Source organism: Pseudomonas sp. NY8896 (assembly GCF_039634505.1).
This window is the reverse complement of the sequence record NZ_CP132350.1, coordinates 1,516,729-1,574,399: the sequence shown is the minus strand read 5'-3', so window position 1 is coordinate 1,574,399 and position 57,671 is coordinate 1,516,729. Positions and strand designations below refer to the sequence as shown.

51 protein-coding genes (2 of these 51 only partly in view) are annotated in these 57,671 nt (G+C 63.2%); 25 read left to right on the top strand and 26 right to left on the bottom strand.

Going from position 1 to position 57,671, the window contains the following annotated elements:
• Window positions 1-537, bottom strand: the 5' portion of a protein-coding gene (cysD, locus tag Q9451_RS06995) for a sulfate adenylyltransferase subunit CysD (protein WP_003251799.1). Its footprint begins 381 nt before the window's first position; 537 of the gene's 918 nt are visible here — the first part of the coding sequence; the start codon lies at window positions 535-537; its stop codon lies beyond the left edge, outside the window.
• A 198-nt stretch (window positions 538-735) separates the two neighbouring features.
• Window positions 736-1,494 carry a Nif3-like dinuclear metal center hexameric protein gene (locus Q9451_RS06990; RefSeq protein ID WP_012274087.1) on the bottom strand — a complete coding sequence of 253 codons (759 nt, stop codon included), beginning with the start codon at window positions 1,492-1,494 and terminating at the stop codon, window positions 736-738.
• 168 nt (window positions 1,495-1,662) lie between these two features.
• Between Q9451_RS06990 and algW the strand changes: the two genes are divergently transcribed.
• Entirely contained in the window at window positions 1,663-2,823 is a 1,161-nt protein-coding gene (algW, locus tag Q9451_RS06985) for a Do family serine endopeptidase AlgW (protein WP_012274088.1), read from the top strand.
• A gap of 30 nt (window positions 2,824-2,853) precedes the next feature.
• On the opposite strand, the gene Q9451_RS06980 is transcribed toward algW, so the two are convergent.
• From Q9451_RS06980 to Q9451_RS06965, 4 genes are all read right to left on the bottom strand, one after another.
• A complete protein-coding gene (locus tag Q9451_RS06980) occupies window positions 2,854-3,618 on the bottom strand; it encodes an amino acid ABC transporter ATP-binding protein (protein ID WP_003251792.1) in 765 nt (254 codons plus the stop codon).
• Between the two features lie 10 nt (window positions 3,619-3,628).
• Window positions 3,629-4,726: an amino acid ABC transporter permease gene (locus Q9451_RS06975; RefSeq protein WP_012274089.1), complete on the bottom strand. Its 1,098-nt coding sequence runs from the start codon at window positions 4,724-4,726 to the stop codon at window positions 3,629-3,631.
• A 10-nt stretch (window positions 4,727-4,736) separates the two neighbouring features.
• Window positions 4,737-5,915 carry an amino acid ABC transporter permease gene (locus Q9451_RS06970; RefSeq protein ID WP_012274090.1) on the bottom strand — a complete coding sequence of 393 codons (1,179 nt, stop codon included), beginning with the start codon at window positions 5,913-5,915 and terminating at the stop codon, window positions 4,737-4,739.
• 67 nt (window positions 5,916-5,982) lie between these two features.
• Window positions 5,983-7,011: an amino acid ABC transporter substrate-binding protein gene (locus Q9451_RS06965; protein ID WP_012274091.1), complete on the bottom strand. Its 1,029-nt coding sequence runs from the start codon at window positions 7,009-7,011 to the stop codon at window positions 5,983-5,985.
• A 332-nt stretch (window positions 7,012-7,343) separates the two neighbouring features.
• On the opposite strand from Q9451_RS06965, the gene Q9451_RS06960 reads away from it, so the two are divergent.
• Complete coding sequence (locus Q9451_RS06960; protein WP_012274092.1) at window positions 7,344-8,000, top strand: alpha/beta fold hydrolase; 657 nt, start codon at window positions 7,344-7,346, stop codon at window positions 7,998-8,000.
• A 101-nt stretch (window positions 8,001-8,101) separates the two neighbouring features.
• Window positions 8,102-9,571, top strand: a complete 1,470-nt coding sequence (gene rhlB, locus Q9451_RS06955) for an ATP-dependent RNA helicase RhlB (protein WP_012274093.1) — start codon at window positions 8,102-8,104, stop codon at window positions 9,569-9,571.
• 163 nt (window positions 9,572-9,734) lie between these two features.
• Here the strand turns inward: rhlB and moaE are convergent, their stop codons facing one another.
• From moaE to Q9451_RS06930, 5 genes are all read right to left on the bottom strand, one after another.
• Window positions 9,735-10,181 (bottom strand): molybdopterin synthase catalytic subunit MoaE, encoded by a 447-nt coding sequence (moaE, locus tag Q9451_RS06950; protein WP_012274094.1) that lies wholly within the window; start codon window positions 10,179-10,181, stop codon window positions 9,735-9,737.
• Between the two features lie 2 nt (window positions 10,182-10,183).
• Window positions 10,184-10,429, bottom strand: coding sequence for a MoaD/ThiS family protein (locus tag Q9451_RS06945; RefSeq protein WP_012274095.1), 246 nt, complete (start codon window positions 10,427-10,429; stop codon window positions 10,184-10,186).
• On the bottom strand, window positions 10,429-10,899 hold the full coding sequence (gene moaC / locus Q9451_RS06940; RefSeq protein WP_012274096.1) for a cyclic pyranopterin monophosphate synthase MoaC: 471 nt from the start codon (window positions 10,897-10,899) through the stop codon (window positions 10,429-10,431). Before moaC ends, Q9451_RS06945 begins: the two co-directional genes overlap by 1 nt.
• Before the next feature lie 106 nt (window positions 10,900-11,005).
• Window positions 11,006-12,400, bottom strand: coding sequence for a PhoH family protein (locus tag Q9451_RS06935; protein ID WP_012274097.1), 1,395 nt, complete (start codon window positions 12,398-12,400; stop codon window positions 11,006-11,008).
• A 281-nt stretch (window positions 12,401-12,681) separates the two neighbouring features.
• Window positions 12,682-13,809, bottom strand: a complete 1,128-nt coding sequence (locus tag Q9451_RS06930; RefSeq protein ID WP_060493260.1) for a polysaccharide deacetylase family protein — start codon at window positions 13,807-13,809, stop codon at window positions 12,682-12,684.
• A gap of 137 nt (window positions 13,810-13,946) precedes the next feature.
• Between Q9451_RS06930 and yaaA the strand changes: the two genes are divergently transcribed.
• From yaaA to Q9451_RS06855, 15 genes are all read left to right on the top strand, one after another.
• Window positions 13,947-14,726, top strand: coding sequence for a peroxide stress protein YaaA (gene yaaA, locus Q9451_RS06925; RefSeq protein ID WP_012274099.1), 780 nt, complete (start codon window positions 13,947-13,949; stop codon window positions 14,724-14,726).
• Between the two features lie 804 nt (window positions 14,727-15,530).
• Window positions 15,531-16,847 carry a UDP-glucose/GDP-mannose dehydrogenase family protein gene (locus Q9451_RS06920; protein WP_012274100.1) on the top strand — a complete coding sequence of 439 codons (1,317 nt, stop codon included), beginning with the start codon at window positions 15,531-15,533 and terminating at the stop codon, window positions 16,845-16,847.
• Between the two features lie 75 nt (window positions 16,848-16,922).
• A complete protein-coding gene (locus tag Q9451_RS06915) occupies window positions 16,923-18,404 on the top strand; it encodes a glycosyltransferase family 2 protein (RefSeq protein WP_041166586.1) in 1,482 nt (493 codons plus the stop codon).
• Between the two features lie 37 nt (window positions 18,405-18,441).
• Window positions 18,442-19,608: an alginate biosynthesis protein Alg44 gene (locus Q9451_RS06910; RefSeq protein ID WP_012274102.1), complete on the top strand. Its 1,167-nt coding sequence runs from the start codon at window positions 18,442-18,444 to the stop codon at window positions 19,606-19,608.
• A gap of 21 nt (window positions 19,609-19,629) precedes the next feature.
• Window positions 19,630-21,171: an alginate biosynthesis TPR repeat lipoprotein AlgK gene (gene algK, locus Q9451_RS06905; RefSeq protein WP_223296420.1), complete on the top strand. Its 1,542-nt coding sequence runs from the start codon at window positions 19,630-19,632 to the stop codon at window positions 21,169-21,171.
• On the top strand, window positions 21,168-22,646 hold the full coding sequence (locus Q9451_RS06900; RefSeq protein ID WP_012274104.1) for an alginate export family protein: 1,479 nt from the start codon (window positions 21,168-21,170) through the stop codon (window positions 22,644-22,646). Before algK ends, Q9451_RS06900 begins: the two co-directional genes overlap by 4 nt.
• A 22-nt stretch (window positions 22,647-22,668) precedes the next feature.
• Complete coding sequence (gene algG, locus Q9451_RS06895) at window positions 22,669-24,228, top strand: mannuronan 5-epimerase AlgG (protein ID WP_012274105.1); 1,560 nt, start codon at window positions 22,669-22,671, stop codon at window positions 24,226-24,228.
• A gap of 13 nt (window positions 24,229-24,241) precedes the next feature.
• On the top strand, window positions 24,242-25,681 hold the full coding sequence (locus Q9451_RS06890) for an alginate O-acetyltransferase (protein WP_012274106.1): 1,440 nt from the start codon (window positions 24,242-24,244) through the stop codon (window positions 25,679-25,681).
• An 8-nt stretch (window positions 25,682-25,689) separates the two neighbouring features.
• Window positions 25,690-26,793: a mannuronate-specific alginate lyase gene (locus tag Q9451_RS06885; protein ID WP_012274107.1), complete on the top strand. Its 1,104-nt coding sequence runs from the start codon at window positions 25,690-25,692 to the stop codon at window positions 26,791-26,793.
• A 129-nt stretch (window positions 26,794-26,922) separates the two neighbouring features.
• Complete coding sequence (locus Q9451_RS06880; protein WP_012274108.1) at window positions 26,923-28,380, top strand: MBOAT family protein; 1,458 nt, start codon at window positions 26,923-26,925, stop codon at window positions 28,378-28,380.
• A gap of 10 nt (window positions 28,381-28,390) precedes the next feature.
• Window positions 28,391-29,548, top strand: coding sequence for an alginate O-acetyltransferase (locus Q9451_RS06875; protein ID WP_012274109.1), 1,158 nt, complete (start codon window positions 28,391-28,393; stop codon window positions 29,546-29,548).
• A 20-nt stretch (window positions 29,549-29,568) separates the two neighbouring features.
• Complete coding sequence (locus Q9451_RS06870; RefSeq protein ID WP_012274110.1) at window positions 29,569-30,216, top strand: alginate O-acetyltransferase AlgF; 648 nt, start codon at window positions 29,569-29,571, stop codon at window positions 30,214-30,216.
• 34 nt (window positions 30,217-30,250) lie between these two features.
• Window positions 30,251-31,705, top strand: a complete 1,455-nt coding sequence (locus tag Q9451_RS06865; RefSeq protein WP_041166587.1) for a mannose-1-phosphate guanylyltransferase/mannose-6-phosphate isomerase — start codon at window positions 30,251-30,253, stop codon at window positions 31,703-31,705.
• Between the two features lie 124 nt (window positions 31,706-31,829).
• Entirely contained in the window at window positions 31,830-32,294 is a 465-nt protein-coding gene (locus Q9451_RS06860; protein WP_012274112.1) for a hypothetical protein, read from the top strand.
• Window positions 32,295-32,309: 15 nt separating this feature from the next.
• A complete protein-coding gene (locus tag Q9451_RS06855) occupies window positions 32,310-33,122 on the top strand; it encodes an SDR family oxidoreductase (RefSeq protein WP_012274113.1) in 813 nt (270 codons plus the stop codon).
• 122 nt (window positions 33,123-33,244) lie between these two features.
• Here Q9451_RS06855 and Q9451_RS06850 read toward each other — a convergent pair whose 3' ends face one another.
• The 4 genes from Q9451_RS06850 to Q9451_RS06835 form a co-directional block, all read right to left on the bottom strand.
• Window positions 33,245-34,696 carry an efflux transporter outer membrane subunit gene (locus tag Q9451_RS06850; protein WP_012274114.1) on the bottom strand — a complete coding sequence of 484 codons (1,452 nt, stop codon included), beginning with the start codon at window positions 34,694-34,696 and terminating at the stop codon, window positions 33,245-33,247.
• On the bottom strand, window positions 34,693-35,754 hold the full coding sequence (locus tag Q9451_RS06845) for an HlyD family secretion protein (protein WP_012274115.1): 1,062 nt from the start codon (window positions 35,752-35,754) through the stop codon (window positions 34,693-34,695). The genes Q9451_RS06850 and Q9451_RS06845 overlap by 4 nt, the downstream gene beginning before the upstream one ends.
• A gap of 28 nt (window positions 35,755-35,782) precedes the next feature.
• Window positions 35,783-37,324 carry an MFS transporter gene (locus tag Q9451_RS06840; protein WP_012274116.1) on the bottom strand — a complete coding sequence of 514 codons (1,542 nt, stop codon included), beginning with the start codon at window positions 37,322-37,324 and terminating at the stop codon, window positions 35,783-35,785.
• Window positions 37,325-37,440: 116 nt separating this feature from the next.
• Entirely contained in the window at window positions 37,441-38,346 is a 906-nt protein-coding gene (locus tag Q9451_RS06835; protein WP_012274117.1) for a LysR family transcriptional regulator, read from the bottom strand.
• Between the two features lie 209 nt (window positions 38,347-38,555).
• On the opposite strand from Q9451_RS06835, the gene Q9451_RS06830 reads away from it, so the two are divergent.
• Window positions 38,556-39,005, top strand: coding sequence for a universal stress protein (locus tag Q9451_RS06830; RefSeq protein ID WP_012274118.1), 450 nt, complete (start codon window positions 38,556-38,558; stop codon window positions 39,003-39,005).
• A 129-nt stretch (window positions 39,006-39,134) separates the two neighbouring features.
• Here Q9451_RS06830 and Q9451_RS06825 read toward each other — a convergent pair whose 3' ends face one another.
• From Q9451_RS06825 to Q9451_RS06810, 4 genes are read right to left on the bottom strand one after another with little or no spacing between them, the layout of a single operon-like run.
• A complete protein-coding gene (locus Q9451_RS06825; protein WP_012274119.1) occupies window positions 39,135-39,995 on the bottom strand; it encodes an HlyD family secretion protein in 861 nt (286 codons plus the stop codon).
• 10 nt (window positions 39,996-40,005) lie between these two features.
• Window positions 40,006-40,206, bottom strand: a complete 201-nt coding sequence (locus tag Q9451_RS06820; RefSeq protein ID WP_009685040.1) for a DUF1656 domain-containing protein — start codon at window positions 40,204-40,206, stop codon at window positions 40,006-40,008.
• The gene (locus tag Q9451_RS06815; protein WP_012274120.1) at window positions 40,196-42,373 is read right to left on the bottom strand and encodes an FUSC family protein; all 2,178 of its coding nucleotides are present in this window, start codon (window positions 42,371-42,373) and stop codon (window positions 40,196-40,198) included. The genes Q9451_RS06820 and Q9451_RS06815 overlap by 11 nt, the downstream gene beginning before the upstream one ends.
• Window positions 42,370-43,899 carry an efflux transporter outer membrane subunit gene (locus Q9451_RS06810; protein ID WP_012274121.1) on the bottom strand — a complete coding sequence of 510 codons (1,530 nt, stop codon included), beginning with the start codon at window positions 43,897-43,899 and terminating at the stop codon, window positions 42,370-42,372. Before Q9451_RS06810 ends, Q9451_RS06815 begins: the two co-directional genes overlap by 4 nt.
• Before the next feature lie 191 nt (window positions 43,900-44,090).
• Between Q9451_RS06810 and Q9451_RS06805 the strand changes: the two genes are divergently transcribed.
• Window positions 44,091-45,038, top strand: a complete 948-nt coding sequence (locus Q9451_RS06805) for a LysR family transcriptional regulator (RefSeq protein ID WP_012274122.1) — start codon at window positions 44,091-44,093, stop codon at window positions 45,036-45,038.
• Window positions 45,039-45,116: 78 nt separating this feature from the next.
• Window positions 45,117-46,091 carry a D-glycerate dehydrogenase gene (locus Q9451_RS06800; RefSeq protein WP_012274123.1) on the top strand — a complete coding sequence of 325 codons (975 nt, stop codon included), beginning with the start codon at window positions 45,117-45,119 and terminating at the stop codon, window positions 46,089-46,091.
• Between the two features lie 112 nt (window positions 46,092-46,203).
• Here Q9451_RS06800 and Q9451_RS06795 read toward each other — a convergent pair whose 3' ends face one another.
• Window positions 46,204-47,106 (bottom strand): DMT family transporter, encoded by a 903-nt coding sequence (locus tag Q9451_RS06795; protein ID WP_012274124.1) that lies wholly within the window; start codon window positions 47,104-47,106, stop codon window positions 46,204-46,206.
• 185 nt (window positions 47,107-47,291) lie between these two features.
• On the opposite strand from Q9451_RS06795, the gene Q9451_RS06790 reads away from it, so the two are divergent.
• Window positions 47,292-48,167 carry an AraC family transcriptional regulator gene (locus Q9451_RS06790; protein ID WP_012274125.1) on the top strand — a complete coding sequence of 292 codons (876 nt, stop codon included), beginning with the start codon at window positions 47,292-47,294 and terminating at the stop codon, window positions 48,165-48,167.
• A gap of 72 nt (window positions 48,168-48,239) precedes the next feature.
• Here Q9451_RS06790 and Q9451_RS06785 read toward each other — a convergent pair whose 3' ends face one another.
• The 6 genes from Q9451_RS06785 to Q9451_RS06760 all read right to left on the bottom strand — a co-directional run bounded on the left by Q9451_RS06785 (window position 48,240) and on the right by Q9451_RS06760 (window position 54,522).
• Complete coding sequence (locus Q9451_RS06785) at window positions 48,240-50,630, bottom strand: TonB-dependent receptor (RefSeq protein WP_012274126.1); 2,391 nt, start codon at window positions 50,628-50,630, stop codon at window positions 48,240-48,242.
• 129 nt (window positions 50,631-50,759) lie between these two features.
• Complete coding sequence (locus Q9451_RS06780) at window positions 50,760-51,740, bottom strand: FecR family protein (RefSeq protein ID WP_345960894.1); 981 nt, start codon at window positions 51,738-51,740, stop codon at window positions 50,760-50,762.
• The gene (locus Q9451_RS06775) at window positions 51,737-52,312 is read right to left on the bottom strand and encodes an RNA polymerase sigma factor (protein ID WP_012274128.1); all 576 of its coding nucleotides are present in this window, start codon (window positions 52,310-52,312) and stop codon (window positions 51,737-51,739) included. The genes Q9451_RS06780 and Q9451_RS06775 overlap by 4 nt, the downstream gene beginning before the upstream one ends.
• A 4-nt stretch (window positions 52,313-52,316) precedes the next feature.
• The gene (locus Q9451_RS06770) at window positions 52,317-52,643 is read right to left on the bottom strand and encodes a DUF3325 domain-containing protein (RefSeq protein ID WP_012274129.1); all 327 of its coding nucleotides are present in this window, start codon (window positions 52,641-52,643) and stop codon (window positions 52,317-52,319) included.
• Entirely contained in the window at window positions 52,643-54,220 is a 1,578-nt protein-coding gene (locus tag Q9451_RS06765) for a PepSY-associated TM helix domain-containing protein (RefSeq protein ID WP_012274130.1), read from the bottom strand. Before Q9451_RS06765 ends, Q9451_RS06770 begins: the two co-directional genes overlap by 1 nt.
• Window positions 54,217-54,522 (bottom strand): DUF3649 domain-containing protein, encoded by a 306-nt coding sequence (locus Q9451_RS06760; protein WP_012274131.1) that lies wholly within the window; start codon window positions 54,520-54,522, stop codon window positions 54,217-54,219. The genes Q9451_RS06765 and Q9451_RS06760 overlap by 4 nt, the downstream gene beginning before the upstream one ends.
• 106 nt (window positions 54,523-54,628) lie before the next feature.
• Between Q9451_RS06760 and Q9451_RS06755 the strand changes: the two genes are divergently transcribed.
• The 3 genes from Q9451_RS06755 to fecA all read left to right on the top strand — a co-directional run.
• Complete coding sequence (locus tag Q9451_RS06755; protein ID WP_171577219.1) at window positions 54,629-55,174, top strand: sigma-70 family RNA polymerase sigma factor; 546 nt, start codon at window positions 54,629-54,631, stop codon at window positions 55,172-55,174.
• Complete coding sequence (locus Q9451_RS06750; protein WP_012274133.1) at window positions 55,171-56,097, top strand: FecR domain-containing protein; 927 nt, start codon at window positions 55,171-55,173, stop codon at window positions 56,095-56,097. Before Q9451_RS06755 ends, Q9451_RS06750 begins: the two co-directional genes overlap by 4 nt.
• A gap of 89 nt (window positions 56,098-56,186) precedes the next feature.
• Window positions 56,187-57,671, top strand: partial view of a TonB-dependent Fe(3+) dicitrate receptor FecA gene (gene fecA / locus Q9451_RS06745; protein WP_012274134.1) — the 5' portion only. The gene runs 840 nt beyond the window's last position; only the first 1,485 of its 2,325 coding nucleotides appear in the window; its start codon is at window positions 56,187-56,189; the stop codon falls past the right edge of the window.

Sequence of the window (57,671 nt, the reverse complement as noted above, 5' to 3'; positions counted from 1 at the left end):
CGACTCGCCCTTGTTGACCTTGCCGTTGTACACGTTCCACAGCTCTGGGCGCTGGTTTTTCGGGTCCCAACGGTGCTTGCTGTCACGGAACGAATACACGCGTTCCTTGGCCCGCGACTTCTCTTCGTCGCGGCGCGCGCCACCGAAAGCGGCGTCGAAACCATGCTTGTCCAACGCCTGCTTCAGGCCCTGGGTCTTCATGATGTCGGTGTGCTTGGAGCTGCCATGGGTGAACGGGTTGATGCCCTGCGCCACACCCTCGGGGTTGACGTGGGTGATCAGTTCCAGGCCCATTTCCTCGACCATCTTGTCGCGGAAGCTGTACATCTCCTGGAATTTCCACTGGGTGTCGACGTGCATCACCGGGAACGGCAGCTTGCCCGGGAAGAAGGCCTTGCGCGCCAGGTGCAGCATCACGGCGGAATCCTTGCCGATCGAGTACAGCATCACCGGGTTGTCGAACTCGGCGGCCACCTCGCGGATGATATGGATGCTTTCCGCCTCCAGCTGTTTCAAGTGCGTCAGTTTGTCGACCATGGCTACTCACGAAAAACGATCTTATGGACGGCCTGCGGGCCGTGTTCGAGCGAGCCACTTTATCACAGCGGCTGCTTCTATTTAGGCGGCGGGCTAGATCGAAAAGGTCTAACGATATGACTGGGGGTTTGGCTGATATTGGGGCCGCGTTGCGGCCCTTTGGGAGCAGGCGAGCCCGCGCAGAGGGCAGCACTGATTTCAGATGGGGTTCGGGCAATCGATGAACAGGTGCTCCACGGCAAACCGCCGCGCCAGGTAATCGCCCAGCGCCTGCACGCCATAGCGCTCGGTGGCATGGTGCCCGGCCGCAATGAAGCTGACCCCATTCTCGCGGGCACTGTGGTAAGTCTGCTCCGACGCCTCGCCTGTGAGGTACAGGTCCACCCCGGCCGCAATCGCCGTGTCGATGTAACCCTGCCCGCCACCGGTGCACCAGCCGACCCGACGGATCATCTCGTCGCCTTCGACCAGCAACGGCTCACGCCCCAGCACGTCCTGCACCCGCCTTGCAAAATCACGCGCGGTCACGGGCTCGGCCAGCGAACCGACCAACCCGACCACTTTGGGGTTCTCCGGGTCCAGCGGCCCTTCGACGGTGATGTCCAGTTGCCGCGCCAGTTGCACGTTGTTACCTACCTCCGGGTGCACGTCCAGCGGCAGGTGAAACGCCAGCAGGCTGATATCGTTGTTCAGCAAGGTTTTCAGGCGACGCTGGCGAATACCGGTGATGCATGGGTTTTCACCTTTCCAGAAGTAACCATGGTGCACCAGCACCAGGTCGGCCCCGGCCTCGACCGCTGCGTCCAGTAACGCCTGGCTGGCGGTAACGCCACTGACGATGCGGCTGACCTGTGGCCGGCCTTCGACCTGCAGGCCATTGGGGCAATAATCCTGGATCTTCGCGCTACCCAGGTAACGCTCGGCTTCTTCGACCAGGGTGTTTAGAGCGACGGCCATGAAAATCTCCTCGAAAACTGCGCTTTTCCCAGGCACAACGCCTAGCGAACGCCCGTATAATGCCGGCCATTATGGGCCGTCGCCGGCACTGGGGGAACCGGTGTATCATCGCGCGCGCTCATGCCCCACTGCGCGGCCGCTGGCCCCCGCTCTTTCCAGGATTCGTTCATGTTCAAGGCTTTGCGTTACTTTGGCTGGCCCCTGCTTACCGGCGTACTGATCGCCATGCTGATCATCCAGCGTTTCCCGGAATGGGTCGGCCTGCCCAGCCAGGACGTCAACCTGCAGCAAGCACCGCAGACCACGCGGATCATGCAAGGCCCGGTGTCGTACGCCGACGCCGTGACATTGGCCGCCCCGGCTGTGGTCAACCTGTACACCACCAAGGTGGTGAACAAAAGCGCTCACCCGCTCTTCGAAGACCCGCAGTTCCGCCGCTTTTTCGGCGACAACCTGCCCAAGCAGCGCCGCTGGGAATCAAGCCTGGGCTCGGCGGTGATCATGAGCCCCGAGGGCTACCTGCTGACCAACAACCACGTCACCAGCGGCGCCGACCAGATCGTCGTTGCGCTGAAGGATGGCCGCGAAACCTTGGCCCGCGTGATCGGCAGCGACCCGGAAACCGACCTGGCGGTGCTCAAGATCGACCTGAAGAATCTGCCGGCAATCACCATCGGCCGTTCCGACAACATCCATATCGGCGACGTGTCGCTGGCCATCGGCAACCCGTTTGGCGTCGGCCAGACCGTGACCATGGGCATCATCAGCGCCACCGGCCGCAACCAGCTGGGCCTGAACAACTACGAAGACTTCATCCAGACCGACGCGGCGATCAACCCCGGCAATTCGGGTGGCGCGCTGGTGGATGCCAATGGCAACCTGGTCGGCATCAACACGGCAATCTTTTCCAAGTCCGGCGGCTCGCAAGGCATCGGTTTTGCCATCCCGGTAAAACTGGCACTGGAGGTGATGAAGTCGATCGTCGAGCATGGCCAGGTGATTCGTGGCTGGCTGGGTATCGAAGTGCAGCCGCTGAGCCAGGAGCTGGCCGAGTCGTTCGGCATGAAGGACCGCCCAGGCATCGTGGTGGCGGGTATCTTCCGCGAAGGGCCGGCGGCCAAGGCCGGGCTGCAGCTGGGTGACGTGATCCTGAGCATCAACGGCGAGCCGGCCGGTGACGGGCGCAAGTCGATGAACCAGGTGGCGCGGATCAAGCCCAATGAGAAGATCACCATCGAGGTGATGCGCAATGGGCAGCAATTGAAGCTGGTTGCCGAGGTGGGGCTGCGGCCGCCGCCGGCGCCGGCTGCCAACCCGGAAGAGAAATAAAAATGGGGCCGCTTTGCGGCCCCAACTGCATCAGTGCAGGATCTGGCTGAGGAACAACTTGGTCCGATCACTGCGCGGCCGGTCGAAGAAGTCATCCGGCGCGGCTTGCTCCACAATCTCCCCCTTGTCCATGAAGATCACCCGGTTCGCCACAGTCCGGGCAAAGCCCATTTCGTGGGTTACGCAAAGCATGGTCATGCCATCTTCGGCCAGGCCCACCATGGTATCGAGCACTTCCTTGACCATTTCCGGGTCCAGCGCCGAGGTCGGTTCATCGAACAGCATGATCTTGGGTTTCATGCACAGCGCACGGGCAATCGCCACACGCTGCTGCTGGCCACCCGACAACTGCCCTGGGTACTTGTGCGCCTGCTCCGGAATACGCACCCGCTCCAGGTAATGCATGGCAATTTCCTCGGCCTTGCGCCGTGGCATCTTGCGCACCCACATCGGCGCCAGGGTGCAGTTTTCCAGAATGCTCAGGTGCGGGAACAGGTTGAAGTGCTGGAACACCATGCCCACTTCACGGCGGATAGCCTCGATCTGCTTGAGGTCGTTGGTCAGCTCCACCCCGTCGACCACGATACGCCCCTGCTGATGCTCTTCCAGGCGGTTGAGGCAGCGGATGGTGGTGGACTTGCCCGAGCCGGACGGCCCGCACAGCACGATGCGCTCGCCCTGGCGCACATTCAGGTTGATGTCCTTGAGCACATGGAACTGGCCGTACCACTTGTTCACACCCTGCATCTGGATGATGCCTTCGGGGCCAGCAGGCTGCTTGATCGCTTCACTCATTTCGAAACTCCTAACGCTTGTGGCCAGTGTCCAGCTTGCGCTCCAGATGCATGGAGTAGCGGGACATACCGAAACAGAAAACCCAGAACACCAGGGCGGCGAACACATAGCCCTCGGTGGCCATGCCCAGCCAGGCCGGGTCAGCGGCGGCTTGCTTGACGCTGTTCAGCAGGTCGAACAGGCCGATGATGATCACCAGGCTGGTGTCCTTGAACAGGGCGATGAAGGTGTTGACGATGCCGGGGATCACCAGCTTGAGTGCCTGCGGCAGGATCACCAGGCCCATCGAGCGCCAGTAGCCCAGGCCCATGGCCGCAGCGGCTTCGTACTGGCCCTTGGGGATGGCCTGCAGGCCACCGCGCACCACCTCGGCGATGTACGCCGACTGGAACAGGATCACGCCGATCATCGCCCGCAGCAGCTTGTCGAAGCTCATGCCTTCAGGCAGGAACAACGGCAGCATCACCGAGGACATGAACAGCACGGTGATCAGCGGTACGCCGCGCCAGAACTCGATGAAGGTCACGCACACCACCTTCACGGCTGGCATCCGCGAACGCCGGCCCAGGGCCAGCAGGATGCCCAGCGGCAAGGCACCGACGATACCCACGGTGGCGATCACCAGGGTCAGCATCAGCCCGCCCCATTGGCTGGTCGGCACGCTATCCAGGCCCAGGTAGCCCCCGTGCAGCAGGGTGTAGGCCAAAACCGGGTACAGCACCAGGAAGCCCAGGCCATAGAAGGCCTTGCGCGGGAAGCGCTTGATGAACAGCGGGGCGGCACCGAGCACGGCAAGCCACACGGTCAGGTCCACGCGCCAGCGCAGCTCCGCCGGGTAGTAGCCGTACATGAACTGGCCGAAGCGCTGCTGCACGAACACCCAGCAGGCGCCCTCCTTGGTGCAGTCGGCGCGGGTGGTGCCGACCCAGTTGGCGTCGATCAACGCCCACTGCAGCAACGGCGGCACGATCAGCCACACCAGGTACAGGGCAAACAGGGTCAACAACGTGTTGAGCCAGCTGGAGAACAGATTGGCACGCATCCATGCGAGCACGCCGACGGTTTTCACCGGTGGCGGCATATCGGGTTTGAAAACATGGGCATTCACGGGCGTATCCTCACCGCTCGATCAGCGCAATGCGCTTGTTGTACCAGTTCATCAGCAGCGAAATGCTGATGCTGATGGCGAGATAGACACTCATGGTGATGGCGATCACCTCGATGGCCTGGCCGGTCTGGTTGAGCACGGTACCGGCGAACAGTGAGACCATTTCCGGGTAGCCGATACCGGCCGCCAGCGACGAGTTCTTCGCAAGGTTCAGGTACTGGCTGGTCAGCGGCGGAATGATCACCCGCAGTGCCTGGGGGATGATCACCTTGCGCAGGGTCGGGCCCTCGCGCAGGCCGAGCGAACGGGCGGCTTCGGTCTGGCCATGGCTGACCGAACGGATGCCGGAACGCACGATTTCAGCGATGAAAGCTGCCGTATAAATAGTCAGCGCCAAGGTCAGCGCCAGCAGTTCGGGGATCAATACCCAGCCACCGACGAAGTTGAAGCCCTTCAGCTGCGGTACTTCCCAGGTCACCGGGCTGCCGAACAACAGCACGCTCAAGCCCGGGATGGCGATCAACAGCGCCAGCCCTGCCCAGAACTTGTGGAACGGCACGCCAGTCTCGTCAAAGCGTTTGTTGGCCATGCGCACCATCACGGCAATGGCCGCGATTGCCACCACCACGGCCACTGCAAACGGCCAGAAACCATCGGCCATGGAGGCGCCCGGCATGTTCAGGCCACGGTTGCTGATGAAGAACATATCGTCGATGTTGATGCTGCCCCGTGGGCCTGGCAGGGTCAGGAACACGGCGAAATACCAGAACAGGATCTGCAACAGCGGCGGGATATTGCGGAAGGTTTCCACATACACGGTCGCCAGCTTGTTGATCATCCAGTTTGGCGACAGCCGCGCCACACCGATGATGAAGCCCAGGATCGTCGCCAGGATGACACCGATGAAGGTCACCAGCAGGGTATTGAGCAGGCCGATGACGAACACCCGCGCATAGCTGTCGGATTCCACGTAGGGGATCAGGTGCTGGGCGATGCCGAAGCCGGCACTGCGGTCCAGAAAGTCGAAGCCCGACGTGATGCCTCGGTGCTGCAGGTTGGTTTGCGTGTTGTGGAACAGGTACCAGCCCAGACCGACCACGAAGACGATCGTGAGAATCTGGAACAGCCACGCGCGCACACGCGGATCGTTAAGGGACAAGCCCTTGGGTGCGCCGATTTGATTTTGCATGAAGTGCCCCGGACAGTAGGGATTCGAACAGCCTGCGGCGGCGGGATGCCGCCGCAGGGTGCAACCATCAGCGCACAGGTGGCGCGTACTGGATGCCGCCGTTGTTCCACAGGGCGTTCATGCCACGGTCGATCTTCAGGTCGGTGCTCTGGCCCAGGTTCTTCTCGAAGACTTCGCCGTAGTTGCCGACTTGCTTGACGATCTGCACTACCCAGTCTTTGGGCAGTTTGAGGTCCTTGCCGTACTCGCCATCCCCACCCAGCAGGCGGGCGACGTCCGGGTTCTTGGTGGCCTTGGCCTCAGCTTCGACGTTCTTCGAGGTGATGCCCGCCTCTTCGGCGTTGAGCATGGCGAACAGGGTCCATTTGACGATGCTGAACCACTCCTCGTCGCCCTTGCGCACTACCGGGCCCAGTGGCTCCTTGGAGATGGTTTCCGGCAGCACCACGTAGTCGGTCGGCGCGGCCAGCTTGGAGCGCTGGGCGAACAGCTGCGACTTGTCCGAAGTCAGCACGTCGCAACGGCCGGACTCCAGCGACTTGGCGCTTTCGTCGGACGTGTCGAAGGTGATCGGGGTGTACTTCAGGTTATTGGCGCGGAAGAAGTCCGATACGTTCAGCTCGGTGGTGGTACCGGCCTGGATGCAGATGGTCGCGCCATCGAGCTCCTTGGCGCTGGAAACACCCAGCTTCTTGTTGACCAGGAAGCCGACGCCGTCATAGTAGGTGACACCGGCGAACACCAGGCCCATGCCCGCATCGCGCGAGCTGGTCCAGGTGGTGTTGCGCGACAGCACGTCGACTTCGCCCGATTGCAGGGCGGTGAAGCGTTCCTTGGCGTTGAGCTGGCTGAACTTGACCTTGGTGGCATCGCCAAACACGGCGGCGGCCACGGCACGGCAGACATCGGCGTCGATACCGACGATCTTGCCCTGTGCATCAGGTACCGAGAAGCCTGGAAGACCGTCGCTCACGCCACACTGGACGAAGCCCTTTTTCTTTACCGCATCGAGGGTGGCGCCGGCCTGGGCATTGCTCACGGCGCCCAGCGCGGCGGCAGCGGTCAGGACTGCCAGGGTGGTTTTCAACATCTTCATTCACAACCTCCAAATCGCTCTTGTTGTATCGAGCCGGAATTGCACCGCACCCTTTTGAGGCGTATCCGACCCGTATTGGCTTGTTATTGGGTCAATTGGCGCAATGGACTGTTCTGTGACAGCCTTCGCGTGCAAAGGGTGTTACCGTCACGGCTTGCCCTTTGCATCACAGGTTGAATTGCAAAGGGCGTACCAGATTCTTTGGCTGTAGCGTTTAAGCGCTCGTCAAGTAGGGAAAGTTGTATCGTTGCGACATTCTTTTTCCGACAATCATTTCCCGTGCCTTCTTTTCACGCACGCCATAACAAGACACGCACATTTTCGGAGCAGTCATGACCAACCCGCTGATTCTCGAACCACAGAAAACCGCTGACGCCTGTGTGATCTGGTTGCACGGTCTGGGGGCCGATCGTTACGACTTCCTACCTGTGGCCGAATTCATGCAGGAGCGCCTGCTCAGCACCCGCTTCATCATGCCCCAGGCGCCAACCCGCCCCGTGACCATCAACGGCGGCTACGCCATGCCCAGCTGGTACGACATCAAGGCCATGACCCCAGCCCGCGCCATCGACGAAGCTCAGCTGGAGGAGTCGGCCGAGCAAGTGGTTGCCCTGATCAAGGCCGAGCAGGCCAAAGGCATCAACCTGTCGCGGATCTTCCTGGCCGGTTTCTCCCAGGGTGGTGCGGTGGTGCTGCACACTGCCTATATAAAGTGGCAAGAAGCACTGGGCGGGGTGATCGCCCTGTCCACCTACGCCCCCACCTTCAACGACCAGCACCAGTTGAGTGCCTGCCAGCAACGCACCCCGGCCCTGTGCCTGCATGGGGTGCACGACCCGGTAGTGATCCCGTCCATGGGCCGCACCGCCTTCGAGTACCTGAACACCTGGGGCGTCGCCGCCCGCTGGCACGAGTACCCGATGGAGCACGAAGTGGTAGTCGAAGAGCTGAACGACATTCACGAATGGCTGGCCAAGCAACTGCAATAAGCCGCGACCGCCTGTAGTTGTAGGGCTATTCCACTACGCCGCGCCCGAATCTTGCATTACACTGCCCGGCGTACATTCCTTAACCAGTTGATGAGACGATCGTGCTCAAGGCACTCAAGAAAATATTCGGCAAGGGAGACGCCGCGCCACAGGCCGTCGCTCCTGCTGCCAGCGTGACGCCACCGGCGCCCACGCCCGCCAGCGAGCCCCGGCCCGCAGCCAAACCGGCCGCCCCGCGCGCCAACCCCACCCCCAAGGCTGAGCGGCCTGCCGCCGTTACGCCAGCGCCAGCAGCCGAGAAGCCGGCCAAGGACAAACCGCGTCGCGAGCGCAAGCCCAAACCGCAGGCCAGCCTATGGAAGCCCGAAGACTTCGTGGTCGAGCCGCAGGAAGGCAAAACCCGTTTCCACGACTTCAAGCTGTCCAACGAGCTGATGCACGCCATCCACGACCTGGGCTTCCCATACTGCACGCCGATTCAGGCGCAGGTACTGGGTTACACCCTGCGTGGCCAGGACGCCATCGGCCGGGCCCAGACCGGTACCGGCAAGACCGCCGCATTCCTGATCTCGATCATTTCCCAGTTGCAGCAAACGCCCCCGCCCAAGGAACGCTACATGGGCGAACCGCGCGCGCTGATCATCGCCCCTACCCGCGAGCTGGTGGTGCAGATCGCCAAGGACGCCGCGGCCCTGACCAAGTACACCGGCCTGAACGTGATGAGCTTCGTCGGTGGCATGGACTTCGACAAGCAGCTCAAGGCCCTGGAAGCGCGCCACTGCGATATCCTGGTGGCCACCCCGGGCCGCCTGCTGGACTTCAATCAGCGCGGCGAGGTGCACCTGGACATGGTCGAGGTGATGGTGCTGGACGAAGCCGACCGCATGCTCGACATGGGCTTCATCCCCCAGGTTCGCCAGATCATTCGCCAGACGCCGCCGAAGAGCGAGCGCCAGACCCTGCTGTTCTCCGCCACCTTCACCGACGACGTGATGAACCTGGCCAAGCAGTGGACCACCAACCCGGCCATCGTCGAGATCGAACCGGAAAACGTCGCCAGCGAAACGGTCGAGCAGCATGTGTATGCCGTGGCCGGCAGCGACAAGTACAAGCTGCTGTACAACCTGGTGACCCAGAACAAGTGGGAACGGGTAATGGTGTTCGCCAACCGCAAGGACGAAGTGCGGCGTATCGAAGAAAAGCTGGTGCGTGACGGCATCAATGCCGCCCAGCTGTCGGGCGACGTGCCGCAACACAAGCGCATCCGTACCCTGGAGAGCTTCCGTGAAGGGCGCATCACCGTGCTGGTGGCGACCGACGTGGCGGGGCGTGGTATTCACATCGATGGTATCAGCCATGTGATCAACTTCACCCTGCCGGAAGACCCGGACGACTACGTGCACCGCATTGGCCGAACTGGCCGTGCGGGGAGCAGTGGTGTGTCGATCAGCTTTGCCGGTGAGGATGATTCCTACCAGTTGCCGGCGATCGAAGAACTGCTGGGGCGCAAGATCAAGTGTGAAATGCCGCCGGATGAGCTGTTGAAGCCGGTGCCGCGCAAGCACCACTGATTACCCGAAATGCTAACGCCGTCCCTGTAGGAGCGGCCTTGTGTCGCGAAAGGGCCGCGCAGCGGCCCCAAAGATTTCATCTTTAATGCAGCTATTGCCGGGGCCGCTTTGCGGCCCTTTCGCGACACAAGGCCGCTCCTACAGGGAATCGGTGCAACCTTGACTACCAGCGCCCCGCCGCATCCTGGTCACTCTGCTTCCCTTCCACCCACCGCGGCCCTTCCTCGGTATTCTCCTTCTTCCAGAACGGCGCCCGGGTCTTCAGGTAGTCCATGATGAAGTTGCAGGCGTCGAACGCTGCCTGCCGATGGGCACTGGCCACACCGACGAACACGATCGGCTCACCCGGCTCCAGCGCACCGATGCGGTGCAGCACTTCCACCTTCAGCAGTGGCCAGCGCTGCTCGGCCTCGACCACGATCTTGGCCAAGGCCTTCTCGGTCATGCCGGGATAGTGTTCAAGGAACATCCCCGCCACTTCACGGCCATCGTTGAAATCCCGCACATAGCCGACAAAACCGACCACCGCGCCCACGCCGACGTTGGCCGCATGCATGGCATTGACCTCGGCCCCCGGGTCGAACGCGCCTTGCTGCACTCGCACTGCCATGTTCAGCCTCCGGTCACCGGCGGGAAAAACGCCACTTCATCACCCTCTGCCAGCGGCTCGTCGAGTTTGCACAGTTCTTCGTTACGCGCGGACATCAGGTTCTGCTCGGCCAGCACCGCATATTGCCCGCCCTTGGCCACCAGGACCTGGCGGACATCGTCCAGCACCTTGAACGCGCCCTCTACATGCTCGGCATCCACGCCCAGCAGCTCGCGGTAACGGGCAAAATAACTCACCTTGACCTTCATCACGCCTGCACCTTGTAGTGACCGCTCTTGCCGCCGAGCTTTTCCAGCAGGCGCACTTGCTCGATGACCATGCCCTTGTCCACCGCCTTGCACATGTCATAGATCGTCAGCGCCGCCACACTGGCTGCGGTCAACGCTTCCATCTCCACACCGGTCTGCCCCGCCAGCTTGCAACGGGCGACGATACGCACAGTGTCCTGGCCCTCGGCACTGAGTTCGACCTTGACGCTGGTCAGCATCAATGGGTGGCACAGCGGGATCAGGTCGCTGGTCTTCTTCGCCGCCTGGATCCCGGCAATGCGCGCCACGGCGAACACGTCGCCTTTGGGGTGTTCACCGTCGACGATCATCTGCAACGTCTGCGGCAACATGCGCACCCGCGCCTCGGCGGTGGCCTCGCGCTCGGTCACGGCCTTTTCAGTGACGTCGACCATGTTGGCCCGCCCCTGGGAATCAAGATGTGTCAGCACTGCTCTGCTCCTGTGAAGGGAACAGCCAGTGTAAACCCGTGGGTCAGGTTTGAGCAGAGGGTTTGACCGCGAAGAGGCCGGGCGGCGAACCGCCCGGCGGCAAGGGTTACAGATGCGACTCGGCGTACTCGGCCAGCACCGAGCGTGGCACGCCCTGCAGGGTGATGTGCACGCCGTGGGGGAAGTCCTTGAAACGCTCGGTCAGGTAGGTCAGGCCCGAGCTGGTCGCGGACAGGTAGGGGGTGTCGATCTGCGCCAGGTTGCCCAGGCAGACCACCTTGGAACCGGAGCCGGCACGGGTAATGATGGTTTTCATCTGGTGCGGCGTCAGGTTCTGGCACTCGTCGATCAGGATCAGGCTTTGCTGGAAGCTGCGGCCACGGATGTAGTTCAGCGACTTGAACTGCAACGGCACGCGTTCGAGGATGTACTCGACGCTGCCATGGGTACTTTCGTCATCCATGTGCAAGGCTTCGAGGTTGTCGGTGATAGCGCCCAGCCACGGCTCCATTTTCTCCGCTTCGGTACCCGGCAGGAAGCCGATCTCCTGGTCCAGCCCCTGCACGCTGCGGGTGGCGATGATGCGCCGGTAGCGCTTGCTGACCATGGTCTGCTCGATGGCCGCAGCCAGGGCCAGGATGGTCTTGCCGGAGCCTGCGGCGCCGGTCAGGTTGACCAGGTGGATATCCGGGTCGAGCAAGGCGAACAGCGCCAGGCTTTGGTGGATGTCGCGTGGTTTCAGGCCCCAGGCTTCCTGGTGCAGCAGCGGTTCCTGGTGCAAGTCGAGCAGCAGCAGTTCGTCGTTGCGGATGCCCTTGATCCAGCCGACGAAGCCCTGCTCATCGATGATGAACTCGTTGATATGCACGGCTGGCAAGTTGTCGATCATCTGCACCCGATGCCAGGTACGGCCACGCTCCTGGCGGGTATCGACCTTGCTGACGCGGTCCCAGAACGAGCCGGTGACCGAGTGGTAACCCTTGGACAGCAAGGACACGTCATCGACCAACTGGTCGGTGCTGTAGTCCTCGGCCGCAATGCCACAGGCGCGCGCCTTCAGGCGCATGTTGATGTCTTTGGTGACCAGCACCACGTCCAAGTCGGTGCGCCGGCTGCGTACGTCGAGCAAGGTGTTGATGATGATGTTGTCGTTGAGGTTTTCCGGCAGCAACTTGCTGGGCTCGTTGCGCGGGCTCATCAGGATCGACAGGAAGCCCTTGGGCCCGCTTTTGTTGCGCTGGATCGGCACGCCCTGCTCGACATCGCTAGGCGAAGCGTCACCAAGGGTCTGGTCGATCAGGCGGATGGCCTGCCGGCATTCGGCGGCGATGGTCTGTTTACCGGTCTTGAGCTTGTCGAGTTCCTCCAGCACCGTCATCGGAATGGCGACATGGTGCTCCTCGAAGTTCAGTAACGCGTTGGGGTCGTGAATCAGGACGTTGGTATCGAGCACATAGAGGATTGGCTTGCTGGAGGAAGGGTTGCGTCCTTGGTCATCCATACTCGGTCACCTTATGTCGAAGCCATACGGCGCGGTCTGTTGCGCCGCAAAGTGACTGCCGCTGTTCCCGTATCCGCGTTGTTACGGGCGGGAAGCGAACCTGGCAAGGTGGGCCTGGATGACGCCACCTGTGCTGCAGGAATCGGCTGTCTGGTTTCTTCATACCGCAAAAACCATGACCAAAAAAAGCATTTTTACGTGTTTTTGAACTTTATTTTTCTGATTGACGAAGCCCTCTTGGCGGCAGGGCCAGAGGGGTCTACGCTCAGAAGTCATACCCTCTATTCGCTATATCCATATTCTCGGCAACTCTCCCAGCCAATCCCGCTCTGGGCGGTATTGCGCAGCACCCATTCCACCGCCGGCTGCGCCTTGGGCAGGCTGTCATGGAACTGGATCACGCCCTTGCGCCACAGCAGCATCAGGGTCAGTACACGCTGCGCCGACGCCTCTGCGCTCAGTGCGCCGTCATCCTGGGCATCGATATCCCATAACGATACCCGCAGCTGTTGGCTGGCCATGAACGCCTCGCCGTCGGCCCGGCGCTGGCCATAAGGCGGGCGGAACAGCGGCACATACTGTTCCGGCAAGTCGGCCTGCACCCGCGCCTGGCTGCGCCGCAGCGAATCCTGCCAGTCGGTCCACTGCGCATGGGAGCGGTACTCCCAACCCTGGATGCCCACGCACTGGCCGCCATAGAGCCGGCGCAAGGCGTTCGCAGCCCCGCCATCCCGGCGTTGCTGCAGACGGTTGCCGAGCACGAAGAACGTGCCTTCGAGCTTCTGCCGGCGCAAGTAATCGGTGAGTAAATCGGTACTGCCACTCTCAGGCCCGGGCCCGCCGACGAAGGTCAGCAGGAACATACGGTCGTTCAATTCGTCGCCATTGCGCTCGCGCGAAGACAACCGCTCGATTTCGCTACTGGTCTGCGGCAACAACGCCGCCTTGCGCAGCTGCTCGTCCAGATAGCGCACATGAAACTGATGGCTTGGCTCGACCCAGCCGGTATAGAACGTGCCGACATCAGCAGCGAACGTGGCTGCCTGCGTGCGCAACTCCGCCATCGACGTAACCGGGTAGCAGAACGACGCGTCCTGCTCGCAACTGCGCTGCGCCTGTTGATAACCTGCCCACAACCGCTGCCACATACGTGCCCGCACCTGGCGCACCTTCTGCAGGTTGATCTGCCGCAGCCCCAGCCTCGCCGCCAGCGCCGAGTCATCCAGCAACTCGCTTTCGTGCAGCACCTGGGCGAACGAAAGGATTTCCGCCCGCGAGGCCACGTCGAACAGCGCCGGGCTGTTCAGTTGCTCGGGCCACAGGCTGCGGTCCAGGCTGACCTGGGGTGAAGGGGCGGCTTGCACGGCCAGGCTCAGCAGAGCGGCCAGCAAGGCAAAGGCAGTGCGCACGGTCGAAGGCTCCGCAACGGCAAAACGCGAACTATAGCGCCTGCATCGGCCATGGTCTGTGACTATCGTCGCCATAGTTTGGACTTGCACCGCCCAGCCCGTAGAATCCTCGACCAACGATGCCAGGAGCCGACCCGATGCTGACGGTGATTTCCCCCGCCAAGACCCTCGACTACGACACCCCGCCAGTAACCGAGCGTTTCACCCTGCCCCAGTACCTGGATGACTCCCAGGCGCTGATCCAGCAGCTGCGCGAACTGTCGCCAGCGCAGATCAGCGAACTGATGCACCTGTCCGACAAGCTCGCGGGCCTGAATGCCGCTCGTTTCGGCAGCTGGACCCCAGACTTCACCCCCGCCAATGCCAAACAGGCGCTGCTGGCGTTCAAGGGTGACGTGTACACCGGCCTCGACGCCGAAAGCCTGGCTGAAGACGACTTCAGTTACGCACAAGACCACCTGCGCATGCTTTCTGGCCTGTACGGCCTGCTGCGCCCGCTGGACCTGATGCAGCCCTACCGCCTGGAAATGGGCACCAAGCTGGCCAACGCACGCGGCAAGGACCTGTACGCCTTCTGGGGCACACGCATCAGCGAATGGCTGAACGAGGCCCTGGCCGAACAGGGTGATGACGTGCTGCTGAACCTGGCCAGCAATGAGTACTTCAGCGCGGTGAAACGCAGCGCGCTGAAGGCCCGGGTGATCAATGTCGATTTCAAGGACCTGAAGAACGGCCAGTACAAGATCATCAGCTTCTACGCCAAGAAAGCCCGCGGCATGATGAGCCGCTTCGTCATCCAGCAGCGCATCAGCGACCCAGAGCAGCTCAAGCAGTTCGATGTGCAGGGCTATTACTACAGTGCCGAGCAGTCCAAGCCGGACCATCTGGTGTTCCTGCGCGATCACCCTGCCGATTAAGCCTGCAAAGCCCTCTTCGCGGGCGTGTCCGCGAAGGGGCCATCAGCCAAGCCCCATCCCCTCCGCCCTGCAACAGGGCACGATGCAAATCGCCATCACGCCATAAATCAGGCGCCAACAAATCGACATGCCTACCTTTATCGCCAAACGCCATAAGACCGTTCATACCTTTTTTGACGAATTTTGAAAAATATTTTCCGATACTGGCATAAAAACATCTCGTAACAGTTACACCCTTGATACACGGGGGTGAAACACCCGCGTGCTATCAAATTGAAACTGCCTACAACTGAATAAATATTTAGAAATCTTTCATCCGAGCGAAACCGGCTCAGGAACTTCTGCTAGGAGCAATCGCTCATAGTGCCGTAACGATTTTCCTGCCTGTGGGCTGTGAGAGATGACTTACAGATGACAACGGCAGGTATCCACTACCGTGCCCTTACAACTTCGACAGGTACTACGGGAACACCCCAAGACCGTGTCCATGCTGGAGATACGCGCCCCTTAAAAATCGTCCTAGTGGTTGATTTCAAAGGATTTATCCACTTGAAAAAACAAGCACAGCAACGCGCCAAGTAGCGCATTGCAATAAAGACGGCTGCATTTCAGGGCACGTTTTTTAATTGATGGCTTTTTACTGCCAACTTTGAGCGCATAACTTTTTGCGCTCCGGATTTATTTTGCCTGCGCTCGGCGAAGTGTGCATTCGCCATGGATCCGTGCGCCCGAAAACTGTTGTTAATCAACCCAGCCCGGCACTCTGCGGAGGCGCCGGCGTGATAAACACATGAGGTGATAGCGATGCGTATCAGCATCTTTGGTTTGGGTTATGTGGGTGCAGTCTGTGCAGGCTGCCTGACGGCGCGTGGCCATGAAGTGATCGGTGTGGACGTGTCCAGCACCAAGATCGACCTGATCAACCAGGGCAAGTCGCCCATCGTCGAACCTGGCCTGGAAGCACTGCTGCAACAGGGCATCGCCAATGGCCGCCTGCGTGGCACCACCGACTTCGCCGAAGCCATCCGTGCCAGCGATGTGTCGATGATCTGCGTGGGTACGCCCAGCAAGAAAAACGGCGACCTGGGCCTTGAGTACATCGAATCGGTGTGCCGTGAAATCGGCTACGTGCTGCGTGACACCACCCGCCGTCACACCATCGTGGTGCGCAGCACCGTGCTGCCGGGCACCGTCAAGAATGTGGTCATCCCGATCCTCGAAGACTGCTCGGGCAAAAAGGCCGGCGTCGACTTCGGTGTCGCGGTCAACCCGGAATTCCTGCGTGAAAGCACCGCCATCAAGGACTACGACCAGCCACCGATGACGGTTATCGGCGAACTGGACAGCGCCAGCGGCGACATCCTCCAGGCCCTGTACGAAGAGCTTGACGCCCCGGTCATCCGCAAGCCGATCGAGGTGGCCGAGATGATCAAGTACACCTGCAACGTGTGGCACGCCACCAAGGTCACCTTCGCCAACGAAATCGGCAACATTGCCAAGGCGGTAGGCGTTGATGGCCGTGAAGTGATGGACGTGGTCTGCCAGGACACGGTGCTGAACCTGTCCCAGTACTACATGCGCCCAGGTTTCGCCTTCGGCGGCTCGTGCCTGCCCAAGGACGTGCGTGCCCTCACCTACCGTGCTGCCAGTCTCGATGTGCGCGCACCGCTGCTCGACTCGCTGATGCGCAGCAACGAATCGCAGGTGCAGAACGCTTTCGAGCTGATCGAAGCCCACGACAAGCGCAAGGTCGCCCTGCTGGGCCTGAGCTTCAAAGCCGGCACCGACGACCTGCGCGAAAGCCCACTGGTCGAGCTGGCCGAGCGCCTGATCGGCAAGGGCTACCAGTTGGACATCTACGACGAGAACGTCCAGTACGCCCGCGTCCACGGCGCCAACAAGGACTACATCGAATCGAAGATCCCGCATGTGTCGTCGCTGCTCAATGCCAACTTCCAGCAGGTGATCGACAACGCCGACATCATCGTCCTCGGCAACCGTGACGAGCAGTTCCGCGCGCTGGCCCAGCAAGCGCCAGCTGGCAAGCAAGTAATCGACTTGGTCGGTTTCATGAGCAAACCAACCTGCACCACCAGCCGTACCGAAGGCATCTGCTGGTAAGTGCCTGACCGGGCAGCGCAAGCCCTCCCCACTTGCGCTGCCCACCCTCCCCCGAATTCTCGACGGATGCTGAACATGCAAAGGCTCCAGACCGTGCTGTTGCAGTGCGCCGGGTGGCTGCTCTACATGAGCCTGCTCATGCTGATCGCCCTGGCCCTGCCAGCCGATATCTTCGACTCGCAATCGAAGCACTTCATCTTCCTGGTCGGCGCAGTCGGCATCTGGCGCTATTCCATGGGCGCCACCCATTTCATCCGCGGCATGATCTTCCTCTACGGCGTGTACCCGTACCTGCGCCGCAAGGTGCAGAAAATGGGCACTGCTGCCGACCCGTCGCACGTTTACCTGATGGTGACCAGCTTCCGCATCGAAGCGCTGACCACCGCCCAGGTGTACAGCTCGGTGATCCGCGAGGCGATCAACTGCGGCTTCCCCACCACCGTGGTCTGCTCACTGGTGGAAATGTCCGATGAGCTGCTGGTGAAAAGCCTGTGGGCCAAATACAACCCACCAGCCCATGTGAAGCTGGACATCGTGCGCATCGCCGGCACCGGCAAGCGCGATGGCCTGGCCTACGGCTTCCGCGCCATCTCACGCATGCTGCCGGACGAGAACGCCGTGGTGGCGGTGATCGACGGGGACACCGTGCTGGCCGATGGCGTGGTACGCAAGACCGTACCGTGGTTCAAGCTGTTCCCCAACGTCGGTGGCCTGACCACCAACGAATTCTGCGAGGTGCGCGGCGGCTACATCATGAGCGAGTGGCACAAGCTGCGCTTCGCCCAGCGCCACATCAACATGTGCTCGATGGCACTGAGCAAGCGCGTGCTGACCATGACCGGGCGCATGTCGATGTTCCGCGCCAGCGTGGTGACCAACCCCGAATTCATCGCCGATGTTGAAAGCGACTCACTGATGCACTGGCGCCTGGGCCGCTTCAAGTTCCTCACCGGTGACGACAAGTCCAGCTGGTTCAGCCTGATGCGCCTGGGCTACGACACGTTCTACGTGCCGGACGCGGCCATCAACACGGTCGAGCACCCGCCGGAAAAAAGCTTCTTCAAAGCCAGCCGCAAGCTGATGTACCGCTGGTACGGCAACAACCTGCGGCAGAACTCCCGCGCACTGGGCCTGGGCCTGGGCCGCCTGGGGTTGTTCACCAGCATCGTGCTGTTCGACCAGCGCGTGTCGATGTGGACCAGCCTGCTGGGCCTGACCGTGGCGGTGATCGCCAGCCTCAAGTTCGGCCTGGCCTTCCTGCTGGTGTACCTGCTGTGGATCGGCATTACCCGCCTGATCCTCACCATCATGCTGCTGTGCTCCGGCCACAACGTAGGCCCGGCCTACCCGCTGATTCTCTATTACAACCAGATCATCGGCGCACTGATGAAGATCTACGTGTTCTTCCGCCTCGACAAACAGTCGTGGACGCGTCAGCCCACTGCCCTCAAGCGTGACCTCGCCAGCTTTCAACAATGGTTCAACACCTGGTCCTCGCGGACCATGACCTTCTCGGCTGCCAGCATCTTCGTTGCTGTGCTGTTCATGGTCGTGTGAGCCCAACCCGGATCGGATCTAACAGGAACAAACCACCATGAATACCGCCGTGAACGTCAATGTCGTGCATGAGTCCGAAGCCCAGCGCCAACACGCCCGGGTACGCATTCCCGCCAAGCTGCGCTTCCTGGACGCCCAGCGCCAGACCCACGAAGTCAAGGTCGACGACCTTTCCGCAGGAGGCCTGAGCTTCCACACCAAGCAGCAGCTGACGGTAGGCGATGTACTGCGCGGGCGCCTGCAGTTCGTGGTCGACAACCTGGGCCTGTCGATCGACATCGAGTTCCAGGTGCGCTCGTACAACCCGGACAATGGCCGTACCGGCGCGCAGTTCCAGAACCTTGAACCACGCGACATCGCCACGCTGCGGCACATCATCACCAGCCACCTGTCCGGTGAGCTGATCAGCATCGGCGACGTGCTCAGTACCCTGCAGCGCGACAACTTCACCAAGGCGCGCAAGCAGAAGGACGGTGGTTCTGGCCTGAGCGCCTTCGGCCGGCTCAAGGCCGTTACCGTCACCCTCGGCGTGTTCGTGGTCGGCGTTGCAGCTTTTGGCTTCGTCGCCAAGTCGCTGTACGGCATGTACTTCGTCAGCCATGCCGAAGCGGGTGTGGTCGCGGTACCGACCACCACCGTCACCATGCCGCGCGACGGTACTGTGAGCAGCCTGGTCGAAAGTGGCGGGCAGATCGCCAAGGGCGCGCCACTGGCCAGCTTCACCACCAGCATGCTGGACATGCTCAAGGGCAACCTTGAAGACGCACAGCTGGAGCCGGCGAAGATCGAGGAGCTGTTCGGCAAGCAGCTGTCCGGCACCCTCACCAGCCCCTGCGATTGCGTGGTCGCCCGCCAGTTGGTGGACGATGGCCAGTACGCAGCTAAAGGCCAGGCGATCTTCCAGCTGATCCCGCGCACCACCACGCCGATGGTCGAGGCCCGCTTCAGCTACCGCCAGTTCGACGAGGTCAAGCCGGGTACCCGGGTCAACTTCCAGGTCGCCGGCGAAGACGAAGTGCGCACCGGCCAGATCGTCAGCAGCACCAGCCTCAACAGCGAAGACCTGTCCTCCGACATCCGCGTGCAGATCAAGCCTGACACTGGAATGCCCGCCGAACTGGCCGGCCGCCCGGCTTCGGTCAACAGCGACCGTGGCCCGTCTATGAACTGGCTGATCGACAAAGCAGTGGCCCGTGGGCTGTAAGAGGAACTTGCGATGACTAGCATGCCGCCGTTGCGAGGGCTTTGCCCTCGATCGCGACACAAGGCCGCTCCTACAGGGTCCGAGTCGTTCTCCCATCTGTCGCCTGGCACTCAACCTGTAGGAGCGGCCTTGCGTCGCGATCGAGCGCGCAGCGCTCGCCCATTCGCATGGTGCACACTCGCCCTGGCCATTACCCTGGCCGGCTGTGCCGGCCTGCCTGACCAGCGCCTGGCCAACGAAGCCATGAAGCGCGGCGACACGGCTTTGGCCGAGCGCAACTACAAGGCCCTGGCCGACCTGGGCTACAGCGAAGCACAAGTAGGCCTGGCAGACATCAAGGTGGCCACCCGCGACCCATCGCAAATCAAGGAAGCCGAGGCCACCTACCGCGCAGCGGCGGCCACTTCGCCCCGTGCCCAGGCGCGCCTTGGCCGCCTGCTGGTGGCCAAGCCCGACAGCACCCAGGCCGAACGCGAAGAAGCCGAAACCCTGCTCAAGCAGGCTGCGAAGCAGGGCGAAAGCAATACCCTGATTCCGCTGGCAATGCTCTACCTCAGCTACCCGCAGAGCTTCCCCAAGGTCAATGCGCAGCAGCAGATCGACCAATGGCGCGCCGCCGGCAACCCGGAAGCGGGCCTGGCCCAAGTGCTGCTGTACCGCACCCAGGGCACCTACGACCAGCACCTGGGCGACGTGGAGAAGATCTGCAAGGCCGCCCTGAACAGCACCGACATCTGCTACGTCGAACTGGCCACCGTGTACCAGAAGCGTGGCCAGGCCGACCAGCAAGCCGCCCTGCTCGCCCAGTTGAAGTCCGCCTACGCCCGTGGCGCGGTGCCGGCCACTCGGGTCGACAGTGTTGCCCGGGTGCTGGCCGACCGCAGCCTTGGCCAGACCGACGAGAAAACCGCCAAGGACCTGCTTGAGCAGGTGGCCCCCGCCAACCCGGCATCCTGGGTCAGCCTGGCGCAACTGCTGTACGACTTCCCCGAACTGGGCGATACCGACCAGCTAATGGCTTACATCGACAAGGGCCGCGAGGCCGAACAACCACGCGCCGAACTGTTGCTGGGCCGCCTGTACTACGAAGGCAAAACCCTGCCAGCCGACGCGAAAAAAGCCGAGCAGCACCTGCAAGCCGCCGCCGACGCTGGCGAAATCAGCGCCCATTACTACCTGGGCCAGCTGTACCGCCGTGGCTACCTGGGCAATGTCGAGCCGCAGAAAGCCGTCGATCACCTGCTGGCCGCCGCCCGTGGTGGGCAGAACAGCGCCGACTATGCCCTGGCCCAGCTGTTCAGCGAAGGCCACGGCATCCGCCCGCAACCGGGCAACGCCTGGGTGTTCGCCCAGCTGTCGCAGGCCAACCCGACGCCGCAATCGAGCGAACTGCTGCAGCAACTCGACCAGCAACTCACGCCTGACCAGCGCAGCCAGGCCCAGCAACTGTTGGGCCAGGAAAAGCGCGCACGCGGCAGCATGGCGCAGGGCGCGAACAGCACCCTGGCCCTCGAAGCCCTGCAAGACGACGAAAAAGAAGTAGACGGTGAGGACTCGCTATGACGCTCAATCCCTTCGTGAAAGCCGGCATCGGCCTGAGCTTCGCCCTGCTGTGGTCCTGCCCGACCCTGGCGGAAATGACCGCTGAAAAGAATTTTGGCCTGGACGTGAAAATCACCGGCCAGTCGGAAGACGACCGCGACCTGGGCACCCGCCCTGGTGGAGACGTCAACGGCCTGGGCCTGGACCTGCGCCCTTGGGTGTACGGCGAGCGCGGTAACTGGAGTGCCTATGCTATGGGCCAGGCCGTCGCCGCCACCGACACCATCGAAACCGACACCCTGCGCCAGAACGACGACGGCACCAGCACCGAAACCGGCGACGACAGCCGCCAACCGGACAAAAGCTACCTGGCCATGCGCGAGTTCTGGGTCGGCTACAGCGGCCTCACCGCCTACCCCGGCGAGCAACTGCGCTTCGGCCGCCAGCGCCTGCGCAGCGACGATGGCATGTGGCGCGACACCAACATCGAAGCATTGAACTGGACCTTCGACACCACCCTGCTCAAGGCCGACCTGGGCGTGGCCCAGCGCTTCAGCGAGTACCGCACCGACCTCACCGAACTGGCCCCGGAAGACAAGGACCGCACCCACATCTACGGCAACGTCGCCACGCAGTGGACGCCTGGCCATTGGGTTGGCGTGCGGGCACACCATACGCACGACAGCGGCAGCCTGAAAAACCCCGGCGAAACCGTCGACGCGCTGGACAAGACCCGCACTGGCGACTTGACCTGGCTGGGCCTGGAAGCCAACAGCGACGCCTACAACTGGCGCAACGACCACACCGTCAACTACTGGGGTAGCGTCACCTGGCTGACCGGTGACCGCGACACCCTCAGCAGCCAGGCCGTCGGCAACGATCAGGTTGCCACCGGCAAGCAGAGCGGCGACGTCAATGCATGGGCCACCGACCTTGGCATTCGCCTGCGCCTGGACCCGCAATGGCAGGTCGGTGCGGCCTACGCCCGTGGCAGCGGCGGTGGTGGCGACGACGGCTCGAACAACTTCGAGCAGACCGGCCTTGAGAGCAACCGCTCCAACTTCACCGGCACCCGCTCGCGCGTGCACCGCTTCGGCGAAGCTTTCCGTGGCGAGCTGGGCAACTTGCAGGCAGCCACCCTGTTCGCCTCCTGGCAGCTGCGCGACGACTACGACGCCAGCCTGATCTACCACAAATTCTGGCGGGTCGACGGTAACCAGAACATCGGCTCCAGCGGCATCAACGCGGTGGTCAACGACAACGGCGTGAACCGCCCGCTGGTCGACGGCGAAAAAGACCTTGGCCAGGAAATGGACGTGGTCGTGACCAAGTACTTCAAGCAAGGCCTGCTGCCGGCATCGATGAGCCAGGCCATCGACGAGCCGTCCGCTCTGGTGCGCCTGCGTGCCGGTGTATTCAAGCCGGGCGATGCCTACGGCAAGGAAGCGGACTCGTACATGCACCGCGCCTTCGTCGATGTGATCTGGCGCTTCTGAGGCCGGTAGGGGACTGACCGTTATGAACCTTCACCCGCACTTACGTCACAGCCTGTTGGCCAGCGCCTTGCTGCTGGCCAGCGGCCTGGCCGCTGCCGCAGAACCCCAGGTGATCGCCAAGGAGCTGCAGCAGGCCAAGACCTACACAGTGGCCAGCGCACCGATCGAACCGCTGCAGATGGACCCGCCAAAGCTGCCCGACTTGACCGGTTTCACCGCCGAGGCGGTGCAGAAGAAGATCGACCGTAGCCACAAAGGCAAGGTCAGCCTGCGCCGCATGTTCCAGGAGGACACCCTCAAGGAGTTCGTCGGCGGCGACAACAAGGCAGCCGAGTGGGTGCAGCGCCAGCACGGCATTCCGCAGGCGATCTTCGTCGATGACGGCCATGTCGACCTGGTCGAGCTGAGCAAGAAGGTGCCCAAACAGTACCTCAGCGAAGTCGAGCCCGGTGTGTACCTGGCGCGCCTGCCGATCGTGGTCGGGCAAAAGGGCATCCTCGAGATCGACGGCAAGGTCAAGCAGCTGCGCCTGTCCCAGGAGGGCGGTTCGTTCCTGGTCAACGACGGCAAGCTGTTCGTCACCGACACCCAGGTGACCGGCTGGCGGGAAAAGGACAATGGCCCGGCCACCTTCCGCTCGCCCAAGGAATTCCGCCCGTTCCTGCTGTCGTGGGGCGGCACCGAGACCTACATCGTCAACACCAGGATGGCCAGCTTCGGCTACGCCAAGTCCAAGTCGTATGGCGTGAGCATTTCGCAGTACACGCCGAACATGGCCAAGCGCATGGGCCGCCCGGAACCCACCGGCTGGATCATCGGCTCGGAATTCAGCGACATGTGGTACGGCTTCTATTGCTACGAAACCCAGGATTTCGTGGTCAAGGACAGCACCTACCGCGACAACATCGTCTACGGCATCGACCCGCACGACCGCTCGCACCGCCTGATCATCGCCGGCAACACGGTGTACGGCACCAAGAAGAAGCACGGCATCATCGTTTCGCGTGAGGTCAACGACAGCTGGATCATCAACAACAAGAGCTACGACAACAAGCTCTCGGGCGTAGTGATCGACCGTAACAGCGTCAACAACCTGGTGGCCTACAACGAGATTTACCGCAACCACACCGACGGCATCACCCTGTACGAAAGTGGCGACAACCTGATCTGGGGCAACAAGCTGATCAACAACCGCCGCCACGGCATCCGCGTGCGCAACAGCGTGAACATCCGTCTGTACGAAAACGTCGCCATGGCCAACGGCCTGGTCGGCGTGTACGGCCACATCAAGGACCTGTCCGACACCGACCGCGATATTGCCCTCGACCCGTTCGACACCAAGGTGTCGCTGATCGTGGTGGGTGGCGAGCTGGCGGCCAACGGCTCCGGCCCGCTGTCGATCGACTCGCCGCTGTCGGTCGAACTGTACAAGGTGTCCATGCTCGCCCCACGCAAGGCCAGCGGCATCAGCCTCAATGGCGTGCTGGGCGAGCGCCAGGACGAAATCCTCGACCTGCTGGTACGCCAGCAGAAGGCTGTGCTGATCGACCCGGTCGAACGCCAGACCGAAATGATCGATTAAGGAAGCCCAGACCATGACTCCACACCTGATGAAACTGCTGGGCCTGTCCGCCGCCCTTCTGGCGATCAGCCAGGGCGTGCGCGCCGAAGACGTCAAGGCCCCGACCTTCAGCGCCGAGCCCTGCTGCCAGCTGTGCCCCGAAGCGCACGATGCCAGCCGCTACACCACCCGCTACCAGCAGAACTTCACCACGCTGGTGCAGGCCAAGGGTGACTGGCTGTTCCGTACCCGCGAAGACCTGCGCACCGAGTTCACCACCACCCCGGCCGGCTACAAGCGCCTGCAACAAGTGCACGACGCGTTCAAGAAGCGTGGCGTGGAACTGGTGGTGGTGTACCAGCCGACCCGTGGCCTGGTGAACCGCAACATGCTCAACCCGGCCGAGAAAGCCGCCTTCGACTACCCAAAGGCCCTGGGCAACTACCAGGCCATGCTCAAGCGCTTCGCCAGCATGGGCTACAACGTGCCCGACCTGTCGCCGCTGACCAACGAGCAACTGGCCGCCGCCGACCAGGGCAAGGACTTCTACTTCCGTGGCGACCAGCACTGGACGCCCTATGGCGCCGAGCGCGCGGCAAAAATCGTGGCCGACACCGTGCACAAGATGCCGGCCTTCGAAGGCATACCGCGCAAGGAATTCGAGACCAAGAAGTCCGGGCGCATGGGCAAGACCGGCACCCTGCATAACGTAGCCGGCCAGCTGTGCGGCACCAGCTACGCGGTGCAGTACATGGACCAGTTCGCCACCGAGCCGAAAGGTTCGAGCGGCGGCGACGACCTGTTCGGTGACGGCGGCAACGCGCAGATCACCCTGGTCGGCACCAGCCACAGTGGCAAGAACTACAACTTCTCGGGCTTCCTCGAGCAATACATCGGCGCCGACGTGCTCAACGTCGCCTTCCCTGGCGGTGGCCTGGAGGGCTCGATGATCCAGTACCTGGGCAGCGAGGAATTCCAGAAGCACCCGCCGAAGATCCTGGTGTGGGAGTTCTCCCCGCTGTACCGCCTGGACCAGGAAACCATCTGGCGGCAAATCCTTGGCCTGCTCGATGACGGCTGCGACGACCGCCCTGCCCTGATGAGCGCCAGCACCACCCTCAAGCCCGGCAAGAACGAGCTGATGGTCAACGGCAAGGGCGGCGTGATCAAAGACTTGATCAACCGCAACCTGCAGATGGACGTGAAGTTCGAAGACCCGTCGGTGAAGGTGTTGCAAGCCACCCTCTGGTACCTCAACGGCCGCCACGAGGACATCAAGCTGGAAAAACCGGAAACCTCCGACACCGACGGCCGCTTCGTCTTCCAAATGCGTGAAGACGAAGACTGGGCCAGCCAGGGCCTGCTGGCGTTCGAGGTACAGGGGCCGGAAAGCGGCACCCAGAAGGTCGAGGCCAAGCTCTGCAAACGCAACAACTTCGCCGTGCCTGCGCAGACCGCGCAGGCCGGCCAGTGAGGCGATCCATGACCCTATTGAAGCGAATTTCCAGCCCCGCCCTGCTCGCTTTGGCCCTGTTTGGCGGTGCCGCGCACGCTGCGCTGGTACCCCCGCAGGGTTACTACGAGGGGATCGAAAAGCTCAAGACCGGCGACGGCAATTTCCGCTGCGAAGCGGCGCCCAAGCCGTACACCGGCGCGTTGCAGTTTCGCAGCAAATACGAAGGCTCTGACAAGGCGCGGGCAACGCTCAATGTTGCCTCGGAAAAGGCCTTCCGCAAGTCGACCGAAGACATCACCACGCTTGAGAAAGGCGTGAGCAAGATGGTTGGCCAGTACATGCGCGATGGCCGCCCGGCGCAGCTCGATTGCACCTTGGCCTGGCTGGGCACTTGGGCGCGCGCCGACGCATTGCTGTCCACCGACTACAACCACACCGGCAAGTCGATGCGCAAATGGGCACTGGGCAGCATGAGCGGCTCGTGGCTGCGCCTGAAGTTCTCCCACTCGCAGCCGCTGGCCGCGCACCAGGCTGAAGCCGAAGTCATCGAAAAATGGTTCGCCCGCCTGGCTGAACAGACCGTGCGCGACTGGAGCGACCTGCCGCTGGAGAAGATCAACAACCACAGCTACTGGGCGGCCTGGTCGGTCATGGCGACCGCTGTCGCCACCGACCGTCGCGACCTGTTCGACTGGGCCGTGAAGGAATACAAGGTGGGCGCCAACCAGGTGGATGACCAGGGCTTTCTGCCCAACGAAATCAAGCGCAAGCAGCGCGCACTGGCCTACCACAACTATGCCCTGCCGCCACTGGCGATGATTGCCAGCTTTGCCCAGGCCAATGGCGTGGACCTGCGCAAAGAGAACAACTTCGCCCTGCAGCGTCTGGGTGAAGGCGTACTGGCCGGTGCCCGCGACCCGAGCCAGTTCAAGGCCCGCACCGGCGAGAAGCAGGACATGAAGGACCTCAAGGTCGACAGCAAGTATGCCTGGCTCGAACCCTGGTGCGAACTGTACCACTGCGTCGGCGACACCCTGCAGCGCAAGCACGGCATGCAGCCGTTCAACAGCTTCCGGCTGGGCGGCGACCTGACCCGGGTCTACGACCCGAACGCAGAGAGCAAGAAATAGATGTCGCCTGGGTTAGGGCCGCTTTGCGGCCCATCAGGAATGAAGTGACAACGGTTTCCTCCAGCTTTTTGCTGGGGGGTTTGGGGGGCGCTTTGCCCTGGATGCTGTGAACAAATTAGGAGAACCGGGATGGTCTTCTCGTCCAACGTGTTCCTGTTCCTGTTCTTGCCGATCTTCCTCGGCCTGTACTACCTGAGCGGGCAACGTTATCGCAACCTGCTGCTGCTGATCGCCAGCTACATCTTCTATGCCTGGTGGCGGGTGGACTTCCTGGCCCTGTTCGCCGGGGTCACCCTGTGGAATTACTGGATCGGCCTCAAAGTGGGTGCCGCCGGTGTGCGCACCAAGCCCGCCCAGCGCTGGCTGCTGCTTGGCGTGGGTGTCGACCTGGCGATTCTCGGCTACTTCAAGTACGCCAACTTCGGCGTCGACAGCCTCAACGCGATCATGGCCTCGTTCGGCCTTGAGCCGTTCATCCTCACCCACGTGCTGCTGCCGATCGGTATCTCGTTCTACATCTTCGAGTCGATCAGTTACATCATCGACGTCTACCGTGGCGACACCCCGGCTACTCGCAACCTGATCGACTTCGCCGCGTTCGTGGCCATCTTCCCGCACCTGATCGCAGGCCCCGTGCTGCGCTTCAAGGACCTGGTCGAGCAATTCAACAACCGCACCCACACCCTGGACAAGTTTTCCGAAGGCTGCACCCGCTTCATGCAGGGCTTCATCAAGAAAGTGTTCATCGCCGACACCCTGGCCGTGGTCGCCGACCACTGCTTCGCCCTGCAAAACCCGACCACGGGCGATGCCTGGCTGGGCGCGCTGGCGTACACCGCACAGCTGTACTTCGACTTCAGCGGCTACAGCGACATGGCCATCGGCCTGGGCCTGATGATGGGCTTCCGCTTCATGGAGAACTTCAAGCAGCCATACATCAGCCAATCGATCACCGAGTTCTGGCGGCGCTGGCACATCAGCCTGTCGACCTGGCTGCGCGACTACCTGTACATCACCCTGGGCGGTAACCGCAAAGGCACCTTCAACACCTACCGCAACCTGTTCCTGACCATGCTGCTGGGCGGCCTGTGGCACGGTGCCAACTTCACTTACATCATCTGGGGCGCCTGGCACGGCATGTGGCTGGCCATCGAACGCGCGCTGGGCATCGACACCAACCCGCAGCGCTTCAACCCGGTCAAATGGGCCTTCACCTTCCTGCTGGTGGTAGTCGGCTGGGTGATCTTCCGCGCCGAGAACCTGCACGTGGCCGGCCGCATGTACGGCGCCATGTTCAGCTTCGGCGACTGGCAGCTTTCGGAACTCAACAGTGCCCAGCTGACCGGCCTGCAGGTGGCGACCCTGGTCATCGCCTACCTCACCCTGGCGTTCTTCGGCCTACGCGACTTCTACCGCAATGCCAAACCGACGCCCAAGGCAACCCCGGTGCAGGTGAACAGCGATGGCTCGATCGGCCTGGACTGGACCCGGGTGATGACCCGCGCCCTGATTCTGCTGCTGTTCGTCGCCTCGATCCTCAAGCTTTCGGCGCAGAGCTACTCGCCGTTCCTGTACTTCCAGTTCTGAGGCCGATGACATGAACCGCACATTACGCATCACTTATTCCCTGTCGTTCCTTGGCTTGCTGGTGGGCATGGGCGTGTGGTCCACCGGTGGCCTGCAAAGCTTTCAGCGCACCGAGCAGATGACCCTGCTCAACGGCAAGCTGGCCAAGGCCGCCGAGACCCACTACGACGACGAGTTCCCGATCAAGCGTCTGGGCACGAACCTTTGGGCGGCCATGGACTTCAAGCTGTTCAACGAGGGCCGACCCGGTGTGGTACTGGGCCGCGACCAGTGGTTGTTCAGCGACGAAGAGTTCAAGCCCACCGCCGGTGCCGAACAACTGATGCAGGAAAACCTGGCGCTGATCCGTGGCGTGCGCGACACCTTGCAGCAGCACGGTAGCCAGCTGGTGCTGGCGATCATCCCGGCCAAGGCGCGCCTCTATTCGGAATACCTGGGCAAAGAGCAACCGGCCAGCCTGCACGATGACCTGTACAACCAGTTCCACGCCCAGGTACGCCAGGCCAACGTGTTCGCCCCAGACCTGCAAGCGGCCATGGAACAAGCCAAAGCCCGCGGCCAGGTATTCCTGCGCACCGACACCCACTGGACACCAATGGGCGCCGAAGTCGCCGCCCAGACGCTGGCCGAGGCGGTAAGCCGGCAGAACCTGCTCAACGGTGACCCGCAAACCTTCGTCACCGAAGCTGGCAGCACCGCGCCCTACAAAGGCGACCTGACCAACTTCCTGCCACTGGACCCTTTGTTCAGCAACCTGTTGCCGGCCCCGGACAACCTGCAGCAGCGCACCACCCGCCCGGTCGATGCCGAGGGTGACGCGGGGGACGCACTGTTCGCCGATAAGCAGATTCCGGTTGCGCTGGTGGGTACCAGCTACAGCGCCAACCCGCACTGGAACTTCCTTGGTGCCCTGCAGCAGGCCCTGAACAGCGACGTCGCCAACTACGCAGAAGACGGCCATGGCCCGCTGCTGCCAATGCTCAAGTACCTGCAAAGCGATGCCTTTAAAAACGCCGCACCGCAAGTGGTGGTGTGGGAATTCCCCGAGCGTTATCTGCCCATGAAAAACGACCTCAGCAGTTTCGATCCGCAGTGGATCGCGCAGCTGAAGAACACCCGTAAAACCGAAGAAAACCTGGCCTTGTCGTCCAACCAGACGCGCCACTGATCGATAGAGAGGAAACGCACATGACTACCAAGACTTCCATTGCCAAAGCCCTCACCCTCGCGGCCGGCCTGTCCCTTGCTTCCATGCAGGCCTTCGCCGGCGCGGATGCCGCGCTGTATGGCCCGAGCGCGCCGAAAGGCTCGACCTTCGTGCGCCTGTACAACGCGGCCAGCGCACCGGCCGCCGCCTCGGTCGGCAACACCCAGATCAAGCAGGTTGGCGCCCAGGCCAGCAGCGACTTCAGCTTCCTGCCAGGCGGCGACTACACAGCCCAGGTCGGCGGCAAGAGCGTGCCGGTCAAGCTGGCCTCGGACAAGTACTACACCCTGGTCAACAGCAGCAGCGGCAACCCGCAGTTGATCGAAGAACCACCGTTCAAGAACAAGCAGAAAGCCCTGGTGCGCGTGCAGAACCTGAGCGACCAGCAGCTGACCCTGAAAACCGCCGACGGCAAGACCGAAGTGGTCAAGCCGGTGGCCGCAAACGGCCGGGGCGAACGCGAAATCAACCCGGTCAAGGTCAACCTGGCGCTGTACCAAGGTGACAAGAAAGTGGGTGACGTGAAACCCGTCGCCCTGGAGCGCGGCGAAGCCGCCGTGCTGTATGTAACGGGTTCCGGCAACGCCTTGTCGCCGGTGTGGGTAACTCGCCCCGTGGCTAGCAACTGATCCCCCTGCCTTTAACGACTATTGGAGAAACATGATGATCCCGGTAATTCTTTCTGGTGGTAGCGGTTCGCGTCTGTGGCCTCTGTCGCGCAAGCAGTTCCCAAAACAGTTCCTGGCCCTGACCGGCGAACACACCCTGTTCCAGCAAACCATCGAGCGCCTGGCGTTCGAAGGCATGGACACACCGATCGTGGTCTGCAACAAGGACCACAAGTTCATCGTCCAGGAACAGCTGGCTGCGCTGAAGCTGGAAACCCAAGGCATCCTGATGGAGCCGTTCGGCCGTAACACCGCGCCGGCCGTGGCCATGGCCGCCATGAAACTGGTCAACGAAGGCCGCGACGAGCTGATGCTGGTACTGCCAGCCGACCACGTGATCGACGACCAGAAGGCCCTGCAGCGCGCCCTGGCCCTGGCCACCATCGCCGCCGAGCGTGGCGAGATGGTGCTGTTCGGCGTGCCGGCGACCAAGCCGGAAACCGGCTACGGCTACATCCGCTCCAGCCAGGATGCCCTGCTGCCCGAAGGCGTGGCACGCGTGGCCCAGTTTGTCGAGAAACCCGATGAGAAACGCGCCGCCGAGTTCGTCCAGGCCGGTGGCTACTTCTGGAACAGCGGCATGTTCCTGTTCCGCGCCAGCCGCTTCCTCGAAGAGCTGAAAAAGCACGACGGCGACATCTACGACACCTGCGTGCTGGCGCTGGAGCGCAGCGAGGAAGACGGCGATGTGCTGAGCATCGACGAAGCCACCTTCGCCTGCTGCCCGGACAACTCCATCGACTACGCGGTGATGGAAAAAACCCAGCGCGCCTGCGTAGTGCCGATGTCGGCCGGCTGGAGCGACGTGGGCTGCTGGTCATCGCTGTGGGAAGTGCACGAGAAGGACGACAACGGCAACGTCACCAAGGGCGACGTGGTGGTGCAGGACAGCCGCAATTGCATGATCCACGGCAACGGCAAGCTGGTGTCGGTGATCGGCCTGGAAAACATCGTGGTGGTCGAAACCAAGGACGCCATGATGATTGCCCACAAGGACAAGGTCCAGGGCGTCAAGCAGATGGTCAAGACCCTCGACGAACAGGGTCGCACTGAAACCCAGAACCACCTGGAAGTGTATCGCCCGTGGGGCTCGTACGACTCGGTGGACATGGGTGGCCGCTTCCAGGTCAAGCACATCACCGTCAAGCCGGGTGCCAGCCTGTCGCTGCAGATGCACCACCACCGCGCCGAGCATTGGATCGTGGTGTCCGGTACCGCCGAGGTCACCTGCGACGAGAACGTGTTCCTGCTGACCGAAAACCAGTCGACCTACATCCCGATCGCGTCGGTGCACCGCCTGCGCAACCCAGGCAAGATCCCGCTGGAGATCATCGAAGTGCAGTCCGGCAGTTATTTGGGCGAGGATGACATCGAGCGCTTCGAGGATGTGTATGGACGGACATCGACGCCGGTGGAGCGAGGTGTTTCGGTCAAGACGATTGCGCAGTAAGTAAACCCCTGGGGCCGCTTTGCGGCCCTTTCTCGACACGAGGGCGAAGCCCTCGCGCTTTTGAGCCCTCCCCCATTTCAGGCTACGATGGTCAGACCCCGCGCAACCAAGGTCTTCAAGCCCAATGATCATCGGTGCCTTCCTCATCCTCACCTGGCTGGTGCTGCTGTTGCGCTACCCGGCCAAGGCCTTGCCGATTTCGCTGGCCGCCGTTTGCGGCCTGGGCCTGGTAGCCCTGTTCGTTGCCTGGCAGGAAAACCGCGAAGCCTCGCAATTGGCCCGCCTGGACCTGCGCCTGAGCTACGCTCCCGAGCAGTGCCCTGCCGACCGCGCCCTGCAGGTACGCATGAAAAACGGCAACAAGGCCCCGCTCACCGAGCTTCGTTGGCGGGTAGCGGCGTATGCGCCGGGCGATACCGTGAACCTGGCCGAGAATACCTACAACGCACCGCGTTACCGTGGACCGGGTGAGTTGCAGCCGGGAGCCGAGTGGAAAGATTGCCTGCCGGTGCCGCCGCTGCGCTCCGGGTACCGGCCACAGACCCTGGAATTTCGTGCCGAGCATCTGCAAGGTACATTCGCCAATTAATCGAAGGCCTCTCCCATGCCCACTGTCCTGATCACAGGTTGTTCCAGCGGCATCGGCCGCGCCTTGGCCGATGCTTTTCGCGATGCCGGCCACCACGTCTGGGCCACTGCCCGCAAGCCTGAAGATGTCGAGCAACTGAGCGCCGCCGGCTACACCGCCCGGCAGTTGGATGTGAACGACGGCGAGGCGCTGGCCCGCTTGGCCGACGAACTGGAAAGCCTCGACATCCTGATCAACAACGCCGGATACGGCGCCATGGGCCCGTTGCTCGATGGCGGCGTGGATGCCCTGCGCCAGCAGTTCGAAACCAACGTCTTCGCCGTAGTCGGCGTTACCCGTGCGCTGTTCCCGCTGCTACGCCGCTCACGGGGCCTGGTGGTGAACATCGGCAGCGTCTCCGGTGTGCTGGTCACGCCATTCGCCGGTGCCTACTGCGCCTCGAAAGCCGCCGTGCATGCGCTGAGCGATGCCTTGCGCCTGGAGCTGGCGCCGTTCGGTGTGCAGGTAATGGAAGTGCAGCCTGGGGCAATTGCCACGCAGTTCGCCAGCCATGCCCAGCGCCAGGCCGAGCAGGTGCTGGCGGCGGATTCACCGTGGTGGCCGCTGCGCGAGCATGTGCAGGCACGGGCGCGGGCTTCGCAGGACAGGCCGACTTCGGCGGCGGTGTTTGCCCGGGGGGTGTTGGCGGCAGTCGGCAAGTCGCCGGTACCGGGGGTGGTGCGGTTGGGCAATGGCAGTACCGCGCTGCCGCTGATGGCCCGGTTGCTGCCACGGCGGTTGCTGGACTGGGCGTTACGCAAGCGCTTTGGGCTGCTGCGGCCGCTCTGAGTTTTCGGATGCCCTGGGGCTGCTGTGCAGCCCATCGCGACACAAGGCCGCTCCTACAGGCAGTCGCGGTCTCCTGTAGGAGCGGCCTTGTGTCGCGATGGGCCGCACAGCGGCCCCGCTTTCTAGGCTTTGTTCGCTGGCTGCTCATCAAACGCCTGCCAGCCACCCCCCAAGGCCTTGTACAACCCCACCAGCGCCTGCGACACCGCTGCCGAGCTGTCGATCCACTGCTCCTCGCTGGCCAGCAATGCCCCTTGCACTGTCAGCACATTGAGAAAGTCCACCGCCCCTTCCACATACTGGCGCTGGGCGGTTTCCAGGGCGATGCGGTTCTGCCGCACGGCCTCGGCCAAATGGTCGCGGCGCAACTGGCTGGCGTTGTACAGGCGTAGCACATCGTCAATTTCATGCCAGGCCCCCAGCACCACCTTGCGGTAGTTCAGCGCGGCCTCTTGCTGCTGCGCCTCGCGCAGTTCCAGGGTGCCCTTGAGCCGGCCACCCTCGAAGATCGGCAGCGACAGCTGAGGCCCGAAAGCAAACCGACGCGAATCCCAGCCACCAAAATCAGACAGCTGCATGGCCTGGAAACCGACACTGCCCGACAGCCGGATGCTCGGGTAGAAATCTGCCTTGGCCACACCGATGCTGGCGGTGGCGGCATGCAGGCGGGCCTCGGCCTGGCGGATGTCCGGGCGGCGCTCGGCCAGTTCGGACGGCAAGCCAATGGCAAACTTCTGCTGCGGCGCGGGCAGCTCGCCGCCCTGCAGCAATTCGGCCTGCAAACTGCGTGGCGGTTCGGCAGCGAGCAGGCTGAGGGCGTTGATCAGGTCATCACGGCGGGCTTCCAGGCTGGGCAGTCGCGACTCGATCGACGCGACCTGAGCGCTGGCCTGGGCCACATCCAGGCGCGTGGCAACGCCTTCGGCCTGGCGGTCTTCGGACAGCTTCAGGCTGTGCCGGGCAACCTTGAGGTTGTCCTGCGTCACATCCAGGGTGTGCTGCACCGCGCGCAGCTGGATGTAGTTGCCGGCGGTTTCCGACAGCAGGGCAAGCAGCACCCCACGGCGGTCGTTCTCAGCCACTTCGACGCTGGCATCGGCAGCCTCGACCTGGCGTCGTACGCGGCCCCAAAGGTCCAACTCCCAACCTGCCACCAGGTCGCCTTGCCAGAGGTTGTACGCCGCTTTACCCGCTTTGCCGGACGGGTCGCTGAGGCCTTCGGCGCTGTTACGCGCGCGGCTGTAGCCGGCGTTGGCGTCCACCGACGGCATTTCGTCGGCGGCCACGGTGCTGCGCAGGGCACGGCTTTGCAGCAACCGTGCGCTGGCCATCTGCAGGTCGAGGTTGCGTTCGGCGACGCGCTGGATCAAGGCACTGAGCTGGGCATCGTGAAAGGATTCCCACCAGCGCAACTCCAGCGGTTCGGCCTGCGGCTGGCTGGCCGCTGCCTCACCCTGCAGCGGCGCCCACTGTTGCGGTGCCTGGCTGTCGGGGCGCCGAAAGTCCGGGCCCATGGTGCAGCCTGCCATCAGTACGGCCAGCAATAAAGGGCTCAAGCGAAATGCCGATTTCATCGTGCACTTACCTCTTTGCCGTCCAGCTTGTCACCACGGGTGTCGATGGTCGCTTCCACCGACATGCCCACACGTAGGCGGCTGAGCAGCGGCTGCCCGTCATCGAAGACGATTTTCACCGGGATGCGCTGCACCACCTTGGTGAAGTTGCCGGTGGCGTTGTCCGGTTTCACGGCAGCGAAGGTGACGCCGGTGGCGGGAGCGATACTTTCTACATGGCCGTGCAGCTTTTCGCCGGAGAAGGTATCGACGCTGATGCTCACCGGCTGGCCCGGTTGCACGTGGGTCAGCTGGGTTTCCTGGAAATTGCCGACCACATAGGCCTGTTGCAACGGCACCACCGACAGCAGGCGGGCGCCTGGGTTGACGTAGGCGCCGACGCGCAGGGCACGCTCGCCGACCATACCGTCCACCGGTGCAGTGATGCGGGTGTAGGACAGGTCGAGCTGAGCCTTTTCCAGCCCCGCTTCGGCACGTTTGAGCTGGCCATCGGCGCTGGCCACCTGAGCGGTGAGAATGTCCACTTGCTTGCGCGCCGCCACCAGCGCCGCCTGGGCATTGGCCAGGCGAGCACGGGCCTGGTCGACACCGCTGCGCGCCTGTTGGGCGTTCTGCACGGTACCGGCGCCCTGCTCGGCCAGGCGGCTGTAGCGGTTGACTTCATGGTCGGCGAACGCCGCTTCGGCCTGGGCCGCTTTGACAGCAGCCTCGGCCTGGGCAATCAGCGCCGCCTGGCGCTCCAGGGTGGCACGGGCATCGGCGCTTTGCGCCTGGGCTACCAGCAACTGCGCCTGCGCGGCATCCAGCGCGGCCTGGTAGTCACGGGCATCGATGGTCGCCAGCAACTGGCCTGCGGTGACCTGCTGGTTGTCTTCCACCAGCACGTCCTTGATGAAACCGGCGACTTTGGGCGCGACCACGGTGTAGTCGGCGATCACATAGGCGTCATTGGTGCTCTGGCGGTGGTCACTGCCCAACATCCAGGGGCCGACGATGCCAGCCAGGACGGCCACGGCCAGCACCGAGCCGATGAACAGGGTTTTGCGGTTGTTGGTCATTTCAGCGGTTCTCGAATTCATCCAGGGTTCAGGCCACCGCACGCGGCGGATAGACCCGGGTAGGCACGAAAGGAATCAGGCAGATCAAGGCCACGGCAATGCAGGCCATGACGAGGTACATGTCGGCCGAGGTCAGGACCAACGCCTGGTCGTGGATGCGCTTGGCCAGGCCTGCAGCGCTGTCGTCGACCAGCGGCGCGTTGCCCAGGCTGTCCACCAGGTGGTTGGAATGGAAGTGCCGGCGCAGGGTGCCAAGGGCGTCCAGCAGGCCACCGGCAATCACGGCGGCCAAGCCCTTCACGGTGTTGAACCAGCTGGAGGCGAACGGGCCTTCCTGCGGGGTCATGCCATTGGTGGACAGCATCAGCAACGGCAGCACGGCCATCGGCTGGCCGAACACCTGCAGCAGGTAGAACGGGTAGAAGTCGCCACGGATCCATTCGCTGGTCAGCAGGCTGCTGCCGACACAGGACACCGCCAGCATCGCCAGGCCGATACCCAGCACCCAGCGGCAGTCCACTGCACGGATGTTGCACAGTGCCGCCGTCAGCGGCAGGGCGATCAGTTGAGGCATGGCCACCAGCATCATCAGCGGGCTGGTCTGTGCCGGGCGGTAGCCTTGGATCTGCGCCAGGTAGGCCGAAGGAATGCTGCCCACGCCCGAGAGCACGATCAGCACACCGGCCAGTGTCACCAGCGCGAAACTCAGGTTGCGCCGCTGCAACATGCGCAACTGGAAGAACGGCAGCGGTTCGGACCACTCGTTGAACATGAACAGCACCAGCAACACCAAGCCACCGCCCAGCAGCCAGCAGATCAGCGGCGAATCGAACCAGCCCCAGCGGTCGCCCAGCGACAGGCCCAGTACGATGCAACTGATGGCGGGCAGGCCGAGCAGCACGCCACGCCAGTCGAACTGCTTGAAACGTTCCAGGCGCAGCGGGTCCTGCGGCAGGCCCCAGCCGACACAGACGATGGCCAGCAGCGAGGGCAGAATGATCTGCCAGAACGCCCATTGCCAACCGACATACTCGGTCCACAGCCCCGCCAACGGCGTGCCAAGGTTGGGGCCGAAGGTGGCGGTCAGCGCATAGCAGGCCAGGCCGTAGACCTTGATGCCCGGTGGCAGGAAGCGCAGGGCCACACTCATCAGCATCGGTGGCAAGGCCCCCGAAGCAAAGCCCTGCAGCACGCGCAGCAGCATCAGGCTGTGCAGGTTGGGGGCGAACGGTTGCAGCAAGCCGAGCACGGCGAACAGGCCGATGGCGCTCATGGTGAAGCGCCGCAGCGAGAAGGTGGTGGCCAGCCACGGCGCAAAGGCCATGGCCGAGACCGAGGCGGCGCTGTACACCGCCAGCAGCCAGGCACCTTCGTCAGCACCGATGCCCATGGCACCGCGGATATCGGCGAGGGAAATCTTGGTAACCGACTCGTTTAGGCCTGCGCACAGCACGGCCAGCAACACACCGAACAGCCCCACTACCACCTGCAGGCCAAACGCCGTCTGCGCAGGCGCGGCCGGCGCGGGGGCGGCGGCCAGCGCCGCAGGGGGCGCGGTCAGGGAACTCATGGGAATACATCTCCAGCAACAATTTCAGGGCTGGAGCAAGTTTAAGAAGGTCGAATGCTGACGAAAACTGACTTGTTGGCAGTTTTATATTGCGTCAGACGCAATCAATGGCGACATCACGGGTCAATGCGCCCACACGCTTTCAACGTCTGGCGCAGCCAACGGTGTGCGGGGTCGTTGTCGAAACGCGGGTGCCACGCCTGCTTCACATTGACTTTCTCCAACGGCACCGGGATTTCGAACGAGCGCAATGGCAGCTTCAGCCGCTGCACACTGTTGAGGATGTTGGCGGGTATCGGCAGGATCAAGTCCGAATCCGGCAGTGAGAACATCGCCGAGTGAAAGCTGGTGGTGATCAGGGCCACCCGCCGCTCTACCTTGTGGTTGGCCAACGCCACATCGATCGGCCCATTGGCCCGGCCGCGCCGCGATACGCTGATCTGCGGGTAGGCAGCAAAACGCTCTGGGGTGATCGGGGCGTCGAAAATCGGGTGCCCCACACGCGCCAGGCCCACGAAGTAGGTGCTGAACAGGCTCTGCACCTTGATTTCCGGGCCAAGTTCAACGGCCGAGCTGATGATCAAATCGATATGCCCGTTGCGCAGCACCGCATCATCGTCACCGCTGCCCTCCGGGACGAAGCGCAACACCGTTCGCGGCGCCTGGGCCAGCATCATGCTCAGCAATTGGGCGCCGTACAGGGCGATGAACAGGTCATTGGTGCGTATGTTGAAGGCACGGTCCAGGTTCACCAGGTCGACATCATCACGGCTACGGAACACCTGCCCGGCTTGCTCTACCAACCCATGCACCTGCTCGCGCAGGGCCAGCGCCCGCGGCGTGGGCACAAGGCCACGGCCGGCACGCACCAGGATCGGGTCACCCATGGCTTCGCGAATGCGCCCCAGTGTCCGGCTCATGGCCGCCGGGCTCAGGTTCATTCGCTGAGCTGCGCCGACCACGCTGCCCTCGTCGAGCAGGACATCGAGGGCGACGAGCAGGTTCATGTCCGGGAGTTGCATGGCCGTTTTCCGTTACAGCTGTGGGAATGGCGATGGTAACAGGTTGCTCGATTGCACCAGACGCAATGCGCTCGTGCGTTGTGGGGCATTTATTCACTGACCGTGTTCGGCCTTAAATAGAGCATTGGCAGGATCGGCCTCTTCGCGGGCGTGCCCGCGAAAGGGCCGATCCTGCAGATACACCCGCCAGCCATTGCCAAGGATCCTACATGCCCAGCTCCGTCCTGATCGCCATCGACGCCTCCCCGGCTTCCAGTGCCCTGCTGGCCCTCGCCCGCCGCTACTGCCGCCCTGGCGAGCACGAATTGCACGTGCTGCTGGCCATCGATTCCACCTTCGCCGTGCATGAGCAACCAGCGCCCTATACCACCGAAGAGCTGGAGGAATACCCCGCCGCCTGCGAGGAACAGCAGCATGCCGACCACGCCGTGACCGAGGCCGTGCGCGAACTGCAGCAAGCCGGCTTTGCCAGCCGGGGTTGCATGGTGGCTGGGCAGCCGGTCGATGTGATCGTGACTAAGGCGCACGAACTCAATTGCGAGCTGATCATCATGGGCCACCGTCACCTGTCGCGGCTGGGACGGTTGCTCGACCCTTCCATCAGCGCGAAGGTGATTGACCAGGTGAAGGTGCCGGTGTTGGTGGGGGCGGCGGGGTAGAAATCACAGAAGATTGGACGCTTGGCTCTGAGCTTCATTTGGGCATGCAGGTGCTCGCCATGATTTTTACAGCGCCTTTGAGATCGAGCGCCGCGCGGGCGGTGCTCGATGTTCCTGACTACAAATCTCTCAAGGCGAACTCGGCTTCACCACCACCGTACACGTCGTCCCCGCCGCCAGCAAAAACCCTTCCGGCACTTCATCGATGTGAATACGCACCGGCACCCGCTGCGCCAGCCGCACCCAGTTGAACGTAGGGTTCACATCGGCAATCAGCTCGCGGCTTTGCGGGTTGTCGCGGTCGTAGATGCCACGGGCGATGCTCTCCACATGCCCCTTGATGCGCTCGCCGCTCATCATCTGCAGCTCGGCCTGGTCACCCACCTTCACGTGCGGCAGCTTGGTCTCTTCGAAGAAGCCGTACACCCAGAACGAGTTCTCATCGACCACCGCCATCACCGCCTCACCGGTACGCGCATAGTCGCCCTTGTGGATGTTCAGGTTGGTCACATAGCCATCCACCGTGGCCACGATGTGCGTGCGCTTGAGGTTCAGTTCGGCTGCGGCCAGTTCAGCAAGGGCTTGCTGGTAATCGGCTTGGGCAGCGTTGGCAATGTTGCTGGCATCGTCGCGGTTTTCCTTGGAGATCACCAGGTTGTCCATGTCGGCCCGGCGCTTGGCGTTGACCTTGCGCATTTCCCAGGTGGCCTTGCGCGAGGCGACCAGCGCCTTGGCCTGGTCGACCGCCAACTGGTAGTGCTCGGGGTCGATCTGGATCAGCAGGTCGCCCTTCTTCACCCGCTGGTTGTCCTTGACCGGTACGTCCACCACGTAGCCGGGCACGTCGGCGGCGACGTTGATGATGTCGGCACGCACGCGGCCGTCGCGGGTCCATGGGGTGGTCATGTAGTGCAACCACAACTGGCGACCGATGGCCACGGCAGCGACCAGCACCAGCAGGGTGGCGATCAGGCTGAAGAACTTTTTCATCGAAGGTTTCTCACCAGTAGACAGTAAGCGCCATGGCGCCGAACAGGCAGACGAACAGGCTCAGGCGCAGCAGCGCCGGGTGCCAGAAGAAACGGTAGCCATCATGGCTGGCGATGAACCGGTCCAGGCCCCAGGCCAGGCCCAGGGCGAACAGGAACATCAAGGTCATGGTGGGCATGTACACGCCATGGAAGGCGATTTCACGGGGCATGGTGCAATCCTTTCGCCGGTGCCAGTGGCGACTGTGGGTCCAGCAGGGAAGAACGGATGAAGTGCAGGTAGCTTTGCGCACGGCGCAGCACCGAGGTGTCGAAGTGCCGGGCGAACGGCTCGTCGGTGGCCTGCACGCGGGCGATGGCATGGTCCACGGCCACCAATGCACGCTCGTGGTTGCTGGCGCTTGGCTGCAGGAACAACCGCGCCAGGGCACGGCCCATGACGCGAATCGCCTGGCGCCACGGCTGCGACTCTGCGTAGGCCGGGTGCACCGGCGCACGGGCCTGCTCCTTGCGCAACTCGATCACGGCGTGGCCGATTTCCAGCACGGTGAACATCCAGCCCATCAACTGGCTCTGCACCTGCGGCTTGCCCGCCGCCAGGCCATAGGCCTGGTGCAACAGGTCGCGGGTGCGGCTTTCGAACGCCGTGCCGATGCCGCGCAGGCGACCACTGATGGCGAACAGCACCTGCTCACGCAGCTCCTGTTCCAGCCGGCTCCACAACCAGCGGCTGTTGGGCGGCAGGATGATCGCCCCGGCGGCGGCACAGACGAACATCCCGATCACCATGCCGATGTAGTCGTTGATGAAGGTGTAGGGGTCATACACGGTGAGGTTGTTCGGCACCGAGCCAATCGCGAAAAACACCAGCAAGCCGATGCCGTAGCCGGCATAGGCCGGGCGCGACGACAGAAACGCGCCCAACACGAACACAGGTGCCAGCACCATGCACAGCAGCGGGAAACCGTCGATCCAGGGGAACACGAAGAACGTTTCGAAGAACCCGACAAAAGCACCGATGGCCGTGCCGCAGGCCATCTGGAACGACATGCGCTTGGGGTTCGGCGACGCCGCCGAAAGGCCCACGGTGACGGTGGCGATCAGGGTCATCATGGCGCCGCTGGGCCAGTCACTGAGTAGCCAGTAGCTACCCAGCAGCAACAGCACCGCCGAGGCACGCACACCGGCGGCCAGCGACACCAGCCAGCTGGTCTGCGCCACGTAGGGCTCGTCCCACTGCTCGCGCTGGTGTGTGTGCGCGGCCAGCGAGGCATGGGTTTCGGCGTAGCTGAACATCTCGTCGACGAAGCGATACAGCAGTTCGAACGCAGTGTGAAAGTCGAGCAAGTCGGATTCACTGGGGTCGGTCGCCAGGTATTCGGCCCGCAAGCCGCGCACCTGGGCCTGCAAGCCTTCTTTGTAGGCGGCCAGCTCCAGGGTCAGGCGCAGTGCATCGGCGTCGGTCAACGCCCGCCCCACGTAGGGCTGCAGCAGCTCCACCAAGGTATTCAGGCCCGGCTCGATGGCACTGACGATCTGCAGGGGGCCACGGGCACGCAGCCGCTCCAGCAAGCGGTGCAGGGCGTTGAAGCGCGTGGTGATGGCCATGAACTCACTGTTCATCCGCACCAGCCGACCACTGCGGCGGCGCATGTGCGGGTCTTCGAAGGCGGTGACGTTGCGCAAGCTTTCAAGGCCTACGGCCTCTGCCACGAAACGCACGTTGCTGCTCTCGAAACGGTCCTTTTGGCTATCGCCACGCAGGGCCTCGACCACCACCCCGGCGAACACGCCAAAGCGCTGGTACAGGGCGTTACGCATCGCGGCGCTGGCCGACTGCGGCAGGATTGCGGCACTGACGAAGGTCGACACCAGAATCCCCAGGGCAATCTCCAGCACCCGCCATACGGCTGCCATGAACGCCTGGTCAGGGTGCTGCAGCACCGGCAGGCCGATCATCGCAGCGGTGTAACCGGCCAGCACGAAGCCATAGGCGCGGAAGGTGCGGTAGCGCATGGCACCGGCCGAGCACAGGCCCACCCACAGCGCCAGGCTGGGCAGGAACAGCTCGGTGTTTTGCGGGAAGATGGCGATCAACGCCACCATCATCGCCGAGCCGGCCAGGGTGCCGAGCACCCGGTAGAAGCTTTTGGCGAACACATGCCCGCTTTGCGGCTGCATGACGATGAACACGGTGATCATGGCCGTGCGTGGTTGCGGCAGCTCAAGGCGCATGGCCAGCCACAACGTGATGAACGCGGCGGCCAGCACCTTGAAGATGTACACCCAGGTCACGCCGTCGGTGCGTGCCCAGGCAAAGAAGCCCCGGCGCCATTCCAGGCTTTGCAGCCAGCGCACGGGCAAACTGGAAGTGCTCATTCGGCGTTATCCGGCTTCTTGTCGAAAATGGCCAGGGTAGCCGGGGTTTTCGGCGCAGCCTGGCGTTCCTCCTTCGGCACATCCTGGCCGGCCTGCAGGCCGCCGCCCAGGGCGGTGACCAGCTCGGCATGGGCGACCAGGCGGGCGGCCTGCACCTGTTGCTGCACCTGCTGCTGGCGGAACAGCAATGTCTGCGCATTGAGCACGTTCAGGTAGTCGGTAAGGCCGCGCTGGAAGGCGACCATGGCGATGTCGTAGGTTTTCTGAGCTGCGGCGACGGACTCGGCCGCGAAGTGCGACTGCTCTTTCATCGACTCGCGGCGGATCAACTGGTCGGAAATGTTCTTCAGCGCACCAATCACGGTCTGGTTGTAGCGCGCCACCGCTACGTCGTACCCCGCCGAGGCCACGCCCAGCTCCGAACGCAGGCGGCCACCGTCGAAGATCGGCAAGCTGATCGCCGGGCCGACGTTGTAGTTGAACTTGCGCCCGGTCAGGAACTCCAGCGGGCCACCACCGGTAGCCATGAAGCCCAGGCTGCCGACCAGGTCGACGTTGGGGAAGAAGCCGGCATGGGCAACATCGATGCCACGCGCTTGAGCGGCCACCTGCCAGCGGCTGGCGACCACATCGGGGCGCTGGCCGACCAGTTCGGCAGGCAGGTTCGAGGGCAGCTTCAGCGGCGCGGCCAGGGCCAGGGTCGGGCGCTGCAACTGTGCGCCCTCCCCCGGGCCTTTGCCAGCCAACGCCGCCAGCTGGTTGCGGGTCAGGGCAATTTCTTCGTCGAGGCTGTCGAGCTGACGGTGGGTTTCCGGCAGCGGCGCTTCGGCCTGGCTGACTTCGAAGTGAGTGCCGATGCCGGCATCCAGGCGACGCTTGGCCAGCGCCAGGATCTGCTCCTGCTGCTCCAGTTCGGCCTTGACGATATCGCGCTGGGCAAAGTGCAGGCTCAGCTGGATGTAGGCGCGCACCACGTTGTTCTGCAGCTCCAGTTGCGCCTGGCGGGCTTCGGCCACGCTCATGTGCGCCTGGTCCACGGCCTGCTCACTGGCGTTGCGCTCGCGCCCCCACAGGTCGAGGGCGTAGCTGAAGCCAATGGCAGCGTTGTTGTCCCAGGTGTTGGCGCCCGACAGCGCGCCAGGGCCGTAGAACTGGTCTTCAGGCCAGTTGTGGCGCTTGAGCGTGGCCTGGCCGTTGGCCTGGAGCTTTTCCGCCGACTCGACCACGCCAGCCATGGCCTTGGCTTCGCGCACCCGCGCCGCGGCCATGGCCAGGCTTGGGCTGCCGGCCACGGCCAGGGCAATCCAGCGGTCCAGCTGCGGGTCGCCATAGGCGTGCCACCACTGCTGGTCAGGCCAATGGGCGTCGGTCGCGGCTTCGCGTATGGCCGCGTCGGTGGTCAAGGTATTGGCTTGCAGCGTCTTGCTTTGCGGGGCGATGCCCCAGGTTCCGATACAGCCACTCAAGGTGAGGGCAAGGGCACAGGCACTGAACGCATTGAGCGTTCTGATGATGCGACGCGGCACAGCTGCGATTTCCCGAGGAAGAGGTGAAGGGGCCGGGCAATTCTAGGGGGCGACAGCACTGGCGATAAGCGCAGATTCCTGCGAATCTTTGTTACCAAAACAGCGATAATCCGCCTTTGGTCGAAGGTAACTTTTCAGCTTTTTTGCGTTACTTCGTGACACAATTTTGTCCTCTACATCGAGAGTGACCCATGGACACCCTGCAAAACATGCGTGCTTTCAGTTGCGTAGCCCAGCTTGGCAGCTTTACCGCTGCTGCCGCGCAACTGGATACGACCACCGCGAACGTGTCGCGGGCGGTCTCCAACCTGGAAGCCCATCTGCAAACAAGGCTGCTCAACCGTACCACCCGCCGCATTGCGCTGACCGAGGCCGGCAAGCGTTACCTGATGCGTTGCGAACAGATTCTTACCTATGTGGAAGAAGCCGAAGCCGAAGCCAGCGATGCCCACGCCCGCCCGGCCGGGCAGTTGAAGGTGCACTCGATGACCGGGGTGGGCCAGCACTTCGTGGTCGATGCCATCGCCCGCTACCGCGAGTCGCACCCGGACGTCACCTTCGACCTGACCATGGCCAACCGCGTGCCCGACCTGCTCGACGAGGGTTATGACGTGTCCATCGTGCTGGCCACCGAACTGCCCGATTCGGGGTTCGTGTCACAGCGCCTTGGCATCACCTACAGCATCGTCTGCGCCTCGCCCGGCTACATCGCCCGCCACGGCACTGCGCACAAGCCCGCCGACCTGCTCAAGCATGCCTGCCTTCGCATGGTCAGCCCGGTGATCCCGCTGGAAAAGTGGCTGTTCGACGGACCGGAAGGCCAGGAGATGGTCAACATCACCAGCTCGCCGTTCATGGTCAACACCGCCGATGCCATGAAGACCGCGATCCGCAGCGGCATGGGCGTAGGCGTGCTGCCGATCTATTCGGCCATCGACGGCCTGCGTGACGGTAGCCTGGTGCGAGTGTTGCCCGAGTACCGCCTGCAGGAACTGAACCTGTACGCCATCTACCCATCGCGGCAGTACCTGGATGCCAAGATCAAGACCTGGGTCGAGTACCTGCGCAACTCGCTGCCAGAGATTCTCGCGGCCCATGAGGCGGACCTGAAAACCCATCAAGTGCTCATCGCCAACTAAAAAGCTGCTGCATGGCGGGGGTGGACAATGGTAGGTTGCTAACCAATGTCCACCCCCGCCTTGCAGAGAAGTTGCCCGATGAAAAAGACTGTCCTGGCCTTCAGCCGTATCACCCCGGCCATGGCCGAGCGCCTGCAGCAAGACTTCAACGTGATTCTGCCCAACCCCAAGCTCGGCGACATCAACGCCCAGTTCAACGAAGCCCTGCCCGAGGCCCACGGCCTGATCGGCGTTGGCCGCAAGCTGGGCCGTGCACAGCTTGAAGGCGCGGCCAAGCTGGAGGTGGTGTCCAGTGTTTCGGTCGGCTATGACAACTACGACTTGGACTACTTCAACGAACGCGGCATCGCCCTGACCAACACCCCCGACGTGCTCACCGAAAGCACCGCCGACCTGGGCTTCTCGCTGATCATGGGCTGTGCCCGCCGCACCGCCGAACTGGATGCCTGGACCAAGGCCGGCAACTGGCAGGCCACCGTAGGCCCGGCCCATTTCGGCAGCGATGTGCATGGCAAGACGCTGGGTATCGTCGGCATGGGCAACATCGGCGCTGCCATTGCCCGCCGCGGCCGGTTCGGTTTCAACATGTCGGTCATCTACGCTGGCAACAGCCGCAAGACCGCGCTGGAGCAAGAACTTGGGGCGCAGTTGCGCAGCCTGGAGCAGTTGCTGGCCGAAGCGGACTTCGTGGTCATTGTGGTGCCGTTGTCCGACGCCACCCGCAAGCTGATTGGCGCCCGCGAGCTGAAACTGATGAAGCCGAGTGCCTTCCTGATCAACATCGCTCGCGGGCCGGTGGTGGATGAAGCGGCGCTGATCGAAGCCCTGCAGAACGGTACCCTTCGTGGGGCTGGTCTGGATGTGTACGAGAAGGAGCCGCTGAGCGATTCGCCGCTGTTCAAGCTGCCCAATGCGCTGACCTTGCCGCACATTGGTTCGGCCACTGCCGAAACCCGATTGGCCATGGCCAATCGGGCGATGGACAACCTGCGCGCGGCGCTGCTGGGCGAGCGGCCGCGGGACCTGGTGAACCCGCAGGTGTGGAAGGGCTGATAGCGCTCTATTGCCTGCACCGGCCCTTTCGCGGGTAAACCCGCTCCCACAGGTCCAGAACGCTGTGGGAGCGGGCTTACCCGCGAAAGGGCCGGTGCAGGCAACGCATGTCCTATTTGGCCACCACAACACCCCCAGCCACCCGGACCCGAGGCTTGCGAAACACCAGCACATTCCCCGCCATCACCGCCACCAGCCCCAACAAGGCCGGTGCCGTCCACTGATACCCCTCGGCCACCGCCGACACATTCAACGCCACCAACGGAAACAGCACCGTGCAGTAGGCCGCGCGCTCTGGCCCCATGCGGCCGACCAGGGTCAGGTAGGCGGTGAAACCGATCACCGAACCCGGAATTACCAGGTACATCAGCGAACCGATGTAGCGGGTGTTCCACTCCATGTTGAAAGGAATGCCGCTGACCAGGCAATAAACCATCAGCATGGCCGCCCCGTAGACCATGCCCCAGGCATTGGTGGTCATGGGCTTGAGCCCGGCCTTCTGCTGCATGCTCGACAGCATGTTGCCCGCCGAGAAGCACAGCGTGCCGAGCAGCGCCAGGCCAAGGCCGTACAGGGTTTCACGGCTGGCCGCATGATGGGACAGCTCGGGCCAGAACAGCAGCCCCAGCCCAAGCAGGCCCAGGGCACCACCGCCCAGTACATTGGCGGCGATTTTCTGGCCGAAGAAGACCCGCGCATTAAGTGCGTTCCACAGGGTTGCAGTGGAGAACACCACGGCGATCAGACCACTGGCGATCCACTGGCTGGCAGTGAGAAAGCACATGAAATTGACGCAGAACAGGCAAAAGCCCTGTGCCAGACAGATCTGGTGGCCACGCCGGTTCATCGGCTGCAGGCGGCGGGTGAGCAGCAGGATGGCGAACAGAATCAGGCCAGCCAGGGCGAAGCGATAGACGATCGAGACCGGGATGGCGACCACGCCCAGCTGGAGCTTCAAGGCGATCCAGGTAGTGCCCCAGATCAGGACGGTGAGCAGGTAGAGTGACAGGTTCATGGCGGCAGTTCCTTGGGCCTTTCAGGATCGGTGCCCGGCGCTTCGCGGGTAAACCCGCTCCCACAGGGGTCACCAGTGTTCGCTAGATGGGCCTTTACCGGCTTGCACAAACTTGCGCTTTTCTTGCGCCAGTAGATGTCACGCTGTGCAGGGCGCAGTAGGATGACTGGCAAGAGGAACCCGCCATGACGCCACTCACCCAGTTGCAAGTGTTCAACGCCATGCATGCCTCGCCCCACGCCCGGCTGGAGCTGAGCGCGCACCTGGGCGACGGGCTGGCGGCGGCGTTGTGGAGCAACCGTGACGATGCTCGTGATTACCAGGCACCGACCCATCACACCCTGTCGTGCTACATCGCCGACGGCACCGGCACCTTCCGCCGCCAACGCCCGGCCGACAAGGGCGCACCCGGCAAGCTGTGCGTGATGCCGGCCGGGCAGGAATCGAACTGGGTGGTCAATGGCGCGATCCGGCTGGCACACCTGTATGTCAGCGAGGCGCAGTTCGCCCTGGGCTGCGTGCGCCTGCTCGACCGTGAGCCACGGGAGCTGCAACTGCAGGAGGCGACCTTTCTGGACGATCCACAGCAGGCGGCACGCTTTCGCCAACTGATCCAGCTGGACTGGGACGAGCCCGGCGAACGCCTGCTGGCCAGCAGCCTGGCACACGAAATCGTCGACCATGCGCTGCTCAACCAGGTCGGGCTGCGCCAAGGCCTGCGCCTGAAAGGTGGGCTGGCGCCGAACCTGCGCCGGCAGTTGGTCGAGTACATCGAAGCGCACCTGGACCAGCCGATTACCCTGGGTGAACTGGCCTTGCGCTGCAACTTGTCCGAATACCACTTCGCACGCATGTTCCGCGCCAGTTTCGGGTTACCGCCGCACCAGTACTTGCTGGCCAGGCGGCTGCAGCGGGCTTGCGAGTTGTTGCGACTGGGGGAAATGCCGCTGGGCGAAATTGCCCTGTTGTGCGGGTTTGCCAGTGCCAGCCATTTCAGTAACCGCTTCCGGCAGGCCCTTGGCGCAACGCCTGGGGAATATCGCTCGGCCATTCGCGGCTAAAGCCGCTCCCACAGAGTAACGCGATCCCTGTAGGAGCGGCTTTAGCCGCGAAGAGGCCGGCACAGGCTGTACTTAAAACTCAAAGGTACTCGACAAACTCACCTGCCGCGCATCTCCAATCGCCACAAAGTACTGGTTCACCGCCGAGCTGTAGTAAACCTTGTCGAACAGGTTCTTCACGTTGAGCTGCAGGCGCACGTTGTGTTCATCGAGCTTGGTCTCGTAGCTGGCGAATGCATCCGCCACGGTGTAGGACGGCAGGTCGAAGGTGTTGGTCGAGTTACCCGACCGCTCGCCCACGTAGCGCGCACCCGCACCTACCCTCAGCTTGTCGCCACCGAACAGGCTGCCGAAGTCGTACACAGCCGACAACGAACCACTGTGCTTGGCTACGTTCTGCAGGCGGTTGCCTTGCAGGTCCGGGTCCTTGGTAACCTTGGCATCCGTGTAGGCATAGCTGCCAATCAAGCTCCAGCGATCAGTCAGCTGGCCGGTCAGGTCAAGTTCCACGCCTCGTGAATTGACTTCACCCGCGTTGCTGTAGACCGTCTCGCTAGTGCTGGCGTCGAAGTTCGAAACCAGGACGTTGCGTTTGGTGATATCGAACAGCGCCAGGGTGCCCGTGATGCGGCCCGGCATATCGAGCTTGGCCCCCAGCTCCCACGACTTGCCCTCTTCCGGGGCTACCGACGAGTCGAGCACGATATTGCCGGTCAGTGGCGCAATGGTGGAGTTTGGCTTGAACGATTCGCTGTAGCTGCCATAGAACGACAGCTGGTCATCGACCTTGTAGACAATGCCGGCGTGAGGCACCCAGGCCTGGCCACTGATGTCGGTATTGACGTGGAACGGGCGGCCGCGACCGGCGTACTGGTCGTACTGCTGGAAGCGCGCGCCGGCCACCAGGATCCAGTGCTCGTCCAGGTGCAAGGCGTCCTGCACGAACAGCGCATCGGTGCGCAGCTTGTCGGTCTGGTCGCTGTCACTGGCGCGCACCGTGCTGCCTTCCACTTCCTGACCGTAGACTGGGTCCACATAGCTGAACGTGGACTTGGCCGTCTGGCGAATCAGATCACCCCGGAAAATCTTGCGGTCTTCGTGGTCGATGCCGAACAGCAAGTCGTGCTGCATGCCGGCCACTTCCACGTTGCCTGCCAGGCTGACGGTCGCGAACTGGTCACGGCTCATGGCGTTGTGGGTGCCGTCGATGCTGCGTGTCAGCGTGCCTTTTGCTTCGTTGACGGCCGTCACCCGCACCTGGCTGGCATCGTAGGTTTCACGGTTGAAGCTGTAGCCGAAGTGCAGCTTCCAGTCATCGGCCAACTGATGGTCGACTTCCAGGCGATACAAGTCGGAGCGCCCTTCCATGTCGTTGAAGGGCTCGTCCAGACGACGCGTGGCGGGGATGTTCAGTGGGTGGCCGTTGTTGCCGAACGCGGTACCCCGATCGAACGGGTAGAGAAACTCGCGGTGCTCGTAAGCCACCACCACCTGGGTATCTTCGCCCAGCCAGGCCAGCGACGGCGCCACCAGCGATTCGCGGTGCACGCCGTAGTTACGCCAGTAGTCTTCGTCCTCGTGGTCGACGACCAAGCGGTAGGCGAAGTTGCTGTCGCCCAGCGCGCCAGTGCTGTCGAGCCCGCCGCCACTGCCGTTCTTACCACTGCCGTAGGTCGAGCCACGCACGGTCAGGGCGTTGTACTGCTGCAGTTGCGGGCGCTTGCTGACCACGTTGATCACCCCACCCGGGTCCTGAATGCCGTACAGCAGCGAAGCCGGGCCCTTGAGCACTTCGACCCGCTCGGTGCTGGCGTTGAGGCTGCGGCCCTGCACGATGGGCATGCCATCGCGCATGATCGAGCCATCGCGGTTGTCGCCGAAACCACGCTTCATCACCGTGTCGGACGTGCCACCGAAGTTATTGCCCTGGGTAATGCCGCTGACATTGGCCAGGGCGTCATCGAGGTTACGCGGCGCCTGATCACGGATGACCTGCGCCGGTACCACGTTGATCGCCTGGGGGATGTCCTGGTTAGGGCCCTGCCCGCGCATGATCGAGGCGCTAGCCGGGGGCTGATAGCTGTAGTCATCCAGTTGCGAGGTCACCGTTGTGGCCTGCAGGTTGAGGGCACCGGAGGTGTCGGCGGCTTCGAGGGTGAAGGTGCGTGCATCGACGCGGCGCCAGGCCAGCCCGGAAGTACCCAGCAGCTGTTGCAGGGCCTGTTCGGCGCTGTACCGGCCATTTAGCGCAGGCGCCTGCACGCCTGGTAGCTCAAGGGTGTAGACCACGCTCTGGCCGGTGGTACGACTGAAAGCGTTGAGTGCCTGGGCCAAGGGCTGGGCTGGCTGGGCGAAGGCGTAGGCCTGCTGTTGCTCGGCGGCGCAGGCCAGGGGGGCGACAGCGATGGCAGGCAGCGTAGCAAGGCCTAGCCAGAGAGGGACGCAACGCGGGGAGAACTTCATGGACGCTGACCTGTGAGAGGGATATTACTGCGAATGAATCGCACTTCCACTCATTACACGGATGCCACGTCCTGTTACCTCACCCGCTATCTGAAAAATATTTTCCTGTGCCGACCGCTTCGCCGACAACTACCGAATCAGGGTCAAACGCCCCAACACCGTCTGCCGCGAAAAGCCCATCACATTGCCCAACGAATCCAGCGCCAGCAACGGCTCGGCCACCGGGAAACTGCCGCTGACCTTGCGCTGCCCCAGTTCGCCATCCAGCAGCAGGATGCGCCCTGGGTAATAGCGCCCAAGGTCCTCGAGCACCTGCGCCAGCGGCACCTGGTAGTAGTTCAGCCAGCCTTCCCGCCAGGCCAGGCGGTTATCACTGTCCACCGCCAACGTGTCGCCCGCGCGCCCTGCGCGATAGGCCACCTGCTGGTTGGCAGTCAGTTCACGCACCAACGCGCCCGGAACAGGGCTAACCCCCACGCGCCCACTGCGCACCGTGACCAGCGCCCCCTCACCCTGCTCGCGCACCTCGAACTGGGTACCGAGGACTCGCACCTCGCCACCGGCAGCTTCGACCATGAAAGGCTCGCCGGTATGGGTCACCTGGAAGAAGGCTGCGCCATGCAGCAGCCGCACACGGCGCTCGCCCTGGGCGAAATCGACCGCAATGGCGCTACCTGCATCAAGCGTGATCTGCGACTGGTCAGCCAAGGTCACCTGGCGCACCTGCCCGTTATTGCTGTAGTCCGCTTGCAGGTCCTGCAACCAGTAACCCGGGTGCCAACCACCTGCAATACCTAGGGCCAGTACCATGCAGGCTGCCATCGCCAGTGCTGCCACCCGCCGCCACCGGCCACGGGGCGCTGGCCTGGCCATGGCATCGAGGTAGCGGTGCAGGGCTTGCTGTTCTTCGTCGGCCAACCGCTGCGCCGGGGCGGCACTTTTCTGCCACAGCGCCTGCGCCTGCCGGTAGGCTGCACGGTGCCCTGGGTCGGCCAACAACCAGCGCTTGAACGCCGCCCCTTCGGCTTGTGCGGGCTGCTCGTTGATGCGGCTGAGCCATTGCAGGGCGGCCTGGGATTGCGCCTCGGTGATGGGGGGCATGCTGCTCATCGACGGGCGCTCCCTGGCCGGCGTGGGGTGGGCGCGGGTTCGGCAATACTTGCCTTGCACGCTTCAAGGGCGCGCATCATATGCTTTTCCACAGCACTCTGGGACAGTTGCATGGCTTTGGCGATCTCGCCGTACTTGCAGCCGTGAATGCGGTTGAGCAAAAAGATCTGCCGGGTGCGCTCGGGCAAGGCACGCAAGGCGGCTTCGATTCGCTGCAAGTCGTGGTCGATCTCCACCGCCTGCTCCGGGGCATGGCCCATGGCCGCTTCATCCACCTGCAGAGCAACTTCGGCCACGCGTTCGCGGCTACCCTCGCTGCGCAGGTGGTCGATGGCCAGGTTACCGGCGCACCGCAGCAAGTAGGTGTCCAACGCTTCGACCTTGACCTCGGGGCGGCGCCAGAAGCGTAGAAAAAGCTCCTGGACCAGGTCCGAAGCGGTAGCTCGGCAGCCGACCCTGCGGCTGACCAGCGCCTCCATGCGCGCGCGCTGGGCCTGGAACACCTGGACGAAACGAGCACGCGCGCCTGCGCTGTCGGCGTCAGGCTCTATGCTATCGCTCTGCTCGCTCACAGCGTCACACGGCAAACACGGCAAGCAACGGGCCCAGCACCCCACTGGCGGCGGCCAGGCCCAACAGCAGGCGCGGCTGGTATGGCAGGCCAAACACCCACAGCGTCACCCCGGCCATCGTCACCGCCGTCCACTCCACCAGGCCATGAGCCCAGCCACGCAGGTGCACGCTGAGGGCCAACGACAGCATCAGCAGCAGCCAACCCACGACACGCAACAGGCGCAGCTGCCCTGGGCGCGGCTTGCGCCCAAGCAGGTCGCTAAAGTGCTTTTCCATGGCCAGGCAGAGGGCGACGAAGCCTGCAAATGCGATCAGTGCGTTACCCAGCATCAGCTCGCCTCCGCCGTTTCAGTGCTCGGCTTTTTTGCCGCACGAGCGGCGCGCTTGGCTACGGGCTTGGGGCTGCGCAGCATCTTGCTGGCCAGCCAGGCCAGGAACAGGCCAGTGCCCAGCGCAGTCAGGTCGAAGCCGGCCATGGCCCAGTCACCTTCCGGCAGTGAATGGTTCAAACCCCGGTCGGTCGTCAGGCCATTGAGCAGCGGCAACAAGGTAAAGGCCAGCGCGCCCAACGCCAGTTGCTCGCCCCAGGCTCTGCGCCCACTGCGCAAAACGGCGTGCACCAGCGACAGCCCCCAGGCGATGAAGAATGCATTGACCTCCCAGTCCGACCTGCCTTCGACACCCATGGGCATCAGCCGGTTGGCCCAGAAAAAGCCCGCCACTGCCAGTAACAGGCCGCTCATGCTGGCAATATTGAGCACCTCGACCAGGCGTAGCTCGCCTGGCATGTGCTCGCTTTTGGCGTGCTTGAGCTGGCGCTTGCCCAACCACATCACCAGCCCGGTGCCGATCACCGCAGTACCGGCCACGCCAAAGAAGAAGTACAACCAGCGCAGCCAGGGCCCGGCGAAGTTACCCATGTGCAACCCGGCGAAACTGAACGCGGTCATCATTGCCCCGCTCTCCGGCTTGCCCTGGCTCAGCAGCGCACCACTGGCGCCATCGAAAGTCCAGTTGGCGCTGCGCCGATAAGCCACGTGGTCGGCGGCCGATTGCGTGAAGGTGACGCGGGCATTGCTGTCGCCTGGGTTCTGCACCTGGATGTTGCCAATGCGCGCCCCCGGCTGCAGTGCCTGCACCTTGGCGTACAAACTCGGCAGCGCTACCAGAGGTGTAGCCACCTGGGCAGCCTTGGGCGCATCGTTACGGCCGAACAGGTCATTGAAGTATTTGTCGGTGTCATTGCCGTAACTGGCCATGATGCCTGCCGGCATCACCATGTACATGAACAGCACCAGGCTGCTGTAGCTGATCATCAGGTGAAACGGCAGCACCAATACGCCAATAGCATTGTGCCCATCCAGCCAGGAGCGCTGGCCCTTGCCCGGGCGGAAGGTGAAGAACTCCTTGAAGATCTTCTTGTGGGTGATGATGCCGGTGACCAGCCCCAGCAGCATGATGAAAGCGCAGAACGTCGACAGCCAACGGCCAAACGGATGAGGCATCTGCAGCTGGAAATGGAAGCGGTAGAAGAACTCACCACCGCGGCTGTCGCGTGCCTCCACCGGCTGGCCGGTCTGGGTATCGAGGGTTTTGCTGACAAAGCCACGCGGCCCGCCATTGGGGTCGCGGTAGCCCACGCTCAGGGCCGCTTCACGCGCATTGGGCATACGGATGAACCAGGTACCCGAATGCCCGGCATTGTCCTGCAGGTAACGTTGCGCCACCCCCAGGCTGTTGACCGGGTCCAGGGCGTGGCTGCGCACTTCGGGCTGCGACCAGTGAGTGATTTCTTCCTTGAAATACGACAGCGTGCCGGTGAGGAAGATGGCGAACAACAGCCAGCCGAAGATCAAGCCTGTCCAGGTGTGCAGCCAGGCCATGGCCTGGCGGAAGCCTTCTTTCATGGGTTCTGCATCCAGTAGGCAACGCCGCTGATCATGCCCAGCAACAGGCTTGGCGCCAGCACGCCCAACCACGCACGCCAAGCGCTGCGGCAGGCAAAGCACCAGATGAACGCCAGCAGGTAGAAGACGAACGACAGCAGCAGGCCGGTGAGCGTGGCATCCACCTTTGGCATTGGTGCCAGCAAGGCAATGCAGACGCTCGCCAGGGACGCCAGCAAGTAGCCGCCCAGCAGCGCGGCGAGGCTGCGAGAGGTCACGGCCAGGCGATAGCTGAGCGGGAGGCCGGCGGTTTTGCGCGTCATGGCGAAGGTCCGGGCGTTTTCGGGGCTGCAATAATAATGATTTCAATTCTCATAAGCAAAGCCCCAAGACGAGTGACGATTGCCGAGTAGCGCGACCGTCCATATAATGCGAACAATTCTTACTACCAGTTGCGCGATCGAGCGCCGGAGTATCACGGTGCCCAGCGCGCTCTCTTCCACGGTCGAAGGCCTTTACCACGCCCATCACAACTGGCTCACCAGCTGGTTGCGCCGCCGCCTGGGCTGCCCGCAGAGTGCCGCCGACCTGGCCCAGGACACCTACCTGCGCCTGCTGCAGGCCCGCGAAACACCGCAACTGATCGAACCTCGCGCATTTCTCGCCACCGTGGCCAAGCGTGTGTTGTGCAACCACTTCCGCCGCCAGGAGCTGGAGCGCGCTTACTTGCAGGCCCTGGCCCAAATACCGGAAGAAGTGGCACCCAGTGAGGAGCAGAAGGCGATCATCTTCGAGACCCTGCTGGAACTCGACCGCCTGCTGGACGGCCTGCCTCCATTGGTCAAACGTGCCTTCCTGTTGGCCCAGGTCGACGGCCTTGGCCAAGGCGAAATCGCCCGTGAGCTGGGCATTTCCCTGGCCACGGTAAAACGCTACCTGAGCAAGGCAGCCATGCGCTGTTACTTTGCCCTGTGAACGCCTCGTTCTCTGCGCAGGTTGCGGAGCAGGCCGTGCACTGGCTGATCGAATCTCAGGGCGATGACTTCGGCCAGGTACAGCAACTGGCGCTTGAGCATTGGCTCCAGGCCAACCAGGAGCACCAGCGAGCCTGGGCCCATATCCAGCAGGTCAACCAGCGGCTGCGCGGTGTGTCGTCGCCCGTGGTGCATGCAACGCTGCAAGCCCCGCCTTCGCCGGCCAGGCGCCGGGCACTCAAGGCGTTGCTGTTGGTCGGTGTGGCGAGTGCCACCGGGCTTGGCCTGCAACAGCACAATCCGCTGCCTGGGTTGATGGCCGACTACCGTAGCCCGCTCGGCCAGCGTCGGCGCATGCAGCTGGTTGATGGCAGCGTGCTGCAACTCAATACCCGCAGTGCCGCAGACGCGCGCTTCGACAGCCAGCAGCGACTGCTGCGTCTGTTCGAAGGTGAACTGGCGTTGCAAGTGGCCAGCGATGCACGGCCATTGCTGTTGCGCACCGCTGAAGGGGCGCTGCGCCTGGACAGCGGGCGCTTCAACGTGCGCCAGTTCGACGGTTACAGCCTGGTATCGGTATTCCAGGGGGCTGCCAGCGCGGCTGGGCAGCCACTGCGGGCCGGGCAACAGGCCCGCTTCACCGGCGCCTGGCGATCGGTGACGCCGCTCGACCCTAATGTCGGGGCCTGGGTAGACGGCATGCTGGTGGCGTCGCAGATGCGCCTGGCGGACTTTCTTGCCGAACTTGGGCGCTATCGCCATGGGCAGTTGGGGTGTAGCGAGCAGGTTGCCGACTTGCGTATTTCTGGATCGTATCCGCTGGATGACAGTGAACGCATCCTGCAGATGCTGGAGGTGGCGCTACCGGTGCGGGTGCGACGGTTCACCCGGTACTGGGTGACGGTCGAGCCGAAGATCGGGTAGAGCCGTACGTACATTTTTTCAATCAAGTGAGCCATTTTTCCAACTTCGCGTGACAGACATGGCAGAACCCCTCTTTCAGGACCCGACCCATGCCGTTGCGCCACAGCCCGTTCGTCCACGCCCTGCTGTTCACCACCACCCTCGGCCTGGCCACGCCTGCCGCCTATGCCGAAACCCGCAGCTACCATATCGCCGCCGGCTCGCTTGAAGACGCCCTCAACCAGTTTGGCCGCGAAAGCGGGGCGCTGATCTCGTTCGGCTCGCAACTGACCCAAGGCATCCACACTCAAGGCCTGGACGGCCAGTACGACGTGCGACAGGGCCTCGATGCACTGCTGCGCGGCAGCGGCCTGCAGGTGCGGCAGGAAACCGACAACGCCTTCAGCCTGCAGCCCATCGATACCCCCGCTGCGGGTGCGCCGGTCGAGCTCGGTGCGTCCACCGTGGTCGGCGACTGGCTGGCCGAGGCCCAGCAGGACAATGTGTTCGAGCACCCCGGTGCCCGCGACGTAGTGCGTCGCGAGGAATTCGAGCGCAACGGCGCCACCACCGCTCGCGAAGTGCTCAACCGTATCCCCGGTGTCAACGCCCCCGACAACAACGGCACCGGTAGCCACGACCTGGCGCTGAACTTCGGCATCCGTGGCCTCAACCCACGCCTGGCATCGCGCTCCACCGTGCTGATGGACGGCATCCCGGTGCCCTTCGCCCCGTACGGCCAGCCGCAGCTGTCGCTGGCACCACTGAGCATGGGCAACATGGACGCCGTGGATGTGGTGCGCGGTGGCGGCGCGGTGCGCTACGGCCCGCAGAACGTTGGCGGCATCGTCAACTTCGTCACTCGGGCGATCCCTGAACAGGCCACGTTCAAGGCCGCCATGCAGAACCAGATCAGCCCGTCTTCCAGCCACGATGGCTTCAAGAACAGCGCCAACCTGCTGGTCGGCGGCACCAATGCCAACGGCCTGGGCGGCGCCCTGCTGTATTCTGGCACCCGTGGCGGTGACTGGCGCGAACACAGCGACACGCAAATCGACGACCTGATCCTCAAGGGCAAGCTGCAACTGGACGAAGCCAACAGCCTGCACGCCATGGCCCAGTACTACGAGGGTGAAGCCGACATGCCCGGCGGCCTGAGCACTGCCGATTTCGCTGCCGACCCGTACCAGTCGACGCGCCTGAAGGACAAGTTCTGGGGCCGCCGCACCCTGTTCAACTTCGGCTACGACTACAAGCAGGACGACCGCCAGTTCAGCGTCAACAGCTTCTTCACCAAGACCCTGCGCAGCGGTTACCTGGACCAGGGCAGCTTCGTCTCGCTGTCGCCACGCGAGTACTGGGTACGCGGCATCGAAACCCGCTTCTCGCAGGGCCTGGCCCTTGGCGACAGCTGGCACGAGCTGGGCATCGGCTACCGTTACGTCAACGAAGCCGGCCACGAACTGCGCTTCCGCGAGCCGGTCAATGGCAGCCTGCCGACCACCGCCAGCCGCAATGACCGCGACACCCGTGGCAGCACCGAAGCCCACGCCATCTACCTGGATGACCGCATCGACATCGGCCGCTGGACCATC

Bases quoted from the DNA above. Each gene is read 5' to 3' on its own strand.
- Q9451_RS06850 (WP_012274114.1), bottom strand. From the start codon at position 34,696: ATGAAATCGGCATTTCGCTTGAGCCCTTTATTGCTGGCCGTACTGATG.
- algW (WP_012274088.1), top strand. From the start codon at position 1,663: ATGTTCAAGGCTTTGCGTTACTTTGGCTGGCCCCTGCTTACCGGCGTA.
- Q9451_RS06820 (WP_009685040.1), bottom strand. From the start codon at position 40,206: ATGCCCCGTGAAATCGCCTTCCATGGCGTGTACATGCCCACCATGACC.
- Q9451_RS06780 (WP_345960894.1), bottom strand. From the start codon at position 51,740: ATGAGCAGCATGCCCCCCATCACCGAGGCGCAATCCCAGGCCGCCCTG.
- Q9451_RS06840 (WP_012274116.1), bottom strand. From the start codon at position 37,324: ATGAGTTCCCTGACCGCGCCCCCTGCGGCGCTGGCCGCCGCCCCCGCG.
- Q9451_RS06830 (WP_012274118.1), top strand. From the start codon at position 38,556: ATGCCCAGCTCCGTCCTGATCGCCATCGACGCCTCCCCGGCTTCCAGT.
- Q9451_RS06870 (WP_012274110.1), top strand. From the start codon at position 29,569: ATGACTACCAAGACTTCCATTGCCAAAGCCCTCACCCTCGCGGCCGGC.
- Q9451_RS06865 (WP_041166587.1), top strand. From the start codon at position 30,251: ATGATCCCGGTAATTCTTTCTGGTGGTAGCGGTTCGCGTCTGTGGCCT.
- Q9451_RS06945 (WP_012274095.1), bottom strand. From the start codon at position 10,429: ATGAAGGTCAAGGTGAGTTATTTTGCCCGTTACCGCGAGCTGCTGGGC.
- Q9451_RS06885 (WP_012274107.1), top strand. From the start codon at position 25,690: ATGACCCTATTGAAGCGAATTTCCAGCCCCGCCCTGCTCGCTTTGGCC.
- Q9451_RS06880 (WP_012274108.1), top strand. From the start codon at position 26,923: ATGGTCTTCTCGTCCAACGTGTTCCTGTTCCTGTTCTTGCCGATCTTC.
- Q9451_RS06760 (WP_012274131.1), bottom strand. From the start codon at position 54,522: ATGACGCGCAAAACCGCCGGCCTCCCGCTCAGCTATCGCCTGGCCGTG.
- Q9451_RS06765 (WP_012274130.1), bottom strand. From the start codon at position 54,220: ATGAAAGAAGGCTTCCGCCAGGCCATGGCCTGGCTGCACACCTGGACA.
- Q9451_RS06825 (WP_012274119.1), bottom strand. From the start codon at position 39,995: ATGAAAAAGTTCTTCAGCCTGATCGCCACCCTGCTGGTGCTGGTCGCT.
- Q9451_RS06815 (WP_012274120.1), bottom strand. From the start codon at position 42,373: ATGAGCACTTCCAGTTTGCCCGTGCGCTGGCTGCAAAGCCTGGAATGG.
- Q9451_RS06970 (WP_012274090.1), bottom strand. From the start codon at position 5,915: ATGCAAAATCAAATCGGCGCACCCAAGGGCTTGTCCCTTAACGATCCG.
- Q9451_RS06960 (WP_012274092.1), top strand. From the start codon at position 7,344: ATGACCAACCCGCTGATTCTCGAACCACAGAAAACCGCTGACGCCTGT.
- Q9451_RS06790 (WP_012274125.1), top strand. From the start codon at position 47,292: ATGACGCCACTCACCCAGTTGCAAGTGTTCAACGCCATGCATGCCTCG.
- algK (WP_223296420.1), top strand. From the start codon at position 19,630: ATGCCGCCGTTGCGAGGGCTTTGCCCTCGATCGCGACACAAGGCCGCT.
- Q9451_RS06980 (WP_003251792.1), bottom strand. From the start codon at position 3,618: ATGAGTGAAGCGATCAAGCAGCCTGCTGGCCCCGAAGGCATCATCCAG.
- Q9451_RS06920 (WP_012274100.1), top strand. From the start codon at position 15,531: ATGCGTATCAGCATCTTTGGTTTGGGTTATGTGGGTGCAGTCTGTGCA.
- Q9451_RS06965 (WP_012274091.1), bottom strand. From the start codon at position 7,011: ATGAAGATGTTGAAAACCACCCTGGCAGTCCTGACCGCTGCCGCCGCG.
- moaE (WP_012274094.1), bottom strand. From the start codon at position 10,181: ATGGCAGTGCGAGTGCAGCAAGGCGCGTTCGACCCGGGGGCCGAGGTC.
- Q9451_RS06860 (WP_012274112.1), top strand. From the start codon at position 31,830: ATGATCATCGGTGCCTTCCTCATCCTCACCTGGCTGGTGCTGCTGTTG.
- Q9451_RS06990 (WP_012274087.1), bottom strand. From the start codon at position 1,494: ATGGCCGTCGCTCTAAACACCCTGGTCGAAGAAGCCGAGCGTTACCTG.
- Q9451_RS06845 (WP_012274115.1), bottom strand. From the start codon at position 35,754: ATGACCAACAACCGCAAAACCCTGTTCATCGGCTCGGTGCTGGCCGTG.
- Q9451_RS06915 (WP_041166586.1), top strand. From the start codon at position 16,923: ATGCAAAGGCTCCAGACCGTGCTGTTGCAGTGCGCCGGGTGGCTGCTC.
- yaaA (WP_012274099.1), top strand. From the start codon at position 13,947: ATGCTGACGGTGATTTCCCCCGCCAAGACCCTCGACTACGACACCCCG.
- Q9451_RS06910 (WP_012274102.1), top strand. From the start codon at position 18,442: ATGAATACCGCCGTGAACGTCAATGTCGTGCATGAGTCCGAAGCCCAG.
- Q9451_RS06755 (WP_171577219.1), top strand. From the start codon at position 54,629: ATGCGAACAATTCTTACTACCAGTTGCGCGATCGAGCGCCGGAGTATC.
- Q9451_RS06795 (WP_012274124.1), bottom strand. From the start codon at position 47,106: ATGAACCTGTCACTCTACCTGCTCACCGTCCTGATCTGGGGCACTACC.
- Q9451_RS06900 (WP_012274104.1), top strand. From the start codon at position 21,168: ATGACGCTCAATCCCTTCGTGAAAGCCGGCATCGGCCTGAGCTTCGCC.
- Q9451_RS06935 (WP_012274097.1), bottom strand. From the start codon at position 12,400: ATGGATGACCAAGGACGCAACCCTTCCTCCAGCAAGCCAATCCTCTAT.
- Q9451_RS06835 (WP_012274117.1), bottom strand. From the start codon at position 38,346: ATGCAACTCCCGGACATGAACCTGCTCGTCGCCCTCGATGTCCTGCTC.
- Q9451_RS06805 (WP_012274122.1), top strand. From the start codon at position 44,091: ATGGACACCCTGCAAAACATGCGTGCTTTCAGTTGCGTAGCCCAGCTT.
- Q9451_RS06875 (WP_012274109.1), top strand. From the start codon at position 28,391: ATGAACCGCACATTACGCATCACTTATTCCCTGTCGTTCCTTGGCTTG.
- Q9451_RS06890 (WP_012274106.1), top strand. From the start codon at position 24,242: ATGACTCCACACCTGATGAAACTGCTGGGCCTGTCCGCCGCCCTTCTG.
- Q9451_RS06800 (WP_012274123.1), top strand. From the start codon at position 45,117: ATGAAAAAGACTGTCCTGGCCTTCAGCCGTATCACCCCGGCCATGGCC.
- Q9451_RS06855 (WP_012274113.1), top strand. From the start codon at position 32,310: ATGCCCACTGTCCTGATCACAGGTTGTTCCAGCGGCATCGGCCGCGCC.
- algG (WP_012274105.1), top strand. From the start codon at position 22,669: ATGAACCTTCACCCGCACTTACGTCACAGCCTGTTGGCCAGCGCCTTG.
- Q9451_RS06770 (WP_012274129.1), bottom strand. From the start codon at position 52,643: ATGCTGGGTAACGCACTGATCGCATTTGCAGGCTTCGTCGCCCTCTGC.
- Q9451_RS06785 (WP_012274126.1), bottom strand. From the start codon at position 50,630: ATGAAGTTCTCCCCGCGTTGCGTCCCTCTCTGGCTAGGCCTTGCTACG.